Genomic DNA, 54824 nt, shown 5'->3' on the forward strand with positions numbered 1-54824 from the left:
GATCCCGTGCAGACCGAGGTGAGATAGCGCACCTGCCCGGCCCGCTCGCGCAGGAACGCCAGGACAGTCTCGTCGTGCAGCAGCGGATTGACCCCGCTGCCGCCCGGCACGCAGAGCACGTCGAGCGGCGGGCATTCGGCGAAGGTCGTGGTCGGCGTCAGCATCAGCCCGGTCGCGGCTTTCAGCTGCGCCGTGTCCTTCCAGATCAGATGCACCTGCGCGCCCTTGGCCGATGCGAAGACCTCATAGGGGCCGGTCAGATCGAGCTGCTGGACCTGCGGGAAGACGAGGATGCCGAAGCTGAGGGACATGGGCAGAACTCCTGATTGACGGGAGCAACCTAGCGCGCAAAGCTCTGGCCGAAATGCCAAGCATCCCTCGCTTCATGCCAAACACGCACCGCATCGAGATCCTGACCTTCCCCGGCGGGCAATTGCTCGATGTCGCCGGGCCCTTGCAGGTCTTCGCCACCGCCAACGACTTGGCGCATGTCGCCGGTCGGCCCCTGCCCTATGAAACCGCCGTCGTTGCAGCCGAAAGTCGTGTCGTCACGAGTGCGCGGCTGGAGCTCGGCGCAGCGCCGCTTCCCGAGCCCACCGCGCCTTTGCACACCCTGGTCATCGCCGGCGGCTACGGCGTCAACGCCGCCTGCCGCGACGCGGCGCTTGTCGACTGGGTCCGGAAACGCGCCGCGGCGGCTCAGCGTGTCGCCTCGGTCTGCAGCGGCGCCTTCCTGCTCGCATCGGCCGGCCTGCTCGACGGCAAGCGCGCCGTGACGCATTGGGGCCGCTGCGCTGAACTCCGGGCGATGTTCCCGGCTGTGCGGCTCGAGCCCGACCCGATCTATGTCCGCGACGGCGATGTCTGGACCTCGGCCGGCGTCACCGCCGGGATCGATCTCGCCTTGGCGCTGGTCGAGGCCGATCTCGGCCGCGAACCGGCGCTCGCCATCGCCCGCCAGCTCGTCGTCTTCCTCAAGCGCCCCGGCGGCCAGGCGCAGTTCAGCGCCGCGCTGACCTTGCAGGAGAAGGACGAGCGCTTCGACCGCCTGCATGGCTGGATCGTCGAGAACCTGCGCGGCGACCTCTCGCTGGAGCGGCTGGCCGGAGAGGCCAGGATGAGCCTGCGCAGCTTCGCCCGGCATTATCGCCAGGCGACCGGCCGCACGCCGGCCCGGGCCGTCGAGGAGATCAGGATCGAGACGGCACGCCGCCTGCTCGAACAGGGCCTTTCCGTCGCCCAGGCCGGCCGCCGCTGCGGCTTCGGTTCCGAGGAGACTTTGCGCCGCGCCTTCCTGCGCCGGCTCGGCGCCAGCCCGCAGGCCTATCGCGACAGATTCGCGGGATAGCTTCGGCCGGCCCTCTACAGCGCCAATTCCATGACTCGTTCGCCATTGGCGTGGGTCTCGCCCGTGTCGCGAAACCCTTGCGCCAGGTAGAACGCGTGCGGCCCGCCATTGCCGGGCACGTAGCTCAGTGTTGCGAGCTTGTATCCCTGCTGCGGAAGGCCCTCCAGCCAGAGCCCGATCGCGTCGCGCCCATAGCCTTTGCCCTGGTGGCGCCTATCGATCATGAAGCGCCAGAGGAAGCAGCTCGCGCCGTCGTCCTCCGGTCGCCACATGATGAAGCCGACCGGCTCCTCATCGGCATAGATTGCCCGGAACACCGCAGCCAGGTTGAAATGCGCCTGCGCGATCGAGACCGCATTCGGCGCGACGAAGCCGCTCTGCGCCTCATGTGGCTCGAGCTCGCAGATCACCCGAACGGTCTCGGCCGTAATCTCCCGCAGCGAGACGATCGGCGTGCTCAAGCCATCATCCTCACTTCTCCAGAAAGGCCTTCACCGCCCCTTCCGCCTGCTTCATCGAGATCACGCCGTCGAGATGGCCGCGCGTGCCCTGGATGGTGACGTGGCTGACATCGCGCCCGGCCTTCTTCGCTTCGGCGACGGTGCGCTGGATCATCTCGTCGGGGAAGACGAGGTCCTTGGGCTGGCTGACGACCAGCAACGGCGCCTTGATCCGGCTCATCGCATCGGCGAGCGACTTGCCGCCGGCCGCGTAGAGCTGGTTGGCCTTGACCAGATAGAGGAAGTGGTTGGCGTCAGAGACCTTGGCGCGCGCCTCGCCGGCATTGTCCAGAATGCTCTGGACCTGGAACTTGTTGCCGAGTGCCTTGGCGGGATCCTCGCCCTCCTTGGCCGGGCGGCGGCCGAAGGTGCCATTGGTCCAGTCGCTATGATTGGCCTGAAGCGTCACCACCGTCAGCGCCTTGGCGAGGCCGGCATTGGGCGGCGTCTTGCCGTAATAGTCGCCCTTGTTCCAGTTCGGATCGACCAGGATCGGCGCCGCCCAGACATCGAGCCAGGCGATCAGCTGGGCGTCGGCCTCGGCCGCGCCGATCACCGCCATCGCCTTGCCGACCATGTCGGGATAGCTCGCCGCCCATTCGTAAGTCTGCAGCGCCCCCATCGACGGGCCGGCGACCATGACGAGCTTCTTGATGCCAAGACTCTCGACCAGGGCCTTCTGGACATTGACGAAATCGCCGATGGTCACGACCGGGAAGTCGAGTGCGTAGGGCTTGCCGGTATCGGGATCGATCGAAGCCGGGCCGGTGGTGGTTGTCTTCGGGTCGCCGGTGTTGAGGTTCACCAGCGAGTCGGCGGAGAGGACGAAATATTTGTTGGTGTCGATCGCCTTGCCTGGCCCGATGATCGCGTCCCAATAGCCGGGAGCGGCATCTGCGGCGGCATATTTGCCGGCGGCGTGCGAATTGGCCGAGAAGAAATGGCAGATCAGGATCGCGTTGGACTTGTCGGCGTTGAGCGTACCGTAGCTCTCCCAGCCGACCTTGACGTTCTTCAGCGTGCGCCCGCCTTGCGTGGTGTAGCTCGGCAGCTCGAAGACCTTCTTCTCGACCAGAAGCTCCTGCGCGTCAGCCATTCCCGTCACCATCATGCCTGCAACAGCGAGCGCACCCGCGATCCAGCCCTTCATGCCGCACTCCTCCGCTCCGGCCGTCGCACGGCCTTGAGCGCGATCAGAGCGGATTTGTCCGGCTAACGGAAGGGGGGATGAGGGCGCCTCGACCGGGTGAGCCACCCTTCCCTCATCCGTCAGCGCTTCGCGCTGCCACCTTCTCCCCCAAGGGGAGAAGGAAGCCTACAGCGTCTCCAGCAGCCCCTTGATCAGCGCCCGCCTTGGCGCGATCGAGGAGATCAGCGCGTATTCCTGCAAGGTGTGGGCGCCATCGCCGTCGATACCGAGCCCGTCCAGCGTCGGGATGCCGAGCGCCGCGGTGAAATTGCCGTCCGAGCCGCCGCCGGTCATCGGGCAATCCTGCAGATCAAAGCCGATCTTCGCCGCCACCGCCCGCGCCTGCTCATAGAGCGCCGCGACCTCCGGCGACTTCTCATAGGGCGGCCGGTTCATGCCGCCGGTGATGGAGAGCTTCACATCGGGATCATGCGCCTTCAGCCCAAGGATACGCTCTTCCATGACTGTGCCGTCAGCCACGGTGGTGACGCGGCAATCGACACTGAACCAGGCATGCTGCGGGATGACGTTCGCAGCGGTGCCGCCCCCGACCAGCGCGACAGTCGTGGTGATGCCGCGCGAGTAATCGGTCATGCCCTCGATCGCGAGGATCTGGTGCGCCGCCTCGCGGATGGCGTTGCGACCGTCGGCATGGCGCGACCCGGAATGCGCCGGCCGCCCTTCCAGCTTGACCTCGAAGCGGCCGACGCCCTTGCGCGCCGTGACGATCTTGCCGCCCTCGCGCGCCGGCTCGGTCACCAGCACCGCCATCGCCTCGCGGCCGACGGCCTCGATCAGCTCCCGCGAGGTCGGCGAGCCGATCTCCTCGTCCGGCGTGAACAGGAAGACCAGCGGCCGCTGCACTGTGCCGGCCTTGGCCGCGTCCTTGAAGGCCTGCAGCGCCAGCCAGGCGCCGCCCTTCATGTCGTAGACGCCGGGGCCGTAGAGCCGGTCCCCCTCGACCCGCACCGGCAGATCCTTGGCGCTGGTGCCGACCGGGTGGACCGTGTCGAGATGCGACATCAGCGCCACGGCCTTCTCGCCATTCCGGACACCGGCGCGCAGGATCAGATTGTCGCCGAGGCCATTGCGGCCGGGAATGCGCTCGACGGCGATCGGCAGGCCTTCGACCTCCCTGGCGACGAGGTCCATCATGCCGTTGACGCCGGGCACGTGATGGGTGGGGCTCTCCAGCGCAACCCAGACGGAGAGCGCGGGAACGGCGGGATCGTGAATGGTCATGATGGGGAGGATTTTCGCAGGAAAGCGTGGCGATAACAGGACATTGGCCGATTTGCCGGCTTTGTCCATGTCGAAACGCGCCTAGCTGCCCTGCGGGCGCAGCGTTTCAGAAAGTTTTCGACGCGGTGTCGGCAACGCCGATCCTCGTCCGTCCTCGAAGCACAACCACCGAGGACCAGACGATGCGCCCGCCTGCCGCCCCCGCCATTGCCATACTGCCAGCCTTGTATTGGCTGCGCAGCCTCATGGCAGCGCTGGCCGGCTTCGTCGCGGTCCTCGTGCTCGCGCTCCTGGCCGACCAGCTCCTGCGCTCGCTCGGCCTGCCGCCGCCAGCGGCCCAGCTCACACCGGAACTCGGCCGCCAGGCGCTTGCGGCCTGGCTGCGGGCAGGCTGCCTGCTGCTCGGCGGCCTCGTCGCGAGAGCGGCGTGCTCTAGATGCGCTTGACGTTCCAGAAGGTCGGGAAGCTCGGCAGCACGCCCTCCAGCTTGCGGCTGAAGGCCGTCGGCTGGAAATACTGGCCGAGCGGCGCGTAAGGCACGTCCTCGAAGGCCTGCTTCTGCAATTCGGCGGCGATTGCCTGCTTGGCCGAAAGATTGGCGGCCTCCATCCAGGCCTCGCGCAGCGCCTCGATCTTGGGCGCCACCGGCCAACCCGGCCAGGCCGCCATGCCATTGCCGCGCAGCGAGATGTGGCCGACAGGATCGAGGATATCGATGCCATTCCAGCCGGTGAAGAAGCAATTCCAGCCGCCATTGCCAGGCGGCTCCTTGTTGGCCCGGCGCGTCACCACCGCACCCCAGTCCATCACCTGATAGTCGACATTCATGCCGATGCGCTTCAGCATCTCCGCGCCGACCTCGCATTCGGCCTTGAGATTGGCGAGATCGGTGACGCCGAGCAGCACCACCTTCTCGCCCTTGTAGCCGGCCGCCGCCAGCGCCTGCTTGACCTTGCCGATGTCGCGCGGGCCGTTCAGCACCTCCATGCCGGCATCGTTGGCCATCGGCGTGCCCGGCGGGAACAGGCCGACGCCGGTGCGCCACAGCGTCTTGTCGGGCCCGCCAACCGCCTCCATGAACTCGGCCTGGTCGATCGCCATCAGCACGGCGCGGCGGATCGCCGGATTGTCGAAGGGCGGATGCAGATGGTTCATCCGCATGATCGCGATCGAGCCCGTCGTCTCCTTGATCGCGACCTCGAGCTTCGGGTCCTTCGCCAGCAGCGGCAGGATATCCGGCAGAGGCTGCTCCACCCAGTCGATCTCGCCGCTCTGCAAGGCTGCCGCCGCCGTCGCCGGGTCCGGCAGGGTGTGCCATTCGATCCGCTCGACATGGACGATCTTCGGCCCGGCGGTGCGGCCGGGCCTGCCGTCGCTGCGCGGCACGTAGCCCGCGAACTTCTCGTAGACCGACCGATTGCCGGGTTGGCGCTCGCTCGCGACGAAGCGGAACGGCCCGCTGCCGATCACCTCGGTGACCTGCGTCGTCGCCTCGGTCTTTGCGAGACGCTCCGGCATGATCACCGGCACCGCGGCCGTCATCTTGGCGAGCGCATCCGGCAGCAGCGGAAACGCCTTCTTCAATCGGAAGCGCAAGGTCTTGTCGTCGACCGCGGCGAGCTCGTCGGTTTGCGCCATCAGCGTCTGGCCGAAGGCATCGCGCTTGCCCCAGCGGTTCAGGCTGGCGACGCAGTCCTTCGCCAGCACCGGCGTGCCGTCATGGAATTTCAGGCCGTCGCGCAGCTTGATCGTCCAGATCTTGCCGTCGGCTTCGGCGAGCGCGCCCTCGGCCATTTGCGGCTGGGCCTTGTAGCTCTCGTCCTGCCCGAACAGCGTGTCATAGGCGAGGAAGGCGTGATTGCGGGTGACGGTCGCCGTCGTCCAGATCGGATCGACGACGGCAAGATCGCCCTGCGGCACAAACTTGATGACATTCTTGTCGGCGCCACGGCCGATATTGGGTTTGCTGACCGCAAAGGCGGCAGCCGTGCCTGCGATGAAAGCGCGACGTGTCGGCATTTCAGGCTCCCTGGAGCCCGTTCCGATCAGCTTGCACCGCAAGCCGATCGGCAAACGGTCTCCAAACTAAAGGGAGAGACGGATTCACCGATCAGATTGGAACAATCTGATCGGACCCGGCTCTACAACAGGGCGTCGATCCGGGATGGTGAAGCCCTGGCGATACGGCGGGCGTCAGGCAACCAGCATGCCAGCGGCCGGTCAAGCCGGCCGTCGAATCACCAGGATTGTTCAGGCCGCGTCGCGCAGGTCGCCGAGATCGAGCTCGATCAGGAAGTTTGGATCGGCTTCGACCAGCAATGCCAGGGCCGCATCGTCGGCAAGCGAATCCGCCAGCGCCCGAGCTTCGTCGCGAGCCGCCTCCGCATCGAGCCGACGCAGCAGCGCCATCAGCGCATTCACACCCGGCCCTTCAAGGCCCTCGCAGGCGATCAGCACCTGCGCCAGCAGGTCCCGGTCGATGCCGCCCGCGCCACGATGGCCGGGGGCCACTTCCTTCAGTGCCGCCACGGCAGCGGCGAAGGCCGGCAGCAAGGCTTCCGGCATCGTCGCCTTGCGATAGAGCGCCTTGAGGCCGGCGCCACGCCGGTCCCAGAGCAGCGCGCGCACGCGCTGCAGCGGCAGGTCGGACAGTGCTGCGAAGGCGGATTCGGCCAAAGCCGGCTCGCCGCTCAGCAGCGAGCGCAGGATCACGCCCGGCGTCAGGCGGCCGTTCTCGCGCAGGCAGTCGACGATCGCCGGGGCATCGCTGGCCTCGCTGCCGGCAGCGAGCGCGACCGCGACCCGCTCGGTCGATTCGCGGGCGAGCCGGGCGCTGCGCTCCTCGGTGAGCCAACCGCAGCCGGCGACGAAGGCGGCGAGCGCATCGGAGACCTTGGCCGCGATTGCCTGGCGCAGGCCCGCCGGCAGGTCGTCGCGCACCAGCATCGCCTCGCGCACGGCCCCGGCCTCCCCCTCGCGCTCGAAAATGCGCTCCAGCGAGAAATCCGGAATCTCCGCCGTCGGATTGGCGAGCAGCGCGACGAGCGCTTCCTCGCAGCCGACTTCGGCGAGCGCGGCGCAGATGCCGGGCGACAGCCAGGGCCGCTGCGCGATCGCGCGCTGGGCGAGGTCGTCGCCGATCGCAGCAGCATCGACCAGATCGGCCTCGGTCAGCACCGGCGACTGCGCCAGCAGCAGGGCCGCAACGTCGCTCTGCTCGGCGATCAGGCCGAGCACCAGATTGCGCGGCGCCTGCGGCGCGGCGGCGAGTTCCTCGGCGAGCGCCCGGCGCACCAATGGCGAGGGATCGTCGACCAGCGCAATCAGCGCTGTCTCGGCTTCGCGCCGATCCTCCGGCGACATCGCCGAGCGCAGATAGGCACCGGCCAGCGCGGCAGCGCCTTGCGCCCGCGCCTCGGCAGGCGCGGTGCGCGCCCAGAGTAGGAAGCGCCGAACGATCATCCGCGCCTCCCATGGGTCATGAACTGGCTGAGATCGAGCGGCCCACGCCGCGGCTTGCGGGCCGGAGCCGTTTCGCTGGAAGCGGTCTGCGTATCCGCCATTGCGAGGCCGCGCGGCCGCGACGGCGGCAGCGGCGCATTGACGGTCGCTGCAGTAGCCGAGCTGCTCGCGGCGTCGGCCTTGCCCGTCTTGCCAGCGGGCGCAGCTTCGCCGGCACCAGCCACCGAGCCGACACGCGGGAAATAGCGGGTCGACGGATCGTCGTCGACCGAACGGGATGCCCCGCCGCTGCGCGGCGTTGTCCAGAGATTGGCGACTGCTTTCGAGACCGGTGCGCGCGGCCCCTCGGTCGAGAACAGGCCGATCAGCCCCTTGGCCCGGCCCGGCGCCAGGGCGGCGGCGATCGGCACCACCGGCGGCTCGGCCGCATAGGCGCTCGCGGTGGCAGGCGCGCCCGTCGGCCGGGCTTGTGCCAGCATCGCGCCAGTGGTCGCGGCGACCTGGGTATTGGCGTGGCTGGCGGCGAGCAGGCCATAGACCTCCTGGGCACTGCGGGCCCGGCCAGCCTTGTCATAGAAGATCGAGCGGTTCGCGGCGGCAGCTTCCGGAAAATCTCGCGCGGCGGCGCGGGTCGGGTCGTTGCCGGCCGTGCGGATCAGGTCGGACGCGCCCCGCGCTCCCAGCACATGCGCCATATAGAGCTCGCCGGCCTGCGGCTGGCGCCCCAGCGCCTGGCCGAGCTGCTCGGCATTCTTCTGTGTCAACGCGCCGGCCATCACCGTTGCGACATGCGGATCGGTGCGCAATTGTAGGATCTTCTCGCGCAGCGCCGGATCGGACACCGTCAAACGGCCATTGCCGTCCTCGCTGATCGCGCCGGCATAATTGGCCATCCCTTGCTTCGGCCCCTCCTGCCGCATCATCGACAGCCAGGTCTGCTCGATGAACTGAAACAACCCGGTCGCGCTCGACGTGCGCGCCTTCGCATCCGGCTCGAGCGCGGATTCGCGTTGCGCCGTCTTCAGGAGATAGTCGAAGCCGACACCGGTCTTGTCCGCGCCTTCCTTGATCGCACTGACCACAGGATTGGCGGGCGTTGTCTCGCGGGTGCTCGGCGTGCTGAAAAGGAACATTGGGTCACTCGGGCCGCTGCCGTTCCAGGCGGACCGGAGCACCCGCAGAGACTGGACCGATTATGGTAAGCGAACCGTTAAAACGGCCGTTTGCCAGAGCCGGCCCCGAACGGAAAAATGCCACAGGAGCAAGACGATGGCGGAAGCGGCGCGGCATAAGCGGGGTGGGCTCTACTTCGAGGATTTCGAGATCGGCGCCTCGATCGAGCATCGGCTGACCCGCACGGTCACGCAGATGGACAACATGCTGTTCTCCAACATGACGCTGAATCCGCAGCCCTTGCACATCGACGCGCATTTCTGCGCGACCGAGACCGAATGGGGCAGGCCGCTGATGAACTCGCTGTTCACGCTCGGCCTGATGATCGGCATATCCGTCAACGACACCACGGTGGGCACCACCATCGGCAATCTCGGCATGACCGACGTCACCTTCCCTGCCCCGCTCTTCGAGGGCGACACGGTGAATTGCGTCACCGAGATCGTCGCCAAGCGCGAATCGAAATCGCGGCCGGATGCCGGCATCGTCGACTTCCATCACCGCGCCTACAAGCAGGACGGCACGCTGGTGGCGCAGTGCCGCCGCCAAGCCTTCATGAAGAAGCGTCCGGTCGGAGGGCAGGCCTGATGCGCTCCCTCCTCTTCGTCCCCGGTGACAACCAGAAGAAGCTGCAGAAGGGTCTGGAGAGCGGCGCCGATGCGCTGATCCTAGACCTGGAGGATTCGGTCGCGCTCGATGCCAAGCCGGCTGCCCGCGAGCTCTCCCGCGATTTCCTGAAGGAGGTCTCCACCAAAGCCAGGCGCCCCCGCCTGATCGTGCGCGTCAACGCGCTGACGACCGGCATGACCGAGGCCGACCTCGACGTGGTCATGGAGGGCAGCCCCGATGCAATCATGCTGCCCAAATCCGAAGGCGGACCGGACCTCAGTCATCTCGCCGCCCATATCGCGGTGCGCGAGGCGGAATATGACCTCCCCGACGGCGGAACCAAGATCATCGCCATCGCCACAGAGACCGGCAAGGGCATCTTCGGCCTCGGCAGCTATGCCGGCGCCAGCCACCGCCTCTCCGGCCTGACCTGGGGTGCCGAAGACCTCTCGGCCGATCTCGGGGCCGAGACCAACCGGCTGGAGAACGGCAGCTATACCGATCCCTACCGGATCGCCCGCTCGCTGCTGCTCTTCGCGGCTTCAGCGGCGCAGGTCGACGCGATCGACACCGTCTTCACCGCCTTCCGCGACGATGCCGGCCTGCGCGCCGAATGCGTCGCCGCCCGCCGCGACGGCTTCACCGGCAAGATGGCGATCCACCCGGCGCAGGTGCCTGTAATCAACGAGGTGTTCTCGCCCTCGCCCGAAGCGCTCGCCAGAGCCGAGGCGATCATCAAGCTCTTCGACGAGAACCCTGGCCTCGGCGTCGTCGGGCTCGATGGCGAGATGCTCGACCGGCCGCATCTGATGCGCGCCCGCCGCTTGAAGGCGCGCGCGCAGAAGCTGGGCTGACCAAGGCCTCAGGCATCGGACTCGGCGCAGGCGATCGCTGCCCCGGCCTGCGCCGTGTGCCTGACTGTACCGAAGATCAGGAAACTGATTGCAGCCAAGACGCCGGCGCTGATGCCGCCATAGAGCATCACCCAGCCGAAGCCCTGCACCAGCGCGGCGTGCACGCCGGCGCCGGACGGATCGTGAAGCGTGAGGATCGGATAGGCCTCTCGCAGCGAGCCGAGATTGCCGGCGGCGATCGATGAGGCCAGCGCCTGCAATTGCGAGCGATCGAAGGCGGCCGAGACGACATCCGGCAGCGACGCCCTGATCCCCTCGATCAGGATGAGCCCCATCACTGCGATATTGATCGCAAGCGCGATCAGCCGCGCACTGATGTCGATGCCTGACGCCATGCCCGAGCGATTGCTCGGAACCGAGCCGGTGGTGGTGTTCGTCACCGCCGTGCTGGTCAGGCCGAGGCCGATACCCGCCAGCAGAGCCCCCGGCAGCAGGGTCATCCAAGTCGCCTGGGCAAGGCTGCTGCCGAACCACATCGCGATGAAGCCGGCGCCGATCGCCAGCATTCCCAGGGGAATGACGAGCTGCGGCCCATGACGCTCCAGCAAGCGGTCGGACACGGGCGGCATCACCATGAACGGCACGGTGTAGGCCAGCAGCAGGAGCCCGGTGGCCTCGCTCCCGAGACCGAGGCCGCTTTGGACGTAGATCGGCAGGTAGATGATGAACGGCCAGTAGCTGAAATTCATGCCGATGCAGCCGATGATCGCGCCGCTGAAGCGGCGGATTCGGAACACGGAGAAGTCGAACATCGGCTGCGCCGCGCGCTTCTCCACCACCAGGAAGGCGAGGAAGCTGGCCAGAGCCAGGCCGGCGAGACCGAGCGCCGTAGCTGTACCCAGTTCGGCGCCCTGCGTGATGACATAGGAGAAGCCGAAGACCGCCAGGGTCAGCGTGACGATACCGGCGACATCGAGCGTCTTCGCCTGCGGATCGCGCGATTCGCGGATGCCTATCGCAGCGGGGACCAGCGCCAGGACAGTCAGCGGGACATGGATCAGGAAGACCCATTGCCAGCCGGCCAGGCTCGCGATCATGCCGCCGATCACCGGGCCGAAGCCGAGCCCGATTCCGCTGACGACACCCCAGATGGTGAAGGCTCTGCCCCGTTCGCGCCCGTCCGGGAACTGGTGCGAGATGATGGCGACGGCGCAGGTCAGCATGGCCCCGCCGGCCATGCCTTGCAGGAATCGACCGGCGATCAGGACCGCAGCGCTCTCGGCCAAGCCGCAGATCAGCGATGTCACGCCGAAGGCCGCGGTCGTCGCGATGAAGACGCGCTTGCGGCCAAAGCGGTCGGCGAGCGTGCCCGTCGCCATCAACACCGCCGTACAAGCGATGGTGTAGGCGTTCATGATCCATTGCAGCGCCTTGAAGTCCGCAGGCAGCACAGATTCCAGCGTCGGCAGGATGACCGGCACGCTGGAGATCTCGAGTCCGAACATCAGGGACGCGAGGCAGGCGGCAGCCAGCGCTGCCGCATTTCGCTTGGAAGGAGAAATCGCCATGACGAGCACCTTTCGGATCGATCCGCTTCGTTCGGGATCGACGGAGGCACTTCGTCTATGGGCAGACCAGACATGATAGAAATGATTTAATTTCGTATCTTTCAGTTCATGTGATAATAAATCTGCGTCATGGATTTTGCGCCTGAACTGTTGCGCGCGCTCGTCGCCGTCGCCGAGGCCGGTGGGTTCACCCGCGCGGCCGAGCGCCTGCATCTGACGCAATCGGCCGTCAGTCACCAGATCCGCCGGCTGGAAGATCAGGTTGGCACGCCTCTCTTCGTCCGGACCACGCGCAAGCTGGCGCTGACCGAGGATGGCGAAGAGTTTCTGCGCCATGCCAGGCAGATCTTGCAGGCCCATGCCGCCTTGAGCCGGCGCTTCCAATCTTCCACTCTCGCAGGCTCGATCCGTTTCGGCGTGCCGGAGAACTTCCTTGGCGACGAGCTGCCGCAATTGCTGAGTCGCTTCGCCCGTGCCTACCCTTCCGTGCGCCTCGAAGCCTCGGTCAGCGTCTGCCAGGACTTCAGCGTCGGGATCGAAAGCGGCGAGCTCGACCTCGCAGTGGCGATGCGCCGGGCCGGCGAGACCGGCGGGACCGTGCTGCGGCGCTCGCGCTATGTCTGGGCCGCCGCCGAGGATTTCGCGGTTTCACCGGGCTCGTCGCTGCCACTGGCGCTGTCGCATCCGCCCTGCCTCTGCCGCGCGGTCGCGATCGATGCCCTGGCTGGCTCCGAGGTCGAATGGCACACCGGCTTCACCTCGGCCAATCTGCACGGATTGCGGGCGGCGATGCTGGCGGGACTCGGCGCGTCCATCATCGCCGATGACGAGATCGAGCCGGGAATGAAGATCCTCTCCCCGAGCTACGGCCTGCCGCCGCTGCCCGATCTGGAATTTGCGCTGATCTGGTCTGACGGCGGCAAGACACCCTGCGCGCGCGAACTCGGCCGGCTGATCGCCGACACCGCCAAGAGCCTCGGCAGCCCAGTGTTGCATCGACCGGCGCGGGCGAAGGCGCTGGCTGGCAAACCGGGTTAACCGGGAGCTCCAAGCGATTCGGCCGATTCGGCTTTTCCATTTTGCGCCGGACCGCGACCGCCCGGTTCAGGCGCGGATCGCGTTCACTTGATCTGCCGGCACTCGTGCCGCGCCGCGCTCGCCAGGCATTCCTGCGCCTTCCTGGCGGTGTTGAGTTCGCGCAGCAGCCAGAACCCCGCTCCGATCATCACCAGCACGGCGATGATCGCGAGCAGGTTGACGGTCATCCGCCATTGCTCGTCCGGCTCCTCGTCCTGGCGCCGGACCATGGCGCTCAGCCGCCCGCAGGCCGGGTGATCGAGAACAATTCGCTGACCTCGGCATAGTCGCTGTAGCCGCAGCGCGCGATCGGATTGGCCTTGGCCGTGTCGAAGCGCCCATCGTGGATGAAGGCTTCGTCGACATAGGCCGCGACGACCTGGCCGAGCACCATCCAGCGCGGCACATCATTGCCGTTGACATCCCTAAGCTGCTGGATCGAGAGCAACTTGCATTCGAGCGCGGCCGGGCTCGCGGCGACCCGCGGCGGCTTGACGAGGCGCGAGGGCGCCATCTCCAGCCCGGCATGGGCGTATTCGCTTGTCCCCCGCGGCAGTGGTGCCGAGGTCAGGTTCATCTGCTGGTCGAGCGCCCTGGTGACCAGGCTGCAGGTGAACTCGCCGGTCTCCTCGATGAAGGCGACCGCATCCTTCTTGTTCTCGGAGGAGAACATCACGATGTTCGGCCGGGACGAGATCGCGTTGAAGAAGCTGTAGGGCGAGAGATTGACCTCGCCCTTGGCATTCAAGGCCGTGATCCAGCCGATCGGCCGCGGCGCCACGATCGCCTTGAACGGGTCGTGCTTGAAGTCGAGGTCGCGACCGCCATCGGTATAGTACACGGCGCTCACCCCTCGAACCGGCTGACGATCGCGGCGAGATCGGGCCGTTCGCGATCGGCCGGGCGGCCATCCGCCTTGCCGAGATGGACGAAGCCAGCGATGCGCTCCTCCGGCTCGAGCCCGAAGGCGTCCAGCACCTTGCGGTCGAAGGCGAACCAATTGGTCAGCCAGGAGCCGTTGAAGCCGAGCGCCTCGGCGGCGATCAGCATGTTCATGCAGACTGCGCCGGCCGAGAGTTCCTGCTCCCATTCCGGGATCTTCTCATGCTTGCGGGCGCGCGAGACCACGGCGATCACCACCGGGGCGTGGAGCAGGCGCTTGCGCTCGAACGCGACCTTATCCTCGTCTGCCTGCGGATTGCGCTCCTTGAAGACACTGCCAACGATCTCGGCCGCCTTCTCCTTGGCCGGGCCGGAGAACACGATGAAGCGCCAGGGCGCGAGCTTGCCATGGTCAGGCACGCGCGCCGCAACGGTCAGGATTTCGCTGAGCTGGGCATCGTCCGGCCCCGGAGCGGTGAGAAATTGCGGCGGCACCGAGCGACGGAGCTTGAGCAGGGAGAGCGTGTCGGTCATGAACGATCCGGAAGATGGCGCCGCGGCGGGGATGGTGGTTCCCAGTTAAGGTTTCGCCATGATGAGGACAAGCGAACCTGCTCCTTCCCCGGTGCAAGGACGATGACGGCGCAGCGCATGTTTCAACGCGACGAGTTCCAAATCCTGGCTGTGACGCCAGCAAGAGCGGCGCGCGCGGCAATGGCTGCGCTATTGGCGGCACTGGCCGTGTCGGGGCCTGTCTTCGCCCAGACGCCCGACGCCGCGCCTTCGTCGACGACGCCCGGATCGCCCGCCCCCATCGCTCCAGCCGCACGTCCCGGCCAGGTCACGCTCTCGCTCGGCGCTCAGTTCTCCGGCAATCGCAAGCCGATCCGCTCCGGCCTGGTCTGGCGTGTCCTGACTGAAACCGTCGACGGCTCGCCGCCCAAGATCGTCGCTCGTTCGAACGAGGCGGAACCCAGCTTCGCGCTCGACCCCGGCGTCTACCTGCTCCACGCCGCCTATGGTTTCGCCAGCGCCACCAAGCGCGTCACGCTCGGCGCCCAGGGCCTGAGCGACCGCCTCAGCATCAGCGCCGGAGCGCTCTCGCTCGCCGGCTCGATCGGCGAGACGCCGATCGCGCCGGCCCAGCTCAACTTCTCGGTGTTCGTGCCGCTGCAGGGCAATTCCGAGGGGCGGCTCGTCGCGTCCAACGCCAAGTCCGGAGAGCTGATCCGCCTGCCGGAGGGCACCTATCACATCGTCTCGACCTACGGCGATTCGAACGCGATCCAGCGAGCCGATGTTCGCGTCGAATCCGGCCAGGTCACCCAGGCGACGCTGCACCATCGCGCTGCGCAGGTGACCTTGAAGCTGGTCGCCGGCCCCGGTGGCGAGGCCTTCGCCGGCACCGCCTTCAGCGTGCTCACCCCGGGAGGCGACGTCATCCGCGAGGCAATCGGCGCCTTCCCGCAGGTGATCCTGGCAGAAGGCGATTATGTGCTGATCGCCCGGCAGGAGGGCCAGGTCTTCTCGCGCGACTTCAAGGTCGAGGCCGGCCGCGACCGCGACATCGAGGTGATCGCGCGCTGAACAAGCCTGCCATTCCGGGGCTTCGCGCAGCGAAGAGCCTGGAATCCATATCCACTGATCAAGACAGCGGACGCGGCACGGCCAACGTCCTTTCAGGAAACGGCATTGGTTATGGGTTCCGGGCTCGCTGCTATGCAGCGCCCCGGAATGACGAAGAGGTTCGTATCCTCAGTTCGTCGGCTTGCCGGGCTCCCGTCCGCCGCCGAGCTCGGCTGCGATGCCGTCGGCGAGGCGGATTGCCAGGCAGCGATAGCCGGATTCGACGACCTGGAGCCCGTCCATGCCGACGATCTCCTCCTCGCTGAAGCGCTTGGAGCCCGACCAGTTCTTCATCATGACATAGCGCGGGAAGACCGGGACGCCGGTCTCGCTTGCGACCTTGGCGAGAACCGCCCGGTAGTCGTCGTATTTGGGATAGCGCCCCTCGCGCGGCAGCCAGGGCATGTCCATCAGCACGAGGTCGATGCCGGCCTCCTGCAGCTTGGCGATGCCCTTGCGCAGGATCTTGGCCAGCTTCTCCTCGCCGATATCACGAATGGCGTCGTTGACCGCCGTCTGCCAGATCACCAGAGCGGGCTTCTCCGGGATGACCTCGCTCTCCAGCCGTAGATACATCTCATAAGCCGACTGGCCGCCGACGCCGAGATTCGTGACCTTGATCTCGCGCGTCGGCAGGCGCCGGCGCAGCTCCTCTTCCAGCACGGCAGGGTAGCTGCGGCTGGCTTCGCCGGAACCTGTGCCGGCGGTCGTCGAGGAGCCAATCGCGACGATGGCGAGGCGGTTGGTTTCGGTGAGCGTACGCGCCGAGACCGGCAGGACCGGCTTGAACGGGTTCTGCGCAGCGCCGGCCCGGCAACGCGCCTCGACCATCGGCACGACAGGTTTCGGCCCGGCGAATGCCGGCAGGGCCGACGCCAGGATCAAAAGAAGGGCGCTCAGGCCGTAGCGGCCTGCTCGCGCGGGGCGCTGGCGGCGCGTGCCGTGAGCGTCTTGTACCACGAGAGAAAGGTTCCTAGCCCGAGCAGGATGGTAGTCCCGCCCAGTGTTACGAGCAACTGCACCCAAAGAGTGAAGGAGCTCTCCGCAAGGATGATCTGGCCGGCGATCGCCAGCACGATCCCGGCGCAGAAGACTTCCAGCGAATGCCGCCCCAGCGCAGCGAGCCGCCGCCCGGCCATTCCGCTCAGGGCACTCGTATCCGGCCGCACGAAGCGCAGCACCAGCCAGGTCAGCGCCGCCAGGTGCGCGACACGCGGCCAGGCGAGATTGGTCTTGTCGATGCCGATCTGCAGGCTATCGATCCAGTCGTTCAGGAACGAGACGCCGAACGGATTGCCCGAGGACAGCTTCACCATCGCAGCGAACAGAAGGACGGTGGCGGCCACGATATCGAGCAGGCGCAGCTTCGGCACGCGGGCTCCGACGAGACCGAGGCGGCCGATGACGACGCCGAGCGTGAACAGCATCTGCCAGGCAAAGGGGTTGAAGAACCAGCCGCCCTCGCCCGGATGGTTCGGCAGGTTGAGCCCGGCATGGGTGGCGCCCTGCCAGATCGCGACGGAGACAAGCAGCGCCGCGAGCGGGCTGGTTCTCGCCGTGACGTAGATCAGCGGGAACAGCGCCAGGAGCACGATGTAAAGCGGCAGGATGTCGAGATAGAACGGCTGGTAGACCAGTCCGAGCGCATTGACGATCGCCGCCTGGGTGTCGCTGAAGAAGGGCTGGATGTTGATCGCCTCGACATAGAGCGCGTTCTGGGTGCGCACCACCGCGGTCGCCACGATGCCGCAGACCAGCACGAACAGCGCCAGATGCGCGATATAGAGCGTCCAGATCCGGGCGCCGACCTTGAGCGAACCGACGAGCAGGCCGCGCTGGTCGATCAGCCGGCCATAGGCGAAGGCGGCCGAGATGCCGGCAAGCAGCACGAAGACGTCGGCGGCGTCCGAGAAGCCGTAATTGTGCGGCATCGCGGCCGAGACGATGTTGCCGGGCATGTGGTTGATGAAGATCACCAGCAGAATCAGGCCGCGGATCACGTCGATGCGCAGGTCGCGGCCGGGTGAGGCCGCTTCGCGCGGGCCCTTTCCGAACAGCATCAGGCGCCAGAATCCGCTCACGTCACCACCGCATCGCCATGTCCGGCCAGTGAGGCGGCCGCACATTCGTTCATCTGCTGTTCATCTTAACATTGTGTTGCCGGTAAGGCTCCGGAGCTGCGGATCACAAGCCTGTGCATCAACGTGAAGGAGAAGCTTTGGTTCGGCGGTGGCGAGCGTACGCAGCTCAGCGATCCGTCAGCGGCTTCAACAGCCTGTGACGGATCGCATCACTCTTGAACGAGTGATGGCATGAGCTGGGTGAGTGGCGGAGCTGCGCTAGGCGCCTGCGTCCTCGGCCGCCTTCGCCGCGTCGCGCTTCTTCTCGACCCGGCGCACCGAGAATACCGACAGCTCGTAGAGCAGCAGCATCGGGATCGCGAGCATGAGCTGCGAGATCACGTCCGGCGGGGTCAGGACCGCCGCGATCACGAAGACGAAGACGATGGCGTAGCGGCGCTTGTCCTTCAGGAACTGCGCATCGATGATTCCCGCCTGGCCGAGCAGGGTCAGGATCACCGGCAGCTGGAAGGAAATGCCGAAGGCGAAGATCAGTGTCATGATCAGCGAGAGGTACTCGCTGACCTTGGGCAGAAGCGCGATGCCGGCCTGCCCGTCCGTCGCCGCCTGCTGCATGCCGATCGAGAACTTCATCAGCACCGGCATGGCGAAGAAGAACACCATCGCCGCACCGGCGACGAAGAAGATCGGCGTCGCCGCCAGATACGGCGCGAAGGCCTGACGCTCGTTCTTGTAGAGCCCGGGCGCCACGAACTTGTAGATCTGCGTCGCGATCACCGGGAAGGCGAAGAAGCCGGCGCCGAAGGCCGCGATCTTGATCTGGGTGAAGAGGTACTCGAGCGGCGCGGTGTAGATCAGCTGCACGTTCGCGCCCGGGCCCGCCGCCCAGATATAAGGCTGGACCAGGAGGTTGTAGATCTGCGTCGCGAAGGCGAAGCAGATGAAGAACATGATCAGGAAGGCGACGAGCGACTTGATCAGCCGCGAGCGCAATTCGATCAGATGGTCGATCAGCGGCGCCCGCGACGCCTCGATCTCGTCCTCGCCCGCGCGCTTCGGCTCGGTATTCGCCTCGACGACGCTCATGCCGTCTCTCCGCCCTCGGCCTCTGCGGCCTTAGGTTTCCGCTTGCGTGCGGGCTTGGCCGGCGGCTCCTCCGCCGGAACAGCTTCAACGGCCACGGCCGGCTCCTCGGTCGCGACGGTCTTGCGGCGGCGCTTCGGCTTGGTTTCCGGCTCAGGCTCGGCGACCGGCGCCGGCTCGATGCTGACGGGCGCCGGCAGGTCGGGCGCGGGCAGCTTGGCGAGCGTCGCCTCGGCATCCTTCATCGCCTTGTCGTCGGCGGCAGCCGGCTTCGAGGCGTCGGCGGCGCCGAAATCCTTCATCGGCTCGATCGGATCGAAATTGGTCGAGGCCTGGATCGAATTGCCGATGTCGTCGACCTGCTTCTTCAGGTCGGTGAGCTCGGCCTCGCGCATCGCGTCGTTGAACTGGCCCTGGAATTCGGAGGCCATGCGCCGAATCTTGCCGATCGCCTGCCCGGCGGTGCGCAGCGCCCCGGGCAGGTCCTTGGGGCCGATCACGACGAGCGCGACGCCCCCGATCAGCAGCATTTCGCTCCAGGCGATGTCGAACATCGACGGCCGGTCCTTTAGGAAATCTTGTATGGCGCCCGGTGAGCGCCGGAGACGGTTCCGATCGGCATCGAGCCGATCGGCGAACGTGCTCCTACGAGATCAGGCCTTGGTCTCGGCCTTGGCCGGCTGCGGGGTCGCGGTCTGGGCCGTCTGGTCGATCACCTTGGGATCGGCCGGCTGCTGCGCGGCGGCCGGCGGCGTCTCGTCCTCGGCCATGCCCTTCTTGAACGACTTGATGCCCTTGGCGACATCGCCCATCAGTTCGGACACCTTGCCGCGGCCGAACAGCAGCATGACGATGACGCCGACGACGATCCAGTGCCAGATGCTGACGCCACCCATGGCGGTACTCCTCCGAAATTGAACGCGCGGCCCGACTTGTCCCGACGGGCCAGATGCTTGTGCCGGAAACTAGGTGTCCCCTACAGGGAACACAAGGACTTCGTCCATCGTAATGTCGATACCGACATCCTCGCCTTCGACGAGGGAATCCCGCCGCGTAGGCAACCGCGCCATCAGCGGCTTGTCGAGGCCATCGACCGCCAGCTCGATATGGTCGACCTCGCCGAGGAAGCGCCGCGTCACCACCCGCGCCGGCAGGCAGAACCCTTTCGGCACCAGCCGGATCGCCTGGGGGCGCACGCCGACGACCGCGTTCGCTCCGTCGGCCAGGTCAGGCGCCGGAAACCGCCCGAGCGGGGTATCCACGGCGCCATTCCGCGCTACGGCCTCGATCTCGGTAAGATCGCAGAAAAATCGGGCGGCAAAGAGGCTGGCGGGTCGGCGGTAGAGCTCTTCTGCGGTGCCGGTCTGGACGATGCGGCCCTGCTGCATCAGCACGATCCGGTCGGCGACGCGCATCGCATCCTCGGGATCATGGGTGACGATGATCGAGGTCGCGCCGATCTCCTGCAGCAGCGCCATGGTCTCGTCGCGCACCACGTCACGCAGCCGGCGGTCGAGATTGGAGAAAGGCTCGTCCATCAGGAGCACGCCGGGGCGCGGCGCCACGGCGCGCGCCAGGGCCACGCGCTGCTGCTCGCCGCCCGAAAGCATGTGTGGATAGGCCTCGGCGAGGTCGGCGAGGCCGACGCGGGCGATCGCGCGCAGCGCCGTGGCATCGGCCTCGGCATTGCCATAGCCGCGCAGGCCGAAGCGGACATTCTCGCGCACGGAGAGATGCGGGAAGAGCGCATAGTCCTGGAAGACGAGACCGACCCCCCTCGCCTCCGGCTCGACGAAGCTGCCAGGTGAAGACACGTCCCGTCCTTCGAGCAGGACACGGCCTGCGCTTGGCCGCTCGACCCCGGCGGCAAGCCGCAGCAGCGTCGTCTTGCCGCAGCCGGAATGGCCGAGCAATGCGACGATCTCGCCGGGTGCGACATTGAGCGAGACCCCATCCAGCGCCGTCACAGCGCCGAATCGCTGCGTGACCGCGTCGAAGCCGAGCGCCATCGGGATGGCGGCGCCGGCCGTGCCGCGCCGTCCCCATCCCAACCAACGCGCTCTGCCCTCGCTGCGAGCCAACTCGTTCTCCTGCCGGCCTGCCGGGCTCAATCCCCTGCGCTGTGCTAGCTGGCTTCGCCGTCGTCAAGCGGCGTGAACAGGTCGCCGAGCGGATCCTCGTCGTCGCGCAAGCCCGGATCGTCGTCGGGAACCGGCACGGTGAGGTCCTTGGCGAGGCGCCCTTCGATGAAGCCGGCGCCCTTCAGTTCCTCCAGCCCCGGCAGGTCGTCGATCCGGTCGAGCCCGAAATGGTCGAGGAAGGCCGGCGTCGTGCCGAAGGTCACTGGCCGCCCGGGCGAGCGCCGCCGGCCGCGCAGCCGCACCCAGCCGGCTTCGAGCAGGATGTCGAGCGTGCCCTTGGCAGTGGCGACGCCCCGGATCTCCTCGATCTCGGCCCGCGTCACCGGCTGGTGATAGGCGATGATGGCGAGCGTCTCCAAGGCGGCACGCGAGAGCTTGCGCGGCGGCTCGGCCTCGGGCGCGAGCAGATAGGCGAGATCGGGCGCGGTGCGGAAGGCGAAGCCGCCGGCGACGCGCTGCAGCGTCACCCCGCGCAGCGCATAGGTCTGCTGCAATTCGGCAATCACCCGCTCGATCGGCACATTGGCCGGCACCGACTTCGCGAGGTCCTCGCCCGAGAGCGGCTGCACGGATGCGAACAGCAGCGCCTCGACGATGCGGCAGGCACGCGCCAGCGCCTCACCGGCATCCCAGTCTTCCTCGTCCTCGCGTTCGGCTTCAGCCACGGCCATGGCGCCTCACAGGCCGAGCGTCGGCGGCCGCGCCGAACGGCGGCGGACATAGAGCGGCGAGAAGGCGCTGTCCTGGCGCAGATCGAGCACGCCTTCGCGCACCATCTCCAGCATGGCCGAGAGCGACGAAGCCCTGACCGTCGCGGTCATCGTTTCCAGCGGCAGCCCATGACTGCGCATGTAGCGGGTGAGATAGCCGTCGATCGCGGTCCACTCCCCGGCCTCGCCGACCAGCCGCGCCAGCGCCTCGCGCGCATCGACCAGCGACAGCACCTGGCGATGGCCGACGCTCATCGGCTGGCGGATGCGCTTCTGGCGCTGCTGCGCATAGGCGGCCAGCAAATCGTAGAGCTCGGCCTCCCAGGTCGGCCGGTCGGACGAGGCGATCACCTCCGGCGCCCCACGGGCGAAGACATCGCGGCCGAGCCGCTCGCGCGTGGCGAGCCTCTGCGCCGCGGCGCGGATCGTCTCCAGCCGCTTCAGGCGCAGCGCCAATGCGGTCGCGAGATCGGCAGCGCTCGGCTCCTCGCCCTTGGGCGGCTCCGGCAGCAGCATGCGGGATTTCAGATAGGCGAGCCAGGCCGCCATCACCAGATAGTCGGCGGCGAGCTCGAGGCGCAGCGCCCTCGCCGTCTCGATGAAGGAGAGGTACTGCTCGGCCAGCGCCAGGATCGAGATGCGGGAAAGATCGACTTTCTGGCGGCGGGCAAGATCGAGCAGCAGGTCGAGCGGCCCTTCATAGCCGTCGACATCGATCATGAGCGAGGGTTCGCCGGTCATGCGCTCCGGCGTGCCGTCCTCCTGGAATGGCAGCTCAGCGGCCATCGATGGCCAGTTCCCCTGTCCTGCCCCGCCCATCCGGCGGGACCGCAACCCCGGGGAGAGAATCAGCCTAACCGCCGCTCAAAGCAAGGGCGCTGGCAAGCTGCGCACGGGTTCTGTCCACATCGAGTGGCTCCGGCTCGTGCCGGATGCGTGCCAGCGCCATCGCGGCGCGGCGGGCGCGCTGACCATTCATCTCCGGAACGGCGCCGGCGATCGCCACCATCTCGTCCATGATGCCATGGCAGTGCAGCACCACGTCGACGCCGGCCCGGATCGCCGCCTTGGCCTTGTCCTCGAACGAACCCGAGAGCGCCTTCATCGAGATGTCGTCGGTCACGATCACGCCGTCATAGCCGAGCTCGCCACGCATGATCTCGCGCACGATCTTCCGGGAGATCGTCGCCGGGCGGCGCTTGTCGAGCGCGGTGAAGACGACATGCGCCGTCATCGCCAGCGGCATGTCGGCAAGATGCCGGAACGGCCGGAAGTCATGGGCGCGCAACTCATCGAGGCTGGCTTCGACCACCGGCAAATCGTGATGGCTGTCGGCCTTGGCTCGGCCATGGCCGGGCATGTGCTTGATCACCGGCAAGACACCGCCCGCCAGCAGCCCCTCTGCCGCGGCCCGGCCGAGCGTCGCCACCATGGCGGGATCGCGTGCATAGGCGCGGTTGCCGATCACGTCATGGCTGCCGGCGATCGGCACGTCGAGCACCGGCAGGCAGTCGACATCGATGCCGACGCTCTTCAGGTCATGCGCCATCAGGCGCGCCGAGAGCCGGACGATCTCGCGCTGCTGCACGGGATCGTTGATCGCGAGGAAGGCCAGCGCCGGCGGATAGGGCGGCCAGTGCGGCGGCCCCATGCGCTGGACCCGGCCGCCCTCCTGGTCGATCAGGATCGGCGCCTGCCAGCCGACGCAATCGCGCATCTGCGCCGTCAGCGCAGCCACTTGCGCCGGATCCTGCGTATTGCGCTTGAACAGGATGAAGCCCCAGGGCCGCGCGTCGCGGAAGAAGGCCCGCTCGTCGGGGGTAAGGCTCGTGCCGAGGCAACCGGCGATGAAGGCGCGCGAAGTCATGGCGCCGTTATCGCCGATTCGGGGGCGGGCCGCATTGCGTCATTCTCGGGCGGAGCGCAGCGCAGACCCGAGAATCTCATGACGAGAAAGCGCCACCAGGAGCCTCCTCCGGCCTGAGATGCTCGGGTCAAGCCCGAGCATGGCGGCACCTACCGCAGCGACTGCGAGGCCTGCGCGTTGAAGGCGTCGAACGGCAGTTCGGCGACGCGGAACCAGAGCTGCTCCTTCTTCCAGTACGGCAGGAAGGAATCCCACAGCGTCTTGAAATTCGGATTCTTCGCCGCCTGGTCGGCATAGAGCGCGAAGGCCTCCTTGAAAGCAGCCTGCATCACGTCCTGCGGGAAGGCGCGGAGTTCCGCGCCGGCTGCGATCAGGCGCAGCAGCGCATCGGGATTGCCATGGTCGTATTTCGCCATGCACAGCGCGTTCGCCTCGGCGCAAGCGGCTTCGACGATGGCGCGGTAATGCGCCGGCAGCCCGTTCCACTTCTCCTGGTTGGCGATGAAGCTGACATTGGCGCAGCCTTCCCAGAAGCCGGGATAGTAGTAGTACTTCGCTACCTTCACGAAGCCGAGCTTCTCGTCGTCATAGGGGCCGGAAAACTCGGCCGCATCGATCGTGCCGCGCTCCAGCGCCGGATAGATGTCGCCGCCGCCGAGCGTCTGCGGGACCACGCCGAGCTTCGACATGATCTGGCCGCCGAGGCCGGCGATGCGGAACTTCAGCCCCTGGAGATCGGAGGCGCTCTTGATCTCCTTGCGGAACCAGCCGCCCATCTGGGCGCCGGTGTTGCCCGAGGGAATGGTGTGGACGCCGAACTTCTTCATCAGGTCGCGGCAGAGCTCGAGCCCGCCACCCTGATAGAGCCAGGCGTTCTGTTGGCGGGTGTTGAGCCCGAAGGGCAGCGAGGTCTCGAAGGCGAAGGCGGTGTCCTTGCCGATATAGAAGCTCGCCAGCGTGTGGCTGCATTCGACCGTGCCGTTCTGCACGGCGTCGAGCGCCTGCAGCGCCGGAACGATCTCGCCCGCGGCGAAGGTCTGGATCTGGAAATTGCCGTCGGTCGCCTCGGCGACGCGCTTGGCGACCTGCGTCGAGATGCCGAACAAGGTGTCGAGGCTCTTCGGATAGCTCGAGGTCAGGCGCCAGTTGATCTTCGGATTGGTCTGCGCGATCGCCGGCGCGGCGATGGTCGCGGCGGCGGCCCCGGCGGCCGAGGTCTTGAGAAGCTTGCGGCGGTCCATGGTGGTTCCTCTCACTTGCGGGCCTTCCGCATTGTCAGATCGGATTGGGCCGCGGATTCGGGGGCGAAGCTAGAGCACGCGCAGACCACGCTCCAGCCACGGCGCCGCAACGCGCGCATGTCCGGATCGCGGGAGCAATCCTGGATTCTTGCACAGCGGCATGGGGATGTGGTTCAGCCGCCCGCGCTGCGAGCCAGGAGGCCGGCGCCCAGCATGGCCAGCCGGCAGACCGTGCGGGTACCGAGGCCGTCGATGTCGGCCTCCGGCACGAATTCCACGATATTGAAGCCGACGATCGGCGCCCGCTCGGCGACGCCGTTCAGCAGCGTGACGACCTCGCCGAAGCCCAGCCCGCCGGGCGTGCGGCCAAGCACGGCGGGCACGACTGAGGGATCGAAACCGTCGACATCGAAGCAGACCACCACCGGCCGGCCCGGCGGAACGGCCTCGATCGCCGGCGCCATCCCCCTCGCCCGCAGGATGCTCATATCGATCAATTGCGCTCCAGCGGCCCTGGCTTCCGCTACGTCCGAAGGCCGGGCGCTACCGGTACCGCGCGCGCCGACCTGCACGATCGTCTTGACGCCGTCGAGCTCCGAGGCCCGCCGCATCGTGCTCGACAGGCCGAAGCGCTCGCCCTCGACCTCCTCGCGCCAGTCGATATGGGCATCGACCTGCAGGATCGTGACCTCGCCGCGCGCCGCCAGGGCCCCGAGCGCCGGAATCTGGACGCTGTCGTCACCGCCGAGCAGCAGCGGCGCGGCGCCCCGCGCCAGCAGCGCCTCATAGGCCGCCGCGATTCGCGCGCGATTGCCGGGCAGATCGGTGGGATCGAAAGCGAGGTTGCCGCAATCGACGAACCGCCGACCATCAGGAAGCAGCGGCCCGCCGAGATCGAAATCGTAATGCGTGAGCTTGGCCACTTGGCCAGCGCTGGCGCGGCGGATGGCGACCGGTGCCGATTCGCTATGGGCCCGGCCGGACGGATAGGGCGTCGCGGCCGGAATGCCGATGACCGCAACCGCACCATATGGCACCGCTTCTGGCGCGAACCCCTCGCAGCTGAGGAAGCGCGGTTCGTTGGTCGGATCGGAAGACATGCACTGGAGGCCCGCATCGCTGGAGACGGCGTCCAGCCTGCCTCGCCAGCGGAGCCCGGAGCAAGCGAAAGGCAGTCGGATCGCCCGAACACTATCCGCATGAGCTCAAAGAAAACGCCGGCCGCGTTTTCCGCGGCCGGCGTCGGTTCTTATCGGCTGAGGAGCCCTGGCGCCGCTTGCGGGCGATCAGTTCTTGGCGATGAAGCACTGGCCGCCGGCAGCCTGCAGCGCCGTGCACATCGAGCTCGCATCCTCGCGGGCATACGGTCCGACGCGCAGGCGATAGACGGTCTTGCCGCCGGCGAGCTCGGTCTTGCGGATGATCGGGCTCTGACCGGAGAGCTGGTCAGGATATTTGCGCTGCAGCGCCGCGAAGGTGGCGCGCGCCTCGGCCTCGCTGCCCGGTGCACCGAGCTGCACGGCAAAGCCGCCATTGGGATCGGTCCGTGGACCGGCTGCCGCCGGGGCGGCCGCCTGCGTCTGCTGCTGCGGTGCAAGCGCGGCGGTGCGGGTATTGGCAGGCGGCGTCTGGGCAGCCGGCGGAGTCGCCGGGGCGGCGGCGCGCTCCTGCGTTTTCGGCGCCGTGGCCGGCGTCGCACCGGGCTGCTGCGGACGCGGGGCGGCCTGGACCTGCGCAGCCGGTGCCGGCGTTGCCGAGGCCGGGCGGTTCGACGGGGCAGAGCCGGTCACGATGCCTTGCCCGGCGCCATTCGTGGCTGCGGCGTTGGCGGGAGCCGGCGTGCCGTCGGGACGGATCGCGACCGTGCGGACCTTGCGCGGCTCGCCGAGGCCCGGCACAGCCGGGATCGGCACCAGGCCGGGCTCGGTCGGAGCAAGGCTGGCGGCGGCGGTATCGGTCGGCGTGATCGCGCCGTTCGAGCTTTGAGTCGGGCGCGGCGCCATGGAGCGCGCAGCCTGCTGCACGTCGACCGGCTGCTCCTCGCGGCTGACCACCTTGGTCTTGTCCGCGGTAGCATCGCCGCTGCGCTCGTAGATCTGCTTGTTCTGGTTCGGGATTTCGGCGCCGCCCGGATTGACCGGAGCGACCTTGGACGGACCATTATCGGCCGTGATCACCGGCGGCTGACCGTTGACGCCGGCCGGGCGACCATTGCGGAAGACCATCGCGGCGCTGACGCCGCCAACCGCCACGACGACCAGCGCCGCCGCCGTCAGCATGCCCTTGCGCGAACGCGAGCGGCGGAAGTCACGATACTCGTGCTCGTCGTCCTGGGGCTGCGCGTCATAATCCGCTGCGGCCTGAGGGTAACCCTGCACCGGCTGCGGAGCGTAGGCGTGGACCTGCCCAGCCGCCTCGTCGAGATCGCGCGGCTGCTCGGGGACGTAAGGATGCGGTCCCTCCTGCTGCATCGCATAGGGTTGTGCCCGCACCGGTAGCGGCTCCGGCTCGTCATGGTCGTGCACCGGCGCAGCGGGCGCCGGCGCGACCGGCTGCGGCGCGGCCTTCACCGGCTCGGTGCGGCGCAGCAGCGCCTCGAACTCGTCGAGCGCGCCGCGCACATCGGCCGGCGGCGGAGCAGATGGAACCGGCGGCGCAGTGACCAGCGTCGGCTGGAAGCTCGGCTCGGTACGAGCCCAGGAGGCGGGCTGGGGAGTCGCCGGAGCGGCGGAACGCGCCGGCTCGGCCGGGCGGCCGGCGAAGAGCTCCTTCAGCGGATCGTCCTGCCCGACGAGACGGGTCAGCTCCATCAGCGGATCGGAAGCCGTACCCGGCTTCTGCGGCTGGGCCGCTCCGCGCAGCTGACGCTCCAGATCGTCGAGATCGAGGGCGAAACGGTTTCTAGCTGGCTCGCTCATGACATGATCCATTCCAGCGCATGCCGCCATCCATCAAAGGACGCCGCCACAGCGCGGTCAATCTGACGAAAGCTCTAGCCGACCCGCTTTCCAGCATGCCGGCCAACGCCGCCTTCGTATCGGACCCGGCGGGCGCTGGCCGGATCGTCCTGATCCGCAAAGCACCCGATGCGCCGGGATGGATCCCGTCAGCGCATCTCCTCCGGCGCCGTCACCCCAACGACCGCCAGACCGGAAGCAAGGACGCTGCGTACCGCATGCACGAACGCCAATCTTGCCGAGGTCGACTTTCGATCAGTTTGATTAACGAACCGTAATTGCGGCGAGTCTTTGCCCTTGTTCCACAGCGAGTGGAAGGCGCTTGCCAGATCGTGGACGAAGAAGGCGACACGATGGGGCTCGTGTGACGAAGCGGCGGCGTCGATCATCCTCGGATAGGCGGCAATCATCTTGACGATGCCGATCTCCGACTCATCAGTCAGCAGGCCAAGGTCGGCCTCAGCCAGCGCCTGCGGCGACAGGTCCAGGTCCGGGAAGGCCTCGGCCGCCTGCCGGAAAATCGAGGCACAGCGCGCATGCGCGTACTGGACGTAGAAGACGGGATTGTCCTTCGACTGCTCCACCACCCTGGCGAGATCGAAATCGAGCGTCGCGTCGTTCTTGCGGAAGATCATCATGAAGCGCACCGCATCGCGGCCGACCTCGTCGATGACCTCGCGCAGCGTCACGAAATCGCCGGAGCGCTTCGACATCCGGACCTGCTCGCCATTGCGCAGCAGCCTGACCAATTGGCAGAGCTTGACGTCGAGCGCGCCCTGCCCGTTCGTCACCGCCTTCACGGCCGCCTGCATGCGCTTGACGTAGCCGCCATGGTCGGCGCCCCAGACGTCGATCATCTCGGCGAAGCCGCGCGCGAACTTCGAACGGTGATAGGCGATGTCGTTGGCGAAATAGGTGTAACTGCCATCCGACTTCAGCAGCGGCCGGTCGACGTCGTCGCCGAACTTGGTGGCGCGGAACAGGGTCTGCTCGCGATCCTCCCAGTCCTCGTCCTTCTGGCCCTTGGGAGGCGGCAGCCGACCCTCATAGACCAGGTCGCGGGAGCGCAGATCCTCGATCGTCTGGTGGACGGCGTTGGAATTGCCGTCCCGGCCCTGCAGCGAGCGCTCCGAGAAGAACAGGTCATGGACGACCCCGAGGGCGGCGAGATCGTCGCGGATCATCGCCATCATCCCGTCGATAGCCGCCTGGCGCACCAGCGGCAGCCATTCCCACTCCGGCTTGTCGCGCAGCGAGGGACCATATTGCTCGGCGAGCGCCTGCCCGACCGAGACCAGATAGTCACCGGGATAGAGCCCCTCGGGAATCTCGCCGATATCCTCACCCAGCGCCTCACGATAGCGCAGGAAGGCGGAGCGGGCGAGCACATCGACCTGAGCGCCGGCATCGTTGATGTAGTATTCGCGGGTGACGTCGTGCCCGGCAAAGGCGAGCAGGCTCGCCAGCGCGTCGCCGAACACAGCGCCACGGCCATGGCCGACATGCATCGGCCCTGTCGGATTGGCCGAGACGTATTCGACATTGACCTTCGGCTCGCCCTTCGGCGCGCCACGGCCATGCTCGGTGCCGGCCAGCACGGCGGCTTTCAGAACTGCAGTGAAAACAGCGGGTTGCAGCGTCAGATTGATGAAACCGGGCCCGGCGATCTCGGCCTTGAGCACATCGCCGTCCCTGGCGAGCTCGGCGACGATCAGCTCGGCGAGCGCGCGCGGCGCCATGCCGGCCTCCTTGGCCAGCACCATGGCAGCGTTGATGGCGAGATCGCCATGGGCCGGGTCCTTGGTCGGCTCGACCACGACGCGCGCCAGCGACAGCCCGGAGGGAATGCGGCCGGCTTCAGCCAGCCCGGTCAGGACGGTGGCGAGGCGTGCGGAGAAAGTCTCGAAAATGTTCATGGCGACCAGCAATATCTTGGGAAAGCGTCTTTCGGATTTTCAGAAGCGGCCCGGCCCTATCGCAGCGACGGGGTGGCGTCAAACAGGCGCCGGTGCTCGTCGAGCGCGTAGGAATCGGTCATGCCGGCGATATAGTCGGAAACCCGGCGCGCCAGACGCGCCTCGTCCAGCTCATCGCACCCGGCCGCCCACTCCGCCGGCATGGCCTGCGGCTGCGCCGTGAAACGCACGAACAGGTCGCGGACGACATCTGCCGCCTCCTTTCGGATCACGCCGATGCGCGGATGCCGGTACATGTTCGGATAGAGGAAGCCCTTGATCGCCTGGTCGGCCGCAACGATCGTCGGCGAAAAGGCGACGACCGGCGCCCCTGCCCGCCTGATCGCATCGGCATCGCCAGGGGCCAGCGCCACGATTCGCGCCTCGGATTCAGCGATCACGTCCTCGACGAAGCGGGTGATCACCCGGCGCACCAGTTCGTTGGTGGCGCGCGAGCGTTCAAGTCCGGGATGCAGGGCGTCGATCTCGTCGAGCAGCTCGCCCAGAAACGGCACCGCGCGCAGTTCGGCGAGCTCGAACAACCCGGCCCGCAGGCCGTCGTCGATGTCGTGGGCATTGTAGGCGATGTCATCGGCGAGCGCGGCGACCTGCGCCTCGGCCGAGGCATGGCTACCGAGCCAGAGATCCTGCTTCTCCTGATATTCGAGGATCGCGACCGGGATGCCCGTCTTCGCATAGCGCTCGGTCGGCATGCCATCGGCACCCAGCAGCGGGCCGTTGTGCTTGACCAGCCCCTCCAGCGTCTCCCAGGTCAGGTTGAGTCCGTCGAAGCCGGCATAGCGCCGCTCCAGCCGGGTGACGATCCTGAGCGTCTGGGCATTGTGGTCGAAGCCGCCGAAGCCGGCCATGCATTCGTCGAGCGCATCCTCGCCGGTATGGCCAAACGGCGTGTGGCCGAAATCATGTGCCAGCGCCAGCGCCTCGGCGAGGTCCTCGTCGAGCCCGAGCGCTCGGGCGAGTGCACGCGCAATCTGCGCCACCTCGATCGTATGGGTCAGGCGGGTACGGAAATGGTCGCCCTCATGCGAGACGAAGACCTGGGTCTTGTGCTTCAGCCGGCGGAAGGCGGTGGAGTGAATGATGCGGTCGCGATCACGCTGGAACGGATTGCGCGTCGCCGAGCCGGGTTCCGCGACCAGCCGGCCGCGACTCGTCGCGGTCCGGCAGGCGTAGGGAGCGCGCCAGCGGTCGCCGGGCTCGCGGGCCACGGCGGAAGCGGTATCGTGTGCATGCGGCATGGCAGCCCCGTCAGGAGGCGCGGCTTGAAGCGATGCGCCTGCGCCATTACCTTTGCAATCGAGGCAGGAGCAAGGATGTTCTGCGCATGAGCACGGCAATCGAAGCCAATCCGCACACGATCTCGCTGACCGACAAGGCGGCGAACCGTATCGTCGCGGTGATGGCGAACGAGGCTCCAGGCGCGATGCTGCGTGTCAGCGTCGAGGGCGGCGGCTGCTCGGGATTCCAATACGTCTTCGACATCGATCGTGAAAAGGCGCCGGACGACCTCGTGATCGAGCGCGACGGCGCGACCGTCCTGATCGACGAGACCTCGGTTGAACTGCTCCAGGGCTCGACCATCGATTTCGTCGACGATCTCGTCGGCCAGTCCTTCAGGATCATCAATCCGAACGCCACCAGTTCCTGCGGCTGTGGGACGTCCTTCGCGCTCTAACGCAAGCCGCGTCAGCCCGGCAGCACCACGGCCCTGAAGGCGCGCAGCAGGTCGGCATCGAGCTTGGGGCCCATTGCGACCAACACGGCAAAAGCCTCATCGGGCGCCATCGGCGCCTTGTAGGAGCGCCGCTCGATCAGCGCCGCATAGATGTCGCAGATCGTGATCATCCGGACGATATCCGGGATCTCGTTCGCCTTCAGCCCCTGCGGATAGCCAGAACCGTCGAGATATTCGTGATGGCTGCGCGCCGCCTCGACGACCTCGCGGGCGAAGGCGCCTTGCCGCAGCAGCATCTCGTAGCCGGTCTGCGGGTGCTCACGGAGGATCTCGAACTCTTCCACCGTCAGCTTGCCGGATTTGTGCAGGATAGCGAGCGGCACCCGCGCCTTGCCGATGTCGTGCAACACGGCCGCGCTGGTGACCAGCTTGCGGGCGCTTTCCGGAAAGCCGAGCGCATGGGCGAAGGCGGCGGCGAGGCCTGCAACCAGCAGGCAATGCTGATAGGTCGCATCGTCATGGTTCCAAACCATGTCGAGCCAGGCGCCGAGATCGCGATCGTCAGCCGCGCGGTTGATCGCCTCGACGCTGCCCTCGACTGCCGTCACCGGCAAGGGACCGCCCTCGGAGGCGGCCGTGAGCAGGTCGGCCACAGCGGCGGAGGCGGCCATGAACTGGCGCTGCATCGGCCTCATCCCGCCCGGATCAAGGATGCGGCCGATCTCGTCGAGCAGGGCCTTTGTCGGAAGGTCGGCCGGCAGGATTGCGCTGGCGCCGATCGCGTTCGCCTGGGTGGCCAAGCGCGCTGACCGGTCACGCAGCAGGCAGAGCAAGGGCATGCCCTTGCGCCTGTGCTCCGCCAGCCGGTCGCGCACTGCCTCCACCGCGCCGCGGTTCGACAGGTCGACATCGCTGACGAGCAGCCGGCTCGGCGCCTGCCCGCCCTTCATCGGGCGGTGCAGGTCGACGACGTCGCAAGGGCCCCATAGCGACAGGAGCCGCTCGAGCTTCACGCTCTGCTCGGGACGATCGGTGATCAGCAGCACGGCAATCGGCATGTCCTCATAACGAGGCCACCCTAGCCACGGGTCCTTCAGGTCGGGTGAAATCTATTCGTTCAAATTCGCCGTTTCGGTTCAGAAACGGCTGAGGTCATGAACTGCGGGCCTGCCGGCGCATCGCACTCGCCTCGGCATATTGCAGCAGCCGGTCGAGATCCTCGCGGGCGATGTCGAAGGAATCGCCCATCTGCGCCAGCGCCTCGTCGATATCGGGCGCGCTGAACATCGCCGGCAGCGCAGCTTGCGGGATGACGGTGCCGGCCTGCGGCGGCCGATGCGGATAGCTGCGCCGCGTCAGGGCGTGGAAGGCGACACCGAGCGCGACCAGCGACAGCGAGCACAGCCCGATCGGCACGAAGGGGAACATCAGCCCCCATTTCGTCACGGCCGGGCCACCGAGCACGGCCGTGAGCGCGACCGCCCCACCAGGCGGATGCAGCGAACGCGTCAGCGACATGGTCGCGATGGCGAGCGCCACGGCCAGCGCCGCGGCGATGGTCAGGTCCGGCACGGCCCAACCGACAGCAAATCCGACCAGGGCCGAGATGACATTGCCGCCGATCACCGGCCAGGGCTGCGCCAGCGGGCTCGCCGGAACCACGAAGACCAGCACAGCCGAAGCACCGATCGGCGCGACGACCAGCGGCGAATTCGTCGGGAAGACATATCCGGCCGCAGCGGTGAGCGCGATCGCGGCAAAGACGCCGGCACAAGCGGCAGCGCGCTCGGTCAGCGTCGCGCCCGCAAGGATCGGATGGAACAGCTTCACGGCCGGCTCTCCGGAGCCCGTCCCGCCAGCCGTTCGGCTGGGCGAAGCGTGCTCGCTTATCAGTATCGGATCGCCTCTATAATGTGCATTACGCACAATTCAACGGCAAAATTGTCAATTCACGCCACTTCACGTGAATTGCCTGAGCCATTCTCCGCAACCAGCCATGACACAATAAAAAAGGCGCCCGAGGGCGCCCTTTCGAAGAACATTATTCTTCAGTGCGAACTCGGAGGCCCGCCCTGTTCCAGCCGGACTTCGGCCGCCATCAGCCCTTTCGGTCCAGGCCCATAGCGTACCAGCACGGTCTGCCCCGGGATCAGCTCGACGATGCCATAGCGACGCAGCGTCTCCATATGGACGAAGATGTCGGGCGCGCCCTCGCCGGCAGAGACGAAGCCGAAGCCACGCAGCCGGTTGAACCACTTCACCACCATGCGCTCGAGCCCGCTGGTCGGCGTGACCGTCGCATTGGTACGCGGCATCGGCATCTCGGCCGGGTGGCGGGCAGCGGAGGTGTCAATCGAGAGCACGCGGACGGCCTGGCGGCCGCGGGCCTTGGCGACCGCCTCAAGCACGATGCGCGCGCCTTCGGCAATGGCGTGGAACCCGTCGCGCTTCAGGGTCGTGACGTGGACGAGGACGTCACTGCCGCCATCCTGCGGCACGACGAAGCCGTAGCCCTTGCTCACGTCGAACCATTTGACGTGACCGGTGATCTCGACCACCTGCTCGGCAATCGTCTCAGGCCCGTCCAATCGCACGATCCGGTTGAGCGATTGCAGCGGACCGACCGGTGGCCTGCCTCCGTCGCCGTATTCGTCGGACATGTCCCGCTCATCTCCGCCGCGAAACGTGATTCGTGACGTCACGATAGCACCCAGGCGGAGTCGGGAAACAGCCGCATCCGGCTCATCCACATCATCCAGCATGCGCAGAGCGCGTTAAGGCCGATAAAAGCTGCGCCTTGTCGCTCCCGCGCATCAGGCCGATGATCCGCCCAAGAGTCGGAGGCCAGCCATGCGCATTACCCGTATCGAGCCGTTCATCCTCCATATCCCGGTCACCGGCGGTTCGATCGCCGACTCGACTCATCGGATCAGCCATTGGGGCGTGGTCGGCACGAAGATAGTCTCCGAAGACGGTCTGACCGGTTACGGCTTCACCGGCACCCATGCCGATCTGCCTTCCGACCGGCTGATCACCGCCTGCATTCGCGACTGCTATGCGCCGTTGCTCGCCGGCGAGGACGCCTCCGAGCATTCGCGGCTCTGGCTGAAGCTTGCCCGCCACCCCGCTTTGCAATGGGTCGGCCGCGCCGGCATCACCCAGCTGGCGCTCGCGGCCGTAGACGTCGCCCTCTGGGACCTCAAGGCCAAGAAGGCGGGCGTGCCGCTCTGGCATCTGCTCGGCGGCGCCAGCAAGCTGAAGCTCGAAGCCTATAACACCGATATCGGCTGGCTCTCGATCCCGAAGGACGAGCTGGTCGAGGGCGCGCGCATGGCGGTCGAGCGCGACGGCTTCCACCGCATCAAGATCAAGGTCGGCCATGCCGATCCGATGACCGATATCGGCCGGCTCGAAGCGGTCCGCCGCGCCATCGGCGACCATGTCAGCATGGCGATCGACGGCAACGGCAAATGGGACCTGCCGACCTGCAAGCGCTTCTGTGCCCGCGCCGAAGCACTGGACCTGTTCTGGTTCGAGGAGCCGCTCTGGTACGACGATATCGGCTCGCATGCCGAGCTCGCCCGCTCGACCTCGATCCCGGTCGCGCTCGGCGAGCAGCTCTATACGGTCGACGCCTTCCGCGCCTTCGTGCAGGCCGGCGCGATCCACTATGTCCAGCCCGACGTCACCCGCCTCGGTGGTATCACCGAATACATCCAGGTGGCGGAGCTGGCGCTCGCCCATCGCCTCCCGGTCGCGCCCCATGCCGGCGAGATGAGCCAGGTCCACGTCCATCTCGGCTACTGGCACCCCGCAACGCCGATCCTCGAATACATCCCCTGGATCAAGGACGCCTTCGCGGAACCGGCCACTGTCGCCGATGGCTGTTTTCGCAGGCCGGAACAGCCCGGCGCCGGCACCACGCCGACCAGGGACGCCTTCGAACGCTTCGCCAAGCCGCTGGCCTGAAGGACACCGCCATGCTCGACGTCACCACGCTCGCTCTGTTCACCGCCGCCTGCGCCGTGCTGACCGCGACACCCGGCCCGGACATGCTGCTGATCGCCTCGCGCAGCATGAGCCAAGGCCGCGTCGCCGGCTTCATGACCTATGCCGGCATCGCGACCGGCAGCTATCTCCAGGCGCTCGCCGCCGCCTATGGCCTGTCGCAGCTCTTCCTGCTCGTCCCCGCCGCCTATGATGCCTTGCGCTGGGCCGGCGCCGCCTATCTGGCCTGGCTCGCCTGGAAGACCCTGCGATCGCCCGCGACGCTCTTTGCGCCGACGGCGGATGCCGCGCGCTTCCCGCTGCGCCAGATCTTCCTGCAGGGCCTGCTGACCAACCTGCTCAATCCGAAGATGGCACTGTTCATGCTGGCGCTGCTGCCGCAGTTCCTGAAGCCCGAGGCCGGCTCGCTGCTGCTCCAGGTCGTGGTGCTGGCCTCGATCCTCAATGTCATGGGGCTGGTCGCCAACGGCATCGTCATCCTGACGGCGAGCCGCCTCGGCCGCGCCATCGCCAATCGCCCGCATCTGGCCCTCTGGCCCCAGCGCATCCTCGGCGTCGTCTTCGGCGGGCTGGCTGTGCGACTGGCCCTCGCCTCGCGCGACTGATCAATTCGCCAATCGCGCCAATGCCGGGCCGATCTCGCTGCGCACGACGAGATCGGCGATCGCATCGAGATCGGTCGGCTCGCGGTTGAGGATGACCAGCTTGGCGCCGTTGCGCTTGGCGATCACCGGAAAGGTCGCGGCCGGGAAGACGACGAGCGAGGAGCCGGCGACCAGATAGAGATCGGCCGACATGGTCAGCTCATGTGCCCGCAGCATCGGCTGCTGCGGCATCTGCTGGCCGAAGGAGATCGTCGCCGTTTTCACCACGCCGGCGCACATCATGCAGGAAGCCGGCTCGCCGCTGACCTCGAACTGCGCCCGGATCGCCGCCAGCTCGTGCCGCCAGCCGCAAGTCAGGCAGGTGGCGTAGGTGCCATTGCCATGGAGCTCGATCACCATGTCCTCGGCGATGCCCGAGGCCTGGTGCAGGCCGTCGATGTTCTGGGTGATCACGCCGGGCGAGCGCCCTTCCGCCACCAAAGTCGCCAGCGCCCGGTGGCCGCGATTAGGCCTGGCATCGCGATAATGATCGTCCATCGCGAACTTACGCCGCCAGGCCTCGACCCGCGCCTCGCGGCTGGCGAGGAAGACATCGAACGGGATCGGCTTGTTGCTCATCCAGGGCGAGCCGGGCGTGCGGAAATCCGGCACGCCCGATTCGGTCGAGATCCCGGCCCCGGTGAACGGCACGATCACCCGGGCGCGGTCGAGCATGGCGTGCAATTCCTCGATCGCGTCCTGGGTCTCGTCGTCCATCCGGTCAGCCTCGCCTTGTTCCGGTTCGAATATGGCGGTCGATGGGCTCGGGTCCAAGCCTGCTGCGAGTTCGGCCTAGCATGGCGGGCGCAAGCCCTCCCCCCTTGTGGGGGAGGGTTGGGAGGGGGTATCGCACCCGCAGTCCTTGCGGAGCCAAGCTCGACCTTTGTCGAGGGTGGCACACCCCCCTCTCTAGCTCTCCCCCACAAGGGGGGAGAGAACAGGTTGCGCAAGCCGTTGACGCCGCGAGAAGCGCGCCGCAAAGCTCAGCCATGACTGCGCCCTCTTCCGCCCCGCTCAATCCCGATCTCATCGACACCGCGACCCCGCCGATCCCCGAAGCCAAGGCCTGGGCCCGCGGCTATGCCGGCGGCGCCGGCCCGTTGATCGACCTGTCGCAGGCGGTACCGGGCTCGCCGCCGCCCGCAGCCCTGCTGGAACGCCTCGCCGAGGCCGCAGCCACGCCCGAGAGCACGCGCTATGGGCCGATCACCGGCGACGATATCCTGCGCGAGGCCTATGCCGCAGAGAGCAGCGCCTTCTATGGCGGCACGATCCGGCCGCAGGAGATCGCGATCACCGCCGGCTGCAACCAGGCCTATGTCACCGTGATGATGGCGCTCGCCCGCGCCGGCGACAATGTGCTGCTGCCGACGCCCTGGTATTTCAACCACGAGATGACGCTGAACATGCTCGGCGTCGAGCCGCGTCCGCTGCCTTGCGACCCGCAGCGCGGTTTCGTGCCGGATGCCGAAGCCGCCGAGGCGCTGATCGACGCGCGCACCCGCGCCATCGTGCTGGTGACGCCGAACAACCCGACCGGCGCGGTCTATCCGCCCGCGACCATCGCCGCCTTCGCCGAACTTTGCCGCAAGCGCAAGATCTGGCTGGTGCTCGACGAGACCTATCGCGACTTCCTGCCCGAAGGGCTGGACAGCCCGCATGAGCTCTTCGCCGCAAGCGATTGGCAGGATTCGCTGATCGGCCTCTACAGCTTCTCCAAGGCCTATGCCGTGCCTGGCTGGCGCCTCGGCGCGATCACCGCTGGCGAGGCGGCGCTCGCGCAGATCGGCAAGGTGCTCGACTGCGTCCAGATCAGCCCGGTCCGCGCCGGCCAGAGTGCCGTCGCCTGGGGCATCGACGGCATCCGCGTCTGGCGCGAGGGCAACCGCGCCGAGATGAATTCCCGCGCCGCGCTCTTCCGCCAGGCGATCGCGCCACTCAACGGCTGGAACGTCCTCGCCGCCGGCGCCTACTTCGCTTATGTCGCCCACCCCTTCGAGGGCGTGCCGGCGGCGGAGGTCGTCCGCCGGCTGGTGCAGGAACGCGGCGTGCTGGCCCTGCCCGGCCCCTATTTCGGCCCCGGCCAGGAGCAGCATTTGCGCATCGCCATCGCCAATGTCGCGGCCGAGCGCATCGCGGCGCTCAGCGAGCGGCTGAAGGGTTTTGCTCTGACATGATCGAGAGGCGCGATATGGCGAAACCTTGTTTCACCGCAGCCTTCCGGACCTTGATGCTCGCGAGCACCCTCGCCGCGATGCCAGCGCTAACTCGCGCCGAGGAGCCCAAGCAGGAGGAATCCTATTCGGCCGCCTACAAGACCTGCATGGACAAGTCCGGTGGCGTGACGGCGGACATGCTGGACTGCGGGAACGCCGAATATGACAAGCTCGACGCCGCCCTGAACGCCGCCTATCGGGAAGCATCCAAGGAACTCTCACCGGAGCAGCGCAGCCTCCTGCGCGACACTCAGCGCAGCTGGCTCGCCTATCGCGATTCGAGCTGCTCTTTCATGAGCCGGCTCGGCGATCGTGGCACCATGGCCTCGCTCACCGACCAGAGCTGCCTGATGAGCGTCACCGCAGAACGCACGCGCTGGCTGAAGAGCCTGATGCCGCTCTGACCGGCTCAGGCGGGCCGGCGCGTTACCCCTTCGCTGCCGGGCACTTGCTCTCGCTCAGCGGCCAGACCGTCTCCTCCGGCGCGATCTTGCGCACGATCTCGAAATAATCCCACGGCCCCTTCGAATCCGCCGGCTTCTTGACGCGGGCGAGATACATCTCGCGCAGCACCCGCCCATCGGCCCTGATCTGGGCGTCCTTGGTGAAGGCGTCGTTGATCGGCATGGCGCGCATTGCGGCCGCGACCTTGTCGGGATTGTCGGTGCCGGCCTCTTTGATCGCCTTGAGATAGTGCAAGACCGAGCCATAGACGCCGGCATGGAGCATGGACGGCATCATCCCTGCCTTCTCCAGGAACTGCTTCGACCAGGCACGCGAGGGCTCGTCGAGATCCCAATAGGAGGCGGTGGTGAGATAGGTGCCCTGCGTCGCCTTGAGGCCGAGACTGTGCACGTCCTGCAGGAAGAAGATCAGCGCCGCGAGATTCTGGCCCTGCTCCGCCAGCCCGAATTCGCCGGCCTGCTTGATCGCGTTGACGGTGTCGTTGCCGGCATTGGCGATGCCGATCACCTTGGCGCCGGAAGCCTGCGCCCGCAGCAGGAAGGAGGAGAAATCGGCATTGTTCAGGGGATGGCGCACCGCGCCGACGACCTTGCCGCCATTGGCCTCGACCACATCGGTTGCGTCCTTCTGGAGCTGATGGCCGAAGGCATAGTCGGAGGCCAGCATGAACCAGGATGTGCCGCCGGCCTTGACCACCGCCGAGGCGGTGCCGCGGGCGACGCCATAGGTGTCGTAGGTCCAGTGGAAGCCATAGGGCGAGCACTGCTCATTGGTCAGCGCCGTGGTGCCGGCGCCGGAATACATCACGATCCGCTTCTTCTCGCGGGCGAGCGATTGCAGCGCCAGCGCCACCGCAGAATTGGGCACATCGACGACGGCGTCGACCTTCTCGATATCGAACCATTGCCGGGCGATCGAGGTGCCGAGATCAGCCTTGTGCTGGTGGTCGGCCGCAACGATCTGGATCGGCTTGCCGAGCACACTGGCGCCAAACTCCTTCACCGCCAGCTCGGCTGCGATCACCGAGCCCTTGCCGCCGATATCGGCGGTGACACCGGCCATGTCGGTGAGCACACCGATCTTGACGACATCGTCGCTAACCTGGGCCAGCGCCGGCATAGTGGCGAGCGCCATCAGGGCGCCGCCTGCGAGAAGCGACCGCATAAACTTCCTCCCGAGCTAATCGTCCGGCAGTGCCGCCGGTTCGAGCTTCAAAGACCCTTTGCCTCCAGCCAGGCGACGATCAGGGTCGCGATCTCGTCGCTGTTGTCCTCGCACATCGGCATATGGCCGTTGCCCGCAATGCCGCGCTCCGGCAGCCAGACGAACTCGGCGCCGAGATAGCGGGCCGTCGCCTCGTCGACCGCGCGCGGATGGCGCGGATCGCTGTCGCCGGTGACGATCAGGATCGGCAGCTTGGCGAGGTTCGCCGGATCGGCGATGCGCAAACCCTTGCCGCCGATGTTGAAGCGCTCGTTCATCAGCCGGGCGCTCTCAGGCACGATCGAGCGCCGATAGGCCTCGAAGGCCTGCTGCGGGAAGCGCCCGGAATTGGCCCAATAGGCCCGCATGAACTCGGGCGGGATGAAGAGCGGCTTGTCTTCCTCGACCCGAACCGGGCAGCCCAGGCTCTCATCGTCCTTCAGCTTGGCGACTGCCTTGGCGTCGTCGGGCAGCACCGGCAGGAGGTTAGCTGGCCCGCCGGGCGCGATGCCGACGATGGCGGCGACCGCCTGCGGGCTCTGCTCGGCGATCCACCAGGCCATCGGCCCGCTGGCCGAATGCACCAGCAGCACCGCCGGCCCGATCTCCTCAAGCAGGCGCTGCAGGCTGGTCGCGATCTCGACGCTCGACAGCGTGGCGAAATCCGGCCGCATCGGCGAGCGGCCATGGCCCGGCCAGTCCGGCACGAAGACCTCGCGGCCGGAAGCTGCGAAAGCCGCCGCCCAGCCCGGCCGCCCGTCTGGAGTCGTGAGATAGCAGGCGCCGGTATGGCCGCCACCATGGACGAGAACGATCGGCAGACGCCCCGCCTCGGCCGCCCCGAGCCGATCGACATAGATCGGATGGGCGTCCGTGCCCGAATAGAAGCACTCAGGCGCGCGCGAAAGCGCCTGCCGCCTTGTGGCACCAGCCTGGTCCATCGCCTCCTCCCGGCACGGCAAAACCGTGCCATTCCTTAGCGAGGATGCTAGGACCGGCTCATGGCGCGCGCAACAAAAAAGTCTAATGTGAGACTAATTCCGCAAGACGAGAGCGGCGAGCTCGACGCCGGGCAGCGGCGCGCCATCCTCGACGGCACCGCGATCCCGACGGCCTACAAGATCGGCTACATCCTGAACTTCTATCGCGAGCCGTCCTTCCGGGCGATCGAGATGGAGTTCGGGCTGACCCGGCCGGAGATCGTCATCCTGATCTTCCTGACCGTGCGCGACGGCGCCACCGCCAGCGAATTCTGCGAGTTCTCCGGCCATCTCAAGGCCAGCGTCAGCCGCGCCGTGATCCTGCTCGAGAAGAAAAAGCTGATCCGGCGCGAGCCCGACAAGGCCGACAGCCGCCGCCAGCTCCTCTTCCTGACGCCGGACGGCCGCGCCCTCTACGAGCGCTACATCCCGGCGCTCAAGGCCCGGGAAGCGGCGATGCTCGATTGCCTCTCCGGCGAGGAACGGACCCAGCTCGGGCGGCTGCTCGACAAGCTCGCCGCCCATGTCCCGCAATGGGGCTTCGCCTCCGAGCTGTGAGGCCCGGATGCGTCAGCGCAGCAGCGCCGCGTAGCGCTCGCGATAGGCGAAGGCCAGCAGCGCACCACAGACCGCGACGATCGCCGCGACCGGAATGCCTTGCGGATTGAGCTCGGCATGGAACAGTACGATCACCGTCATCACCGGCGCGATCAAGGCGAGGCCGAGTGCCGGCGCCAAGTTGAACAGCAGCAGCAGACCGCCGACGAGGTTCACGCTCTTCAGGAGCGGCAGGAAGAACTTCGCCTCCTGCAACGAGGTTTCCCAGGCGCGGCCCTGCTCCGTCACCGGCGGGTGGATCAGGTGCGTGCCAGTCGCGAGGAACCAGAAGCCGTCGGCCGCGCTGACGACGAAGAGCAGGCCGAGGGCGATACGGGGCAAGGTGACCATCAGAAAGTTACGCATTATCCGTTTTCTTATCCGTTGAAGCACCGGACGAAAGCCGGCGCGGCTGCATTGCGACCGCCTGAGCGGGTTTTGCCCCTCGCGCGCTTGTGACATGCATCCCACCGCGAAGAATGCTCTGCACGGCCGCAGCGGCAATGCGCCGCGACGGAACGCGTGACGATGACGATTGCATTGACGAGGCGGACCCTGTTGCGGCTCGCCGGCACCAGTTCGCTCGCCATGGCGGCCGCCGCAGCCGCGCAGGCGGAGGGACCGGGGCCAGCCAGCCCTGGCTCGGGATCTAGCTTTGCCGGCAGCACGCCGATCCGCTGCGGCGCGATCGGCCTGCGCGTACGCGATCTCGACAGGATGAGCCGCTACTACCAGTCCGTGCTCGGCCTCGGCGTCATCTCGGCCAGTGCCGACGGCGTCATCCTCGGCGCCGGTGGCGTGCCACTGGTCTGGATGGAACCGCAGCCGCAGGCTGCTTTCGAGTCGCGCAATGCCGCCGGCCTGTTCCACGCCGCTTTCCTGATGCCGTCCCGGCACGATCTTGCCCGCTGGCTCGTCCATGTCGCGCGCAACCAGACGCCGCTCACCGGTTTCGCCGACCACAGCGTCAGCGAAGCGGTCTATCTCGACGATCCCGAGGGCAACGGCATCGAGGTCTATGCCGACCGCGATCCGCGGCTCTGGCGCTGGGAAGGCGAGCGCGTCGTCATGGGCACGCACCGGCTCGACGTCGACGGCATCCTCGCTCTGACCGATACCAGCCGCAGCGACTATCGCGAGGCTCCCGCCGGGCTTCGCATCGGCCATATGCATCTGCGCGTCGGCGACATCGCGCAGTCCGAGAGCTTCTACCGCGACGCGATCGGCCTCGATTCGACCTCGCGTCGGGACAAGGCGAGCTTCCTCTCGTCAGGCCGCTACCATCACCATGTCGCGCTCAACACCTGGAACAGCGCCGGCGCCGGGCCGCGCGACCGGGCCCAGACCGGCCTCGACTGGTTCTCGCTGGAGGTCGCCGATCCGGCGCTGCTGGCAGCGCAACGCGAACGCATGACCCGCGCCGGCTATGCGCCGACGACAGTATCGCGCGGCTTCGAGAGCACCGATCCCTGGGGCACGCGGCTCAGGCTGGTGAGCGTATAGTCCGAACCGTCATGCTCGCCCCTGTGGCGAGCATCCACGTCTCGAACTCAGGTCTTGACCAACGAAGACGTGGATGGTCGGGACAAGCCCGACCATGACGACAGAGGGCTCAGTCGCCGCCGAGGCCCGCCTCACATCGTCGCGCCGATCTGCCAGGGCACGAACTCGGCGTCGCCATAGCCGAGCTGCTCGGACTTCGAGCGCTCGCCCGAGGCGATCTTCAGCAGCGTATTGAAGATCTCGCGCCCCTTCTCTTCCAGGCTCACGCCGTCAAGCACGTCGCCGCAATTGATGTCCATGTCGTCGATCATCTTCTCGTAGATCGGCGTGTTGGTGGCGAGCTTCACCGAGGGTGTCGGCTTGCAGCCATAGGCCGAGCCGCGGCCGGTGGTGAAGGCGAGGATGTTGGCGCCGCCCGCGACCTGGCCGGTCGCCGCAACCGGATCGTAGCCGGGCGTGTCCATGTAGACGAAGCCCTTGTCGCGCACCGGCTCGGCATAGTGGTAGACTGCCGACAACGTCTTGGTGCCACCCTTGGCGGCGGCGCCGAGCGATTTCTCCAGGATGGTGGTCAGCCCGCCCGCCTTGTTCCCCGGCGAGGGGTTGTTGTTCATGCTCATCCGGGCGCGCTCGGTATAGTCCTCCCACCACTTGATGATGCCGACGAGCTTCTCGCCGACCTCGCGGGTGGCGGCGCGGCGGGTGAGCAGATGCTCGGCGCCGTAGATCTCCGGCGTCTCGGAAAGGATCGCGGTGCCGCCATGCTCGACCAGGATGTCGACGGCGGCGCCCAGCGCCGGATTGGCGGTGATGCCAGAGTAGCCATCGGAGCCGCCGCATTGCAGCGCCAACATCAGCTCGGACGCCGGCACCGTCTCGCGCGACACGCGATTGGCGATCGGCAGCATCGTCTTCAGCGCCTCGACGCCGGCCGCGACCGACTTCTTCGTGCCGCCGGTCTCCTGGATCGTCATGGTGCGGAAGATGTCGCTCTCCTCGACGCCATAGGCCTCCTTCATCCGCTTGATCTGGAAGCCCTCGCAACCGAGGCCGACGACCAGAACCGCCGCCATGTTCGGATTGCAGGCATAGCCCCAGGTGGTGCGCTTCAGCACCTCGAAGCTCTCGCCGTTGTAGTCGATGCCGCAGCCGGTGCCGTGGGTCAGCGCGATCACGCCGTCGACATTGGGATAGTCGGCGAGGATGCCGGAGCGCTTGACCTCTTCGGCCATGAAGCGCGCGGCCGAGGCCGAGCAGTTCACCGAGGTCAGGATGCCGACATAGTTGCGCGTGCCGGCGCGGCCGTCCTTGCGGCGGAAGCCCTGGAAGGTGGCCTGCTGCTCGACCGGCAGGATCAGCTCCTGCTTCGCCTCGGCGGCATAGGCATAGTCGCGCTCGAAGGCGTGGAAGCCGGTATTGTGCTCATGCACCCATTCCCCCGGCGGGATGTCGAGCGTGGCGAATCCGATGATCTGGCCGAACTTGCGGATCGGCTCGTCCTTGGCGATCCGGGTCAAGGCGATCTTGTGGCCGCGCGGAATACGCTTCAGCGCGGTGACCCCGGCAGCGCTGACGCCGATATCGATCGGATCGACGGCAACCGCGACATTGTCGGCGGCGTTGAGCTTGAGCGTGCGCGGCGGAACGACTTTGTCGAGCATGATGATACCTTGGGACCGGCGGCTCCCCCGCCTCCCCTAAGCAATGCGCCGATTGCGGCCTTTTTTCAATCGGTTGAAACTAGGAGCTGAGTTGCAGTCCGCGCGGGCGAATTTCGCTAGCGCTCGACCGAGACGTCGAGCCGCATCGCCGGGTGGATGCCGCAATAGAGCTCGTAGCGCCCCGGCCGCGCGAAGGGCAGTGTCACCGACTGGCCCGGCTCCTGCGCGCCGGAATTGAACTTCTGCGGCCCGGTATCGAGCCTGACATTGTGAGTGCGGACATCGTCGTTGACGATCGTCAGCCTCTGCCCGACATGCACGCGCACGGCCGAGGGCCGGAACAGCTTGTCCTTCTGCGAGATCACCGTGCCCTCGCGCGCAGCCGGCGCAGCCGCCGGTCCCGCCGCGACCAGGGGCGCCGGCACCGGCGGATTCTCGCTCGACAAGCTCGCTAGAAAGGCGAGCAGCGCCGCCCGCTCCGGCTCGGTCAACGTGACGCGCTTAAGATCGGGCGACAGGCTCGGGCGCCTGACGACGCCATGGTCATAGTGGTCGAGCACCGCATCGAGCGTCGCCAGCGAGCCATCATGCATATAGGGCGCGGTCCAGGCGAGCTCGCGCAGCGACGGCGTCTGGAAGGCATGATCGGCCGCCGGCAGGTCGATCACCTTGCCGCGCCCGAGATCGCTGCTGGCTAAACCGATATCGTGGAAAGCCCTATCAGTGAAGGCCCAGCCGGAATGGCAATTGCTGCAACCGGCCTTGCCGTTGAACAGCGCGAACCCTGCCTTCTCCTCGGCGTTCAGCGCCGCCTCGTTGCCATCGGCCCAGGCGTCGAAACGCGTTTTCGGCGAGACCAGGCTGCGGACATGGGTCGCGAGCGCGGCTGCGATCTGCTCCGAGCCGATCCGCGGATGCTCGGGGAACGCCTCGGCAAAGGCCTTGCGATAGGAGCGGTCGCGCGCGAGCTTGCTGGCGAGACGGGACAGGTTCTCGCCCATTTCGAGCGGGTCCTCGATCGGCCCGCGCACCTGCTCCTCGAGCGTCCGGGCCCGTCCGTCCCAGAAAAAGGCGGCGCCCCAGGCGAGGTTCCACAGATGCGGGGTGTGCCGGACGAGCGGCTTCCCAGCGACGCCGCGGCCGATCGGCACGCCATCCGTGAAACCAAGTGCCGGATCATGGCAGGTCGTGCAGGCGACCGCGCCGTTCAGCGACAAGGCGGGATCGGAAAACAGCCTTTTGCCAAGCGCGAGCTTCGCCGGCGTCGGCGGATTGGCTTCGGGAAACGGCACGCCGTCCGGCCGGCGATAGAGCGTTCGCAGGGCCGCCAGAGCGCCTTCGCCCGCTCCCGGTGCCGGCTCCTGCGCCTGCGAGCCGCCGATCAACGCTATCGCGGCCGCCAACATGCCGGCAAGGAACGCCTTGGGCAGCGATGGCGCCGGATTCACTTCGACCGGGCTGGCGGCGGCCAAGGCCTGTCGCCTCAGCGCAGGAAGTTCCCGGCCTGCAGCTCGACGCGGGCGATGTCGGAGAGGACGTCGCTGGCGTCCTTGACCGGCTTCTTCGGCGCGACGGCAGTCGGCCAGGCTTTCTTCAGCCCTGCGAACGCGCCGCGCACCTCCTTGAGCGCATCGGCGTTCTTCGCTTGCAGGTCAGCAGCGACGGCCTCGATCATCGCCTCGGCCTGCCAGACGAAGCCACGCGAGTCCTGGTATTCCACCGCCTTGGCGATGCGGCCCTTCTCGATCGCGTTGCCGTACTCGTCGGCAGCGACCTTCAGCGTCTCCAGCGCGGTCTCGACCGAGAAGCGCGGCCAGTTCTGCTCGGCCGCACGTAAGGCCACATCGGCCTCGGCGAGCCTCTCCTGCACCTGCTTGAGTGCGCCGTCATAGGCCTCCTTCTTCTTGGCCTTGACCGTCTGCACCAGCGCCTTCAGCGCCGCCTCGAAGGGGCGAACCTTATAGGTGGCCAGATCGCCCTTGATGCCGCCATAGATCTCCTCGGCCGGGTGCAGGAAATGCGGCAGAGCCTCGCCGAAACGGCCTGCGCGCACCAGTTCGTCGCCAACCAGAAGGTGGCCGCGGATCAGGGCGATGGAGCGCGCGAACTTCAGGTTCGGAGCGAGCGCTTCGGCCTTTCCGCCTTCGCCGCCCTCTCCGCCTTCACCACCTTGCCCCTTGGCAGGCTTGGCCGACGCGCCATGGCCGCCCGCCGCATGCTGCGCGAGCTGGATGCTATCGGTCTGGTGCAAGCCCGGCGCCGCGGCGACCTGGCCAAGATCGGCGCCGGCAAGACCGGCCCCCGCGACGACGACGGTACCGAGACCGAGCCAGAGTTTGCTGGTGGTCTTCATCGCGGCCTCCTGTCATCGGGTCGGTTCGACCTGGCCCGTCAAATGGCCTTCCAATCCTCGCAGCGGCATGAGCCTGAATTCCCGGGCAGTCAAGGAAAGAGCTACGGCTGAAAGCTTGATTTTATTGATTCTAAAGAAGCTTAGGCAGAACTTTGAAGGCACTGGTGATGGACAGTGTCTGCACCGCCGCCGCATGATGAGCGCACCCTCATGAAGGTCCCGCCATGATCCTGCCCATCGGCAATGTCCTCAGCCCTGCCGAAGTCGACGAGGCCCGCGCCGAGCTCGCCGCGGTCCGGTTCGAGGACGGCCGCAGCTCCGCCGGCTGGAATGCCAAGCTGGTCAAGAACAACCGGCAGGCGGCGCCGGGCACGCGCAGCGAGGCCCTGCGCCAGAAGCTCGCCGAACGCATCCTCGCCAATGAGGTCTTCGCTGCTGCAGTCCGACCGAAGGCGCTGACACCCCTGCTGTTCAGCCGCTACGAGCCCGGCCATGCCTATGGCAGCCATGTCGACGATGCGCTGATGGGTGGCCTGCGCACCGATGTCTCCGTCACCCTCTTCCTCGCCGCTCCCGAGAGCTATGAGGGCGGCGAACTGGTGATCGAAAGCACGTCCGGCGACGAGCGGATCAAACTGCCCGCCGGCTCACTGATCGCCTATCCGTCGACGAGCCTCCACCATGTCGCGCCGGTGACATCCGGCGAGCGCCTCGCCGCCGTCGGCTGGGCGCGCAGCTTCATCCGCGATGGCGGCCAGCGCGAGATCCTGTTCGATCTCGACCGCGCCAGGCGCGCTCTGTTCACGCGTGAAGGCAAGAGCGCCGAGTTCGACCTGCTCTCGAAATCAGTCGCCAACCTGATCCGGATGTGGGCGGACGACTAGGGCAGGTCCGCAACATCGAACGAAGGGAGCCGAGCAGGCTTGCAGGCAACGCCTAACGGGCGCAGGCTGCCAATCGGACGGGATATGCCCGTCTCATGTGAGCGGAGAGACATCCGTGCACACAGCCGATCGCTCGCAGGCGCCACTGCTGCCACTGATCCTGGCATATCTCCGGCACAGGATAGCGCTCCTCATGGCCTCGCTCAGGCCGCGCCATCGCGCCCAGGATATCGCGGCGCTGACCTCGTGGGACAGCGCCCCGCCGGGCGGTTAGCCGAGCCGCAGCTCCCGCACCACCTGCTCGACGATCGCCTCCTTGCTCGCCTCGACCTGGACGACGAGCGGGTTCTCGTCGGCGCCCGGCTCCTCGAGCGTTGCGAACTGGCTGTCGAGCAGTGCCGGCGGCATGAAATGGTGCTGGCGCGCCGCCATGCGCTGACCGATCAGTTCGCGCGACCCCTTGAGATAGACCAGCGCCACATCCGGCCGCTTTCCCACGATCACCTCGCGATAGGCCCTCTTCAGCGCCGAGCAGGTGACGATGCCGTTGCCGCCGCTGGCGCGCAGTTTGTCGATCCAGGCCGCGATCGCCGCCAGCCAGGGCTTGCGGTCCTCGTCGGTCAGCGGGATGCCTGAAGACATCTTCGCAACGTTCTCAGGGGGATGGAACGAGTCGGCATCGCGGAACGGCCAGCCCAGCCGCTCGGCCAGCCGCTCGCCGAGCGAGGTCTTGCCGGAGCTCGCGACCCCCATGACGACGATCACCGCCGGTTTCCCGGCGTCATTGGCAGATACCATTCGCGTCAGCCCTGCTTCTTCGGCTCGACATGGCCGCCGAAGCCGGCGCGCATGGCGGAGAGAATTTTTTCGGCGAAGGTATGGTCCTTGCGCGAGCGGAAGCGGGTGTAGAGCGAGGAGGTCAGCACCTCGGCCGGGGTCGCGGTCTCGATCGCCGCCTGCACCGTCCAGCGTCCCTCGCCCGAATCCGAGACATGGCCGGAATAGGCGCCGAGCTCCTCGTCGGCAGCGAGCGCCTCTGCGGTCAGGTCGAGCAGCCAGGAGGTCACGACCGAGCCGCGCCGCCAGACCTCGGCGATCTCGGCGACGTCGAACTCGAAGCCGTATTCCTCCGGCAGCCCGTCCTTGGCCGAGGCGTTGCGCAGGAGATCGAACCCCTCGGCGAAGGCCTGCATCATCCCGTATTCGATGCCGTTATGGATCATCTTGACGAAATGGCCGGCGCCGGCCGGGCCGCAATGCAGATAGCCCTGCTCGGCCGTCGGGTTGCGCCCCTCGCGATGCTTGGTCGGCTCGATCTCGCCCTTGCCCGGCGCCAGCGCCTTGAAGATCGGCTCCAGCCGGTCGAAGGTCGCCTTGTCGCCGCCGATCATCAGGCAATAGCCGCGATCGAGCCCATGCACGCCGCCCGACGTGCCGATGTCGAGATAGTGCAGGCCCTTGGCTTCGAGCTCGCGCCCGCGCCGGACATCGTCCTTCCAGAAGGCGTTGCCGCCGTCGATCAGCGTATCGCCGGGGCTCATCATTGCCGCGAGGTCAGCGAGCGTCTTCTCGGTGATCTCTCCAGCCGGCAGCATGATCCAGATCGCGCGCGGCGCCTGCAGCTTCGCCACCATCTCCTTGAGGTCGGCGACATTGACGGCGCCGTCCTTCGCCAGCGCCTCGCCCGGCTTCGGGTCGCGGTCATAGACCACGCAATTGTGCCCGGCGCGGTGCAGCCGCCGGACGATATTGGCTCCCATGCGGCCGAGGCCGACCACTCCAAGCTGCATCGCGAACGCTCCTGCCGCCGGCGGGAAGCCGGCTTTGGCGACGCTACATGCCCCGGCAAACAGCAGCCGGCAAGCGTTCGCCGGCCGGCACGCTAGCTGCATCGTGTTGTCCGGGCGCTCTGGCGGTCGAGCGAAAGCTTGCCTAAACGCAGTCGACGCCTTCTGTTTCGGAGGCACAAATATCCACAGCGAAGGCAGGCAAAGGGAGCGTTATGGCGGCGGAGGGTTTCTCTCAGGATCTGGTTCAGGCGGTCGGGCTTCTGGGGGCTGGCGTCATCGCGGTGCCTATCTTCCGGCGGCTGAAGCTCGGCTCGGTGCTCGGCTATTTCGCTGGCGGCCTCGTCATCGGCCCTTCCGGCATCGGCCTGTTCTCCAATCCGGAAAGCGTGCTCCACGTCGCCGAATTCGGCGTCGTCATGTTCCTGTTCATCATCGGGCTGGAGATGCAGCCCTCGCGGCTCTGGAACCTGCGCGGCGAGATCTTCGGCCTCGGCGTCGCCCAGGTCGGGCTGTGCGGCGCGCTCCTGACCGGAGTGGGTATCCTCGCCGGGTTGCCTCCCGCCGCAGCCTTCATCGCCGGCATGGGCTTCGTGCTCTCCTCTACCGCTGTCGTGATGCAGATGCTGAACGAGCGCGGCGAGGCCTCGACGCCGCAAGGACAGCAGGCGGTCTCGATCCTCCTGCTCGAAGATCTCGCCATCGTGCCGCTGCTCGCCGTCGTCGCCGTACTGGCGCCGGCCAAGGCGGCCGAGAGCAGCGGGATCATGCCGCTCTTGATCGGCGCCGGCTCGCTCATCGGCCTCGTCATCGCCGGCAAATACCTGCTCAACCCGATGTTCCGATTGCTCGCCAATGCCCAGGCTCGTGAGGTCATGACCGGCGCGGCGCTGCTCGTCGTGCTCGGCTCGGCGCTGGCGATGCAGCTAGGCGGCCTCTCCATGGCGATGGGCGCCTTCCTCGCCGGCGTCCTGCTCTCGGAATCCACTTTCCGCCATCAGTTGGAAGCAGACATCGAGCCGTTCCGCGGCCTCCTGCTCGGCATGTTCTTCCTCGCCGTCGGCATGTCGCTCGATCTCAAGCTGATCGCGCAGGAATGGCAGGCCGTCGCGCTCGGCGTCGCCGCCTTCATGCTGGTCAAGGCGGCCGGCATCTTCATCGTCGCCAAGCTGTTTCGCAGCCGCACGCGCAATGCGATCACTCGCGTTGCACTGTTCTCGCAGGGCGGTGAATTCGCCTTCGTGCTCTACAGCGCCGCAGCCGCGGCGGGCATCTTCGATGCGCGCATCAACGCCATCGCCAGCGCGATCGTGATCCTGTCCATGGCGTTGACGCCGCTGGTCGTGCTCGCCATCGACCGCTTCCTGCCGCCCGAGCGGGAATCGCTGGATGGTGTCGAACATGCCGAGGGCCTCAAGGGGCGCATCCTCGTCGTCGGCTTCGGCCGCTTCGGTCAGGTCGCGAGCCAGACCCTGCTCGCCCGCGGCTGCAGCATCTCGCTGATCGAGACCGACGTCGAGATGATCCAGGCCGCCGCGACCTTCGGCTTCAAGGTCTATTATGGCGACGGCACCCGCGCCGACATCCTGCACGCCTCGGGCGCCCATCAGGCCGAGGCGATCCTGGTCTGCGTCGAGAAGCGCGAGACCGCCAATGCGATCGTGCGGGTGGCGCAGGCCGAGTTCCCGCATGCCAAGCTGTTCGTGCGCGCCTTCGACCGTGGCCATTCGATGGACCTGATCCGCGCCGGCGTCGACTACCAGATCCGCGAGACCTTCGAATCCGCCATGGTCTTCGGTGGCGAGGTTCTGCGCGCGCTCGGCGTGCCGGAGGAGGAAGCTGCCGAGATCGTCGAGGACGTCCGCCGCCGCGACGCCGAGCGCCTCGATCTCCAGGTCGCGAGCGACATCCATGCCGGCCAGGACCTGATCCATTACGGCAACCAGCCGACCCCCGCCCCGCTCACCAAGCCGAAGTCGGCGGGCACGGTCATCGGCGACCTGCCGGACGCGGCGGGCGCCAGGCCATAAGGCCCGGCGCCGAGCCCTGTCAGGGGAACATCAGCGGCAGCGGCTCTGCCTGCCAGGTGGGCTCGACCGCGAGCAGCCTGACCTCGGCCGGAACAAGCCCATCGCCGATCGCCTCGGCGGCGAAGAGTTCGGCCGTTGCCCATGCAGGGAAGCCGACCGCGAGAAGCACGTTGCCAGGTGCGTTCCGGTCGCGGGCGACGAAGCTGAGCTTCGCCCGCCCGCCGAGGCCGAGCCGGCCGACCCGCGCGAGCAGGGCCTCGCGCAAATCCTCGCGCCCCACCGCGATCTCACAGAGGACGAGCGCCTCCATGGCGCTCAACCGTTGCGGAAGGTGTAGCTGTATCCATTGATCGCCGGCACGCCGCCGAGATGGGCGTAGAGCACCTTCGATCCCGCGGGGAAGAAGCCCTTCTTCACCAGGTCAATCATGCCCTGCATCGATTTCCCCTCATAGACGGGGTCGGTCATCATCCCCTCGAGCCGGGCCGAGAGGCGGATCGCCTCGATCGTCTCTTTCGACGGCACGCCATAGACCGGATAGGCGTAGTCCTCGTTCAGCACGATGTCGTCGGCGGTAATCTGCTTGCCGCCGACCAGCTCGGAAGTCTTCTGCGCGATATCGAGAACCTGCGCCCTGGTCTGCGCCGGGGTGAACGAGGCGTCGATGCCGATGACGTTGCGCTGGCGACCGTCCTTGGCGAAGCCGACGACCATGCCGGCATGGGTCGAGCCGGTGACGGTGCAGACGACGATGTAGTCGAATTTGAAGCCAAGCTCTTCCTCCTGCGCCCTCACCTCCTCGGCGAAGCCGACATAGCCGAGCCCGCCGAATTTGTGCACGGAGGCGCCGGCCGGAATCGCATAGGGCTTGCCGCCCTTGGCCTTCACATCCTCCAGCGCCTTCTCCCAGCTGGCGCGGATGCCGATGTCGAAACCCTCGTCGACCAGCTCGACATGCGCACCCATCACCCGCGACATCAGGATGTTGCCGACCCGGTCATAGACCGCATCCTCGTGCGGCACCCAGCTTTCCTGCACCAGCCGGCACTTCATGCCGATCTTGGCGGCAGTCGCCGCGACCATGCGGGTATGGTTCGACTGCACGCCGCCTATCGAGACCAGCGTGTCGGCGCCCGACGCGATCGCATCCGGGATGATGTATTCGAGCTTGCGCAGCTTGTTGCCGCCGAAGGCGAGACCGGAATTGCAGTCTTCGCGCTTGGCATAGAGTTCGACCCCGCCGCCGAGATGGGCGGAGAGGCGCGGCAGCTTCTCGATCGGCGACGGCCCGAAGGTCAGGGGATAGCGTTCGAACTTGGCGAGCATGGCGGGTTTCCCTTCTTAAATGGCCCGCAAACGCTAGCAAAACGTCCCTGAAAGGTGCTCCCGAACTTCGCTTCTGATTTTCTCTCTGCTTTCGTTAGAGCGGCAATCTGCTAGCTTCTAGCGACATCAATGGCAGCTAAAGCGGAAGAATCGTTCATGGAGGCAGAACTCGACCGGACCGACCTCAGAATCCTGCGTTTGCTGCAGGCGGACGGGCGCATGGGCAATGCCGAGATCGCCAAGCGCGTGAACACCAGCGCCGCCACCTGCCATCGCCGCATCCAGCGCCTGTTTGCCGAGGGCTACGTCACCGGCGTGCGCGCGCAGATCGATCCCCACAAGGTCGAGAAGGGCACGCTCGCCATCGTCGGCGTGGTGCTCGACCGCTCGACGCCGGAGAGCTTCGGCCTGTTCGAGGAGGCGGTGAAGCAGCTCCCGGTCGTGCTCGACTGCCACATCGTCGCCGGCGATTTCGACTATTTCCTCAAGATCCGCGTCCGCGACCTCGCCGACTTCAACAAGCTGCACGCCAGGACGCTGCTCGCTCTGCCCGGCGTGCGCCAGACCCGCACCTTCTTCGTGATGAAGGAGGTCATCGACAACGCGCCGCTGGAGTTTTGACCACTCCCCGTCATTCTCGGGCGGAGCGCAGCAAAGACCCGAGAATCTGATGACAAGAAGGCGCGGGCGGGAGCCTCCTCCGGCCTGAGATGCTCGGGTCAAGCCCGAGCACGACGTGCACGCTAAACCTGGATCAACCTCTGAACCTGCGCCCCGTCGAGTTCCGCCATCGGCCCGGCCAGCACGACCTCGCCGCGATCCATCACGAACATCGTGTCGGCGAGGTCGCGGGCGAAGTCGAAATACTGCTCGACCAGCACGATCGCCATGCCGCCCTTCTGGCGGAGGTAGTCGATGGCGCGGCCGATATCCTTGATGATCGAAGGCTGGATGCCCTCGGTCGGCTCGTCCAGCACCAGCAGCCTGGGTCGGGTGACCAGCGCCCGCGCGATCGCGAGCTGCTGCTGCTGGCCACCCGAGAGGTCTCCGCCGCGCCGGCCCAGCATGGACTGCAGCACGGGGAATAGGTCGAACAGTTCGTTCGGGATGAAGCGCTCCTTGCGGGGCAAGGGCGCAAAACCGGTTTCGAGGTTTTCCTTCACCGTCAGCAGCGGGAAGACCTCGCGGCCCTGCGGCACATAGGCGATGCCGGCGCGGGCGCGGTCCTCACTGCGCAGCGCCGAGATGTCCTCGCCGTCGAGGCGGATATGCCCGCCCGAGATCGGCTGGTGGCCGACGATGGCGCGCATCAGCGAGGTCTTGCCGACGCCGTTGCGGCCCATCACGCAGGTGACCTTGCCGATCTCTGCGCTGACCGAGACGCGGCGGAGTGCCTGCGCGGCGCCGTAATGGAGATCGATGGCATCCACAGTCAGCATGATTAGCGCCCCAGATAGACTTCGACCACGCGCTCATTGGCGCTGACCTGGTCGAGCGGGCCCTCGGCCAGCACCGAGCCCTCGTGCAGCACCGTGACCTTCACGCCGAGCTCGCGGATAAAGCCCATGTCGTGCTCGACCACGATCACGGAATGATCTTTCGCGATCTCCTTGAGAAGCACGGCGGTCTGCGCGGTCTCGCCATCGGTCATCCCGGCAGCCGGTTCGTCGACGAGCAGGAGCTTGGGGTCCTGCGCCAGCAGCATGCCGATCTCGAGCCACTGCTTCTGGCCATGGGAGAGCGAGCCGGCGAGCCGATCGCGCTTGTCGGCGAGCTTGATGATGCCGAGGATCTCGTCGATCCGCTTCTGCTGCGGCCCTTCCGTCTGCCAGAATAGCGTCTTCAGCACCGTGCGCTTCGATTTCAGCGCCAGGAGGATGTTGTCCTCGATGGTGTGGAAGTCGAA

57 protein-coding genes (2 of these 57 cut by a window edge) are annotated in these 54824 nt (G+C 67.2%); 16 read left to right on the plus strand and 41 right to left on the minus strand.

The annotated features are described in order from the left end of the window. Positions 1-311, minus strand: the beginning of a protein-coding gene (locus tag ACQKLX_RS02390) for a DJ-1/PfpI family protein (RefSeq protein WP_427359133.1). The gene continues 355 nt to the left of window position 1, outside the view; 311 of the gene's 666 nt are visible here — the first part of the coding sequence; the start codon lies at positions 309-311; its stop codon lies beyond the left edge, outside the window. A 74-nt stretch (positions 312-385) separates the two neighbouring features. Here ACQKLX_RS02390 and ACQKLX_RS02395 point away from each other — a divergent pair, with 74 nt between their 5' ends. Then, the gene (locus tag ACQKLX_RS02395; protein ID WP_427359135.1) at positions 386-1348 is read left to right on the plus strand and encodes a GlxA family transcriptional regulator; all 963 of its coding nucleotides are present in this window, start codon (positions 386-388) and stop codon (positions 1346-1348) included. Between the two features lie 14 nt (positions 1349-1362). On the opposite strand, the gene ACQKLX_RS02400 is transcribed toward ACQKLX_RS02395, so the two are convergent. From ACQKLX_RS02400 to ACQKLX_RS02410, 3 genes are all read right to left on the minus strand, one after another. Next, positions 1363-1809, minus strand: coding sequence for a GNAT family N-acetyltransferase (locus ACQKLX_RS02400; RefSeq protein ID WP_427359137.1), 447 nt, complete (start codon positions 1807-1809; stop codon positions 1363-1365). A gap of 10 nt (positions 1810-1819) precedes the next feature. Then, on the minus strand, positions 1820-2998 hold the full coding sequence (locus ACQKLX_RS02405; protein ID WP_427359139.1) for an E22 family MetX-like putative esterase: 1179 nt from the start codon (positions 2996-2998) through the stop codon (positions 1820-1822). 165 nt (positions 2999-3163) lie between these two features. Beyond that, the gene (locus tag ACQKLX_RS02410) at positions 3164-4279 is read right to left on the minus strand and encodes a M20 family metallopeptidase (RefSeq protein ID WP_427359141.1); all 1116 of its coding nucleotides are present in this window, start codon (positions 4277-4279) and stop codon (positions 3164-3166) included. 245 nt (positions 4280-4524) lie between these two features. Between ACQKLX_RS02410 and ACQKLX_RS02415 the strand changes: the two genes are divergently transcribed. After that, a complete protein-coding gene (locus tag ACQKLX_RS02415; RefSeq protein WP_427359143.1) occupies positions 4525-4725 on the plus strand; it encodes a hypothetical protein in 201 nt (66 codons plus the stop codon). On the opposite strand, the gene ACQKLX_RS02420 is transcribed toward ACQKLX_RS02415, so the two are convergent. The 3 genes from ACQKLX_RS02420 to ACQKLX_RS02430 all read right to left on the minus strand — a co-directional run bounded on the left by ACQKLX_RS02420 (position 4712) and on the right by ACQKLX_RS02430 (position 8874). Beyond that, positions 4712-6298: an ABC transporter substrate-binding protein gene (locus ACQKLX_RS02420; protein ID WP_427359145.1), complete on the minus strand. Its 1587-nt coding sequence runs from the start codon at positions 6296-6298 to the stop codon at positions 4712-4714. The genes ACQKLX_RS02415 and ACQKLX_RS02420 overlap by 14 nt on opposite strands. 231 nt (positions 6299-6529) lie before the next feature. Beyond that, positions 6530-7741: a DUF2336 domain-containing protein gene (locus tag ACQKLX_RS02425; protein ID WP_427359147.1), complete on the minus strand. Its 1212-nt coding sequence runs from the start codon at positions 7739-7741 to the stop codon at positions 6530-6532. After that, positions 7738-8874 (minus strand): transglycosylase SLT domain-containing protein, encoded by a 1137-nt coding sequence (locus tag ACQKLX_RS02430; protein ID WP_427359149.1) that lies wholly within the window; start codon positions 8872-8874, stop codon positions 7738-7740. The genes ACQKLX_RS02425 and ACQKLX_RS02430 overlap by 4 nt, the downstream gene beginning before the upstream one ends. Before the next feature lie 136 nt (positions 8875-9010). Between ACQKLX_RS02430 and ACQKLX_RS02435 the strand changes: the two genes are divergently transcribed. Further along, the gene (locus ACQKLX_RS02435) at positions 9011-9502 is read left to right on the plus strand and encodes a MaoC family dehydratase (protein ID WP_326872072.1); all 492 of its coding nucleotides are present in this window, start codon (positions 9011-9013) and stop codon (positions 9500-9502) included. Further along, positions 9502-10377, plus strand: coding sequence for an HpcH/HpaI aldolase/citrate lyase family protein (locus ACQKLX_RS02440; protein WP_427359151.1), 876 nt, complete (start codon positions 9502-9504; stop codon positions 10375-10377). The genes ACQKLX_RS02435 and ACQKLX_RS02440 overlap by 1 nt, the downstream gene beginning before the upstream one ends. Positions 10378-10385: 8 nt before the next feature. Here the strand turns inward: ACQKLX_RS02440 and ACQKLX_RS02445 are convergent, their stop codons facing one another. Further along, positions 10386-11945, minus strand: a complete 1560-nt coding sequence (locus ACQKLX_RS02445) for an MFS transporter (protein ID WP_427359153.1) — start codon at positions 11943-11945, stop codon at positions 10386-10388. A gap of 129 nt (positions 11946-12074) precedes the next feature. On the opposite strand from ACQKLX_RS02445, the gene ACQKLX_RS02450 reads away from it, so the two are divergent. Beyond that, on the plus strand, positions 12075-12983 hold the full coding sequence (locus ACQKLX_RS02450) for a LysR family transcriptional regulator (protein ID WP_427359155.1): 909 nt from the start codon (positions 12075-12077) through the stop codon (positions 12981-12983). 83 nt (positions 12984-13066) lie between these two features. On the opposite strand, the gene ACQKLX_RS02455 is transcribed toward ACQKLX_RS02450, so the two are convergent. The 3 genes from ACQKLX_RS02455 to ACQKLX_RS02465 are packed head-to-tail and all read right to left on the minus strand — an operon-like array spanning position 13067 to position 14438. Next, positions 13067-13252, minus strand: a complete 186-nt coding sequence (locus ACQKLX_RS02455; RefSeq protein WP_427359157.1) for a hypothetical protein — start codon at positions 13250-13252, stop codon at positions 13067-13069. A 5-nt stretch (positions 13253-13257) separates the two neighbouring features. Then, a complete protein-coding gene (locus ACQKLX_RS02460; protein ID WP_427359159.1) occupies positions 13258-13863 on the minus strand; it encodes a flavin reductase family protein in 606 nt (201 codons plus the stop codon). Positions 13864-13868: 5 nt separating this feature from the next. Next, the gene (locus tag ACQKLX_RS02465; RefSeq protein WP_427359161.1) at positions 13869-14438 is read right to left on the minus strand and encodes a nitroreductase family protein; all 570 of its coding nucleotides are present in this window, start codon (positions 14436-14438) and stop codon (positions 13869-13871) included. 117 nt (positions 14439-14555) lie between these two features. Here ACQKLX_RS02465 and ACQKLX_RS02470 point away from each other — a divergent pair, with 117 nt between their 5' ends. Then, entirely contained in the window at positions 14556-15491 is a 936-nt protein-coding gene (locus ACQKLX_RS02470) for a hypothetical protein (protein WP_427359163.1), read from the plus strand. A 168-nt stretch (positions 15492-15659) separates the two neighbouring features. On the opposite strand, the gene ACQKLX_RS02475 is transcribed toward ACQKLX_RS02470, so the two are convergent. The 14 genes from ACQKLX_RS02475 to ACQKLX_RS02540 all read right to left on the minus strand — a co-directional run bounded on the left by ACQKLX_RS02475 (position 15660) and on the right by ACQKLX_RS02540 (position 30824). After that, positions 15660-16415: an SGNH/GDSL hydrolase family protein gene (locus tag ACQKLX_RS02475; protein WP_427359165.1), complete on the minus strand. Its 756-nt coding sequence runs from the start codon at positions 16413-16415 to the stop codon at positions 15660-15662. 11 nt (positions 16416-16426) lie between these two features. Further along, on the minus strand, positions 16427-17611 hold the full coding sequence (locus tag ACQKLX_RS02480; protein WP_427359167.1) for an OpgC family protein: 1185 nt from the start codon (positions 17609-17611) through the stop codon (positions 16427-16429). 258 nt (positions 17612-17869) lie between these two features. Then, on the minus strand, positions 17870-18697 hold the full coding sequence (tatC, locus tag ACQKLX_RS02485) for a twin-arginine translocase subunit TatC (RefSeq protein ID WP_427359169.1): 828 nt from the start codon (positions 18695-18697) through the stop codon (positions 17870-17872). Further along, on the minus strand, positions 18694-19248 hold the full coding sequence (tatB, locus tag ACQKLX_RS02490; RefSeq protein WP_427359171.1) for a Sec-independent protein translocase protein TatB: 555 nt from the start codon (positions 19246-19248) through the stop codon (positions 18694-18696). The genes tatC and tatB overlap by 4 nt, the downstream gene beginning before the upstream one ends. Before the next feature lie 99 nt (positions 19249-19347). After that, positions 19348-19590 (minus strand): twin-arginine translocase TatA/TatE family subunit, encoded by a 243-nt coding sequence (locus tag ACQKLX_RS02495; RefSeq protein WP_057193021.1) that lies wholly within the window; start codon positions 19588-19590, stop codon positions 19348-19350. Between the two features lie 69 nt (positions 19591-19659). Then, entirely contained in the window at positions 19660-20703 is a 1044-nt protein-coding gene (locus ACQKLX_RS02500; protein ID WP_427359285.1) for an ABC transporter ATP-binding protein, read from the minus strand. A gap of 116 nt (positions 20704-20819) precedes the next feature. Next, complete coding sequence (scpB, locus tag ACQKLX_RS02505) at positions 20820-21506, minus strand: SMC-Scp complex subunit ScpB (protein WP_427359174.1); 687 nt, start codon at positions 21504-21506, stop codon at positions 20820-20822. A gap of 6 nt (positions 21507-21512) precedes the next feature. Then, positions 21513-22331: a segregation and condensation protein A gene (locus ACQKLX_RS02510; RefSeq protein ID WP_427359176.1), complete on the minus strand. Its 819-nt coding sequence runs from the start codon at positions 22329-22331 to the stop codon at positions 21513-21515. 67 nt (positions 22332-22398) lie between these two features. Then, entirely contained in the window at positions 22399-23412 is a 1014-nt protein-coding gene (nagZ, locus tag ACQKLX_RS02515; protein ID WP_427359178.1) for a beta-N-acetylhexosaminidase, read from the minus strand. Between the two features lie 149 nt (positions 23413-23561). After that, positions 23562-24653, minus strand: a complete 1092-nt coding sequence (locus ACQKLX_RS02520; RefSeq protein WP_427359180.1) for a TRAP transporter substrate-binding protein — start codon at positions 24651-24653, stop codon at positions 23562-23564. Between the two features lie 173 nt (positions 24654-24826). After that, on the minus strand, positions 24827-25753 hold the full coding sequence (locus ACQKLX_RS02525) for an arginase family protein (RefSeq protein ID WP_427359182.1): 927 nt from the start codon (positions 25751-25753) through the stop codon (positions 24827-24829). Between the two features lie 186 nt (positions 25754-25939). Continuing rightward, positions 25940-27571 (minus strand): SPOR domain-containing protein, encoded by a 1632-nt coding sequence (locus ACQKLX_RS02530; protein ID WP_427359184.1) that lies wholly within the window; start codon positions 27569-27571, stop codon positions 25940-25942. Positions 27572-27759: 188 nt separating this feature from the next. Then, the gene (gene argS, locus ACQKLX_RS02535; protein WP_427359186.1) at positions 27760-29526 is read right to left on the minus strand and encodes an arginine--tRNA ligase; all 1767 of its coding nucleotides are present in this window, start codon (positions 29524-29526) and stop codon (positions 27760-27762) included. A 56-nt stretch (positions 29527-29582) separates the two neighbouring features. Further along, positions 29583-30824: a deoxyguanosinetriphosphate triphosphohydrolase gene (locus ACQKLX_RS02540; RefSeq protein ID WP_427359188.1), complete on the minus strand. Its 1242-nt coding sequence runs from the start codon at positions 30822-30824 to the stop codon at positions 29583-29585. Positions 30825-30910: 86 nt separating this feature from the next. Between ACQKLX_RS02540 and erpA the strand changes: the two genes are divergently transcribed. Further along, complete coding sequence (gene erpA, locus ACQKLX_RS02545) at positions 30911-31261, plus strand: iron-sulfur cluster insertion protein ErpA (RefSeq protein ID WP_427359190.1); 351 nt, start codon at positions 30911-30913, stop codon at positions 31259-31261. 11 nt (positions 31262-31272) lie between these two features. Here erpA and ACQKLX_RS02550 read toward each other — a convergent pair whose 3' ends face one another. The 3 genes from ACQKLX_RS02550 to ACQKLX_RS02560 form a co-directional block, all read right to left on the minus strand. After that, the gene (locus ACQKLX_RS02550) at positions 31273-32319 is read right to left on the minus strand and encodes an HD-GYP domain-containing protein (protein ID WP_427359192.1); all 1047 of its coding nucleotides are present in this window, start codon (positions 32317-32319) and stop codon (positions 31273-31275) included. Positions 32320-32413: 94 nt separating this feature from the next. Continuing rightward, positions 32414-33091, minus strand: coding sequence for an HPP family protein (locus ACQKLX_RS02555; protein ID WP_427359194.1), 678 nt, complete (start codon positions 33089-33091; stop codon positions 32414-32416). A gap of 218 nt (positions 33092-33309) precedes the next feature. After that, positions 33310-33921 carry a cold-shock protein gene (locus ACQKLX_RS02560; protein WP_427359196.1) on the minus strand — a complete coding sequence of 204 codons (612 nt, stop codon included), beginning with the start codon at positions 33919-33921 and terminating at the stop codon, positions 33310-33312. A 190-nt stretch (positions 33922-34111) separates the two neighbouring features. On the opposite strand from ACQKLX_RS02560, the gene ACQKLX_RS02565 reads away from it, so the two are divergent. Beyond that, positions 34112-35230 carry a mandelate racemase/muconate lactonizing enzyme family protein gene (locus tag ACQKLX_RS02565; protein ID WP_427359198.1) on the plus strand — a complete coding sequence of 373 codons (1119 nt, stop codon included), beginning with the start codon at positions 34112-34114 and terminating at the stop codon, positions 35228-35230. Positions 35231-35241: 11 nt separating this feature from the next. Continuing rightward, on the plus strand, positions 35242-35874 hold the full coding sequence (locus ACQKLX_RS02570; RefSeq protein WP_427359200.1) for a LysE family translocator: 633 nt from the start codon (positions 35242-35244) through the stop codon (positions 35872-35874). On the opposite strand, the gene ACQKLX_RS02575 is transcribed toward ACQKLX_RS02570, so the two are convergent. Continuing rightward, positions 35875-36630 (minus strand): SIR2 family NAD-dependent protein deacylase, encoded by a 756-nt coding sequence (locus tag ACQKLX_RS02575; RefSeq protein ID WP_326872100.1) that lies wholly within the window; start codon positions 36628-36630, stop codon positions 35875-35877. A 272-nt stretch (positions 36631-36902) separates the two neighbouring features. Here ACQKLX_RS02575 and ACQKLX_RS02580 point away from each other — a divergent pair, with 272 nt between their 5' ends. Together ACQKLX_RS02580 and ACQKLX_RS02585 are read left to right on the plus strand one after the other, a co-directional pair. After that, complete coding sequence (locus tag ACQKLX_RS02580; RefSeq protein ID WP_427359203.1) at positions 36903-38090, plus strand: aminotransferase; 1188 nt, start codon at positions 36903-36905, stop codon at positions 38088-38090. A gap of 14 nt (positions 38091-38104) precedes the next feature. Continuing rightward, the gene (locus ACQKLX_RS02585; RefSeq protein WP_427359205.1) at positions 38105-38533 is read left to right on the plus strand and encodes a lysozyme inhibitor LprI family protein; all 429 of its coding nucleotides are present in this window, start codon (positions 38105-38107) and stop codon (positions 38531-38533) included. Between the two features lie 22 nt (positions 38534-38555). Here the strand turns inward: ACQKLX_RS02585 and ACQKLX_RS02590 are convergent, their stop codons facing one another. Further along, positions 38556-39758: an ABC transporter substrate-binding protein gene (locus tag ACQKLX_RS02590; RefSeq protein ID WP_427359207.1), complete on the minus strand. Its 1203-nt coding sequence runs from the start codon at positions 39756-39758 to the stop codon at positions 38556-38558. A gap of 47 nt (positions 39759-39805) precedes the next feature. Then, on the minus strand, positions 39806-40738 hold the full coding sequence (locus tag ACQKLX_RS02595) for an alpha/beta fold hydrolase (protein ID WP_427359209.1): 933 nt from the start codon (positions 40736-40738) through the stop codon (positions 39806-39808). Positions 40739-40825: 87 nt separating this feature from the next. On the opposite strand from ACQKLX_RS02595, the gene ACQKLX_RS02600 reads away from it, so the two are divergent. After that, entirely contained in the window at positions 40826-41335 is a 510-nt protein-coding gene (locus ACQKLX_RS02600) for a MarR family winged helix-turn-helix transcriptional regulator (RefSeq protein ID WP_427359211.1), read from the plus strand. Positions 41336-41347: 12 nt separating this feature from the next. On the opposite strand, the gene ACQKLX_RS02605 is transcribed toward ACQKLX_RS02600, so the two are convergent. Then, positions 41348-41740, minus strand: a complete 393-nt coding sequence (locus tag ACQKLX_RS02605; protein WP_427359213.1) for a hypothetical protein — start codon at positions 41738-41740, stop codon at positions 41348-41350. Between the two features lie 162 nt (positions 41741-41902). Between ACQKLX_RS02605 and ACQKLX_RS02610 the strand changes: the two genes are divergently transcribed. After that, positions 41903-42877: a VOC family protein gene (locus tag ACQKLX_RS02610; protein WP_427359215.1), complete on the plus strand. Its 975-nt coding sequence runs from the start codon at positions 41903-41905 to the stop codon at positions 42875-42877. Positions 42878-43008: 131 nt separating this feature from the next. On the opposite strand, the gene ACQKLX_RS02615 is transcribed toward ACQKLX_RS02610, so the two are convergent. From ACQKLX_RS02615 to ACQKLX_RS02625, 3 genes are all read right to left on the minus strand, one after another. Further along, entirely contained in the window at positions 43009-44538 is a 1530-nt protein-coding gene (locus ACQKLX_RS02615; RefSeq protein ID WP_427359217.1) for a UxaA family hydrolase, read from the minus strand. A gap of 116 nt (positions 44539-44654) precedes the next feature. Beyond that, the gene (locus tag ACQKLX_RS02620) at positions 44655-46010 is read right to left on the minus strand and encodes a cytochrome c peroxidase (protein ID WP_427359219.1); all 1356 of its coding nucleotides are present in this window, start codon (positions 46008-46010) and stop codon (positions 44655-44657) included. An 11-nt stretch (positions 46011-46021) separates the two neighbouring features. Continuing rightward, on the minus strand, positions 46022-46891 hold the full coding sequence (locus tag ACQKLX_RS02625; RefSeq protein WP_427359221.1) for a hypothetical protein: 870 nt from the start codon (positions 46889-46891) through the stop codon (positions 46022-46024). 224 nt (positions 46892-47115) lie between these two features. On the opposite strand from ACQKLX_RS02625, the gene ACQKLX_RS02630 reads away from it, so the two are divergent. Then, entirely contained in the window at positions 47116-47775 is a 660-nt protein-coding gene (locus ACQKLX_RS02630; protein WP_427359223.1) for a Fe2+-dependent dioxygenase, read from the plus strand. A gap of 270 nt (positions 47776-48045) precedes the next feature. Here ACQKLX_RS02630 and ACQKLX_RS02635 read toward each other — a convergent pair whose 3' ends face one another. Both ACQKLX_RS02635 and gnd read right to left on the minus strand, forming a co-directional pair. Continuing rightward, positions 48046-48573: a gluconokinase gene (locus tag ACQKLX_RS02635; RefSeq protein ID WP_427359225.1), complete on the minus strand. Its 528-nt coding sequence runs from the start codon at positions 48571-48573 to the stop codon at positions 48046-48048. A 5-nt stretch (positions 48574-48578) separates the two neighbouring features. After that, a complete protein-coding gene (gene gnd, locus ACQKLX_RS02640; protein WP_427359227.1) occupies positions 48579-49565 on the minus strand; it encodes a phosphogluconate dehydrogenase (NAD(+)-dependent, decarboxylating) in 987 nt (328 codons plus the stop codon). 212 nt (positions 49566-49777) lie between these two features. Between gnd and ACQKLX_RS02645 the strand changes: the two genes are divergently transcribed. Continuing rightward, positions 49778-51592, plus strand: coding sequence for a monovalent cation:proton antiporter-2 (CPA2) family protein (locus tag ACQKLX_RS02645; RefSeq protein ID WP_427359229.1), 1815 nt, complete (start codon positions 49778-49780; stop codon positions 51590-51592). Positions 51593-51611: 19 nt separating this feature from the next. Here the strand turns inward: ACQKLX_RS02645 and ACQKLX_RS02650 are convergent, their stop codons facing one another. Next, on the minus strand, positions 51612-51902 hold the full coding sequence (locus ACQKLX_RS02650) for a hypothetical protein (protein WP_427359231.1): 291 nt from the start codon (positions 51900-51902) through the stop codon (positions 51612-51614). A 5-nt stretch (positions 51903-51907) separates the two neighbouring features. Beyond that, complete coding sequence (locus ACQKLX_RS02655; protein WP_427359233.1) at positions 51908-52918, minus strand: 1-aminocyclopropane-1-carboxylate deaminase; 1011 nt, start codon at positions 52916-52918, stop codon at positions 51908-51910. A gap of 156 nt (positions 52919-53074) precedes the next feature. On the opposite strand from ACQKLX_RS02655, the gene ACQKLX_RS02660 reads away from it, so the two are divergent. Then, entirely contained in the window at positions 53075-53539 is a 465-nt protein-coding gene (locus ACQKLX_RS02660) for an Lrp/AsnC family transcriptional regulator (RefSeq protein ID WP_427359235.1), read from the plus strand. Positions 53540-53661: 122 nt separating this feature from the next. On the opposite strand, the gene urtE is transcribed toward ACQKLX_RS02660, so the two are convergent. Further along, positions 53662-54357, minus strand: coding sequence for an urea ABC transporter ATP-binding subunit UrtE (gene urtE, locus ACQKLX_RS02665; RefSeq protein ID WP_427359237.1), 696 nt, complete (start codon positions 54355-54357; stop codon positions 53662-53664). 2 nt (positions 54358-54359) lie between these two features. Beyond that, positions 54360-54824, minus strand: the 3' portion of a protein-coding gene (gene urtD / locus ACQKLX_RS02670) for an urea ABC transporter ATP-binding protein UrtD (RefSeq protein WP_427359239.1). 300 nt of this gene lie beyond the right edge of the window; 465 of the gene's 765 nt are visible here — the last part of the coding sequence; the start codon falls outside the window, past its right edge; its stop codon occupies positions 54360-54362.

Origin of the sequence: Allobosea sp. NPDC003192, assembly GCF_050275675.1 — a bacterium.
In the GTDB taxonomy this organism is placed as follows: Bacteria; Pseudomonadota; Alphaproteobacteria; order Rhizobiales; family Beijerinckiaceae; genus Allobosea.

Coding starts and splice junctions, on each gene's coding strand:
- ACQKLX_RS02550 (WP_427359192.1), bottom strand. CDS start 32,319: ATGCCGATTGCCGTGCTGCTGATCACCGATCGTCCCGAGCAGAGCGTG.
- ACQKLX_RS02455 (WP_427359157.1), bottom strand. CDS start 13,252: ATGGTCCGGCGCCAGGACGAGGAGCCGGACGAGCAATGGCGGATGACC.
- ACQKLX_RS02525 (WP_427359182.1), bottom strand. CDS start 25,753: ATGTCTTCCGATCCGACCAACGAACCGCGCTTCCTCAGCTGCGAGGGG.
- ACQKLX_RS02500 (WP_427359285.1), bottom strand. CDS start 20,703: ATGGCGCTCGGCTTCGACGCGGTCACGCAGCGATTCGGCGCTGTGACG.
- ACQKLX_RS02540 (WP_427359188.1), bottom strand. CDS start 30,824: ATGCCGCATGCACACGATACCGCTTCCGCCGTGGCCCGCGAGCCCGGC.
- ACQKLX_RS02405 (WP_427359139.1), bottom strand. CDS start 2,998: ATGAAGGGCTGGATCGCGGGTGCGCTCGCTGTTGCAGGCATGATGGTG.
- ACQKLX_RS02430 (WP_427359149.1), bottom strand. CDS start 8,874: ATGTTCCTTTTCAGCACGCCGAGCACCCGCGAGACAACGCCCGCCAAT.
- gnd (WP_427359227.1), bottom strand. CDS start 49,565: ATGCAGCTTGGAGTGGTCGGCCTCGGCCGCATGGGAGCCAATATCGTC.
- ACQKLX_RS02415 (WP_427359143.1), top strand. CDS start 4,525: ATGGCAGCGCTGGCCGGCTTCGTCGCGGTCCTCGTGCTCGCGCTCCTG.
- ACQKLX_RS02395 (WP_427359135.1), top strand. CDS start 386: ATGCCAAACACGCACCGCATCGAGATCCTGACCTTCCCCGGCGGGCAA.
- ACQKLX_RS02605 (WP_427359213.1), bottom strand. CDS start 41,740: ATGCGTAACTTTCTGATGGTCACCTTGCCCCGTATCGCCCTCGGCCTG.
- tatB (WP_427359171.1), bottom strand. CDS start 19,248: ATGTTCGACATCGCCTGGAGCGAAATGCTGCTGATCGGGGGCGTCGCG.
- ACQKLX_RS02495 (WP_057193021.1), bottom strand. CDS start 19,590: ATGGGTGGCGTCAGCATCTGGCACTGGATCGTCGTCGGCGTCATCGTC.
- ACQKLX_RS02440 (WP_427359151.1), top strand. CDS start 9,502: ATGCGCTCCCTCCTCTTCGTCCCCGGTGACAACCAGAAGAAGCTGCAG.
- ACQKLX_RS02530 (WP_427359184.1), bottom strand. CDS start 27,571: ATGAGCGAGCCAGCTAGAAACCGTTTCGCCCTCGATCTCGACGATCTG.
- ACQKLX_RS02510 (WP_427359176.1), bottom strand. CDS start 22,331: ATGGCCGCTGAGCTGCCATTCCAGGAGGACGGCACGCCGGAGCGCATG.
- ACQKLX_RS02435 (WP_326872072.1), top strand. CDS start 9,011: ATGGCGGAAGCGGCGCGGCATAAGCGGGGTGGGCTCTACTTCGAGGAT.
- argS (WP_427359186.1), bottom strand. CDS start 29,526: ATGAACATTTTCGAGACTTTCTCCGCACGCCTCGCCACCGTCCTGACC.
- ACQKLX_RS02615 (WP_427359217.1), bottom strand. CDS start 44,538: ATGCTCGACAAAGTCGTTCCGCCGCGCACGCTCAAGCTCAACGCCGCC.
- ACQKLX_RS02635 (WP_427359225.1), bottom strand. CDS start 48,573: ATGGTATCTGCCAATGACGCCGGGAAACCGGCGGTGATCGTCGTCATG.
- ACQKLX_RS02650 (WP_427359231.1), bottom strand. CDS start 51,902: ATGGAGGCGCTCGTCCTCTGTGAGATCGCGGTGGGGCGCGAGGATTTG.
- ACQKLX_RS02470 (WP_427359163.1), top strand. CDS start 14,556: ATGTTTCAACGCGACGAGTTCCAAATCCTGGCTGTGACGCCAGCAAGA.
- ACQKLX_RS02565 (WP_427359198.1), top strand. CDS start 34,112: ATGCGCATTACCCGTATCGAGCCGTTCATCCTCCATATCCCGGTCACC.
- ACQKLX_RS02610 (WP_427359215.1), top strand. CDS start 41,903: ATGACGATTGCATTGACGAGGCGGACCCTGTTGCGGCTCGCCGGCACC.
- ACQKLX_RS02630 (WP_427359223.1), top strand. CDS start 47,116: ATGATCCTGCCCATCGGCAATGTCCTCAGCCCTGCCGAAGTCGACGAG.
- ACQKLX_RS02570 (WP_427359200.1), top strand. CDS start 35,242: ATGCTCGACGTCACCACGCTCGCTCTGTTCACCGCCGCCTGCGCCGTG.
- urtE (WP_427359237.1), bottom strand. CDS start 54,357: ATGCTGACTGTGGATGCCATCGATCTCCATTACGGCGCCGCGCAGGCA.
- ACQKLX_RS02655 (WP_427359233.1), bottom strand. CDS start 52,918: ATGCTCGCCAAGTTCGAACGCTATCCCCTGACCTTCGGGCCGTCGCCG.
- ACQKLX_RS02660 (WP_427359235.1), top strand. CDS start 53,075: ATGGAGGCAGAACTCGACCGGACCGACCTCAGAATCCTGCGTTTGCTG.
- ACQKLX_RS02585 (WP_427359205.1), top strand. CDS start 38,105: ATGGCGAAACCTTGTTTCACCGCAGCCTTCCGGACCTTGATGCTCGCG.
- ACQKLX_RS02595 (WP_427359209.1), bottom strand. CDS start 40,738: ATGGACCAGGCTGGTGCCACAAGGCGGCAGGCGCTTTCGCGCGCGCCT.
- ACQKLX_RS02560 (WP_427359196.1), bottom strand. CDS start 33,921: ATGTCCGACGAATACGGCGACGGAGGCAGGCCACCGGTCGGTCCGCTG.
- ACQKLX_RS02450 (WP_427359155.1), top strand. CDS start 12,075: ATGGATTTTGCGCCTGAACTGTTGCGCGCGCTCGTCGCCGTCGCCGAG.
- ACQKLX_RS02575 (WP_326872100.1), bottom strand. CDS start 36,630: ATGGACGACGAGACCCAGGACGCGATCGAGGAATTGCACGCCATGCTC.
- ACQKLX_RS02645 (WP_427359229.1), top strand. CDS start 49,778: ATGGCGGCGGAGGGTTTCTCTCAGGATCTGGTTCAGGCGGTCGGGCTT.
- ACQKLX_RS02520 (WP_427359180.1), bottom strand. CDS start 24,653: ATGGACCGCCGCAAGCTTCTCAAGACCTCGGCCGCCGGGGCCGCCGCC.
- ACQKLX_RS02465 (WP_427359161.1), bottom strand. CDS start 14,438: ATGACCGACACGCTCTCCCTGCTCAAGCTCCGTCGCTCGGTGCCGCCG.
- tatC (WP_427359169.1), bottom strand. CDS start 18,697: ATGAGCGTCGTCGAGGCGAATACCGAGCCGAAGCGCGCGGGCGAGGAC.
- nagZ (WP_427359178.1), bottom strand. CDS start 23,412: ATGACTTCGCGCGCCTTCATCGCCGGTTGCCTCGGCACGAGCCTTACC.
- ACQKLX_RS02420 (WP_427359145.1), bottom strand. CDS start 6,298: ATGCCGACACGTCGCGCTTTCATCGCAGGCACGGCTGCCGCCTTTGCG.
- ACQKLX_RS02625 (WP_427359221.1), bottom strand. CDS start 46,891: ATGAAGACCACCAGCAAACTCTGGCTCGGTCTCGGTACCGTCGTCGTC.
- erpA (WP_427359190.1), top strand. CDS start 30,911: ATGAGCACGGCAATCGAAGCCAATCCGCACACGATCTCGCTGACCGAC.
- ACQKLX_RS02445 (WP_427359153.1), bottom strand. CDS start 11,945: ATGGCGATTTCTCCTTCCAAGCGAAATGCGGCAGCGCTGGCTGCCGCC.
- ACQKLX_RS02425 (WP_427359147.1), bottom strand. CDS start 7,741: ATGATCGTTCGGCGCTTCCTACTCTGGGCGCGCACCGCGCCTGCCGAG.
- ACQKLX_RS02580 (WP_427359203.1), top strand. CDS start 36,903: ATGACTGCGCCCTCTTCCGCCCCGCTCAATCCCGATCTCATCGACACC.
- ACQKLX_RS02590 (WP_427359207.1), bottom strand. CDS start 39,758: ATGCGGTCGCTTCTCGCAGGCGGCGCCCTGATGGCGCTCGCCACTATG.
- ACQKLX_RS02410 (WP_427359141.1), bottom strand. CDS start 4,279: ATGACCATTCACGATCCCGCCGTTCCCGCGCTCTCCGTCTGGGTTGCG.
- scpB (WP_427359174.1), bottom strand. CDS start 21,506: ATGGCCGTGGCTGAAGCCGAACGCGAGGACGAGGAAGACTGGGATGCC.